The sequence below is a fragment of the Sinomonas flava genome (assembly GCF_039531875.1).
In the GTDB taxonomy this organism is placed as follows: domain Bacteria; phylum Actinomycetota; class Actinomycetes; order Actinomycetales; family Micrococcaceae; genus Sinomonas; species Sinomonas flava.
Genome location: NZ_BAAAQW010000002.1, coordinates 43,991 through 101,661, shown reverse-complemented (window position 1 = coordinate 101,661; position 57,671 = coordinate 43,991). Strand labels below are relative to the sequence as shown.

Sequence of the window (57,671 nt, the reverse complement as noted above, 5' to 3'; positions counted from 1 at the left end):
CCCTGCACGACCGCGTGGTAGACCTTCTCGACGGTACGGTCCTTGAATGCCTGCTTCAGCACGGTGTAGGCGTGCTCGGTCTTGGCCACGACCATCGCGCCGGAGGTGCCGACGTCGAGCCGGTGGACGATCCCAGCTCGTTCGGGCGCCCCCGAGGTCGAGATGCGGAAGCCGGCCCCGGCGAGGCCGCCGACGACGGTGGGGCCCACCCAGCCCGGTGAAGGGTGCGCGGCGACACCCACGGGCTTGTCGACGACCACGAAATCCTCGTCGTCGATGAGGATGTCGAGTCCGTCCACCTTCTCCACCACCACTTCCAGGGGATCGCGTACCGCTGGGCGCTCGATCTCGAGCGCGTCGCCCGCGGCGAGCTTGGTCGACTTCGCGACCGCCTTGCCCCGCAGCGTCACATGGCCACCCGCCAGCAGGGCCGCCGCCGCGGAGCGCGAGAGCCCGAGCAGCTCTCCGAGCACGGCGTCGGCACGTGCACCGGACAGTCCCTCCGGGACGACGGCGCGCTCAGGCACGCCCGTCCCCGGGCGCCTCGTCCGTGACGGCCTTCTTGGCCGCACGCGTGCCGTCCGGGGAGATGCCCCGCAGCGTCAGGAGGCAGACGAGGGAGACCCCGACGACCACGGCGGAGTCGGCGAGGTTGAAGATCGCGAAGTTCGGCAGGGAGATGAAGTCCACCACGTGCCCCATGCCGAAGGACGGCTCGCGGAAGAGCCGATCAGTGAGGTTGCCCAGAGCGCCGCCCAGCACGAGTCCGAGGCCCACCGCCCACCCGGCCGACCGGACCTTCCGCGCGTAGGCGACGATCGCCACGGACACCACGGTCATGATGATGGTGAACACCCACGTGACGCCCTCGCCGATGGAGAACGCAGCACCCGAATTGCGGATGTAGTACCACTGCAGCAGCGGCGGCAGCACGGGAATCCGCTCGCCCTCGACCATCGTGCCCGTCACCCACAGCTTCGTCAGCTGGTCGAGAACGTAGGCGGCCGCCGCGAGGAGGGCCAGAAGCCCGATGCGACGGCGGGCCGGCGTGACCGGCCCGGGGGCGGGAGAGGTGGGTTCCATGCTTCTTTCCGGTGGCAGGACGACGCCGGCGGCTGCTCCAGGCAGCCACCGGCGTCGCGTGCTGAGGCGGCTCAGACCTCTGCGTTGTCGGTGATCTCCGAGGCGGCCACGGAACCGCGGGCCTCGAGGTCGCGGAGCTGGCCCTCGATGTAGGCCTTGAGGCGCGAGCGGTAGTCGCGCTCGAACCCGCGCAGCTGCTCGACCTTGCGCTCGAGCACAGAGCGCTGCTGCTCGAGGGCGCCGAGGGTCTTGCGGGACTTCTCCTGCGCGTCGTTGACGAGGCTGCTGGCCTCGATCTGCGCCTCGGCGATGATCTTGTCGCGCTGGTCGAGACCGTCCTGCACGTGCTTGTCGTGCATCTGCTGGGCCATGGCGAGCAGGCCTGCGGCCGACTCGGCCACCGACGAGCGGCCGGCCCCGGACGGTGCGGCCGGAGCGGCGGGGGCAGGAGCCGGAGCGACGTCCTTGACCGGCTCGGGCTTCGCTTCCTCGCGGAGCGGAGCGGCCTGGGCCGGCTTCTCGGCGGCCTGCGGGCCGCCCTGCTTCCCCGTGAGCTCGGCGACCTTCTTGCGGAGCTCGTCGTTCTCCTGGTTCAGGCGGCGCAGCTCGATGACAATCTCGTCCAGGAAGTCGTCGACTTCATCCTGATCGTAGCCCTCGCGGAACTTGGTCGGCTGAAAGCGCTTGTTGACAACGTCTTCTGGCGTCAGAGCCATCTGCTCACCTCATTGGTCTAGTCAGTCAGGCAGCTACCGCCACCGTGTCTACCGTATCGAATTTGTTACCCGCCGCTCCACCTGACGCCCGCCTACGGGGTTGACAGCGTGGCCCGGCCGGTGCTGTTGGCCTCGAACCTACGCGAGATTCCTGACGATCGCCATAGCAATGACGACCGCGATCACGAGGATGATGAAGGCCAGGTCGAGGCTCATCGCGCCCATCCGGAGCGGCTTGAACCAGCGGCGCGAGAGCCTCATCGGCGGATCCGTGACCGAATAGACGGCACTTGCCGCGACGAGGGAGGCACCGCGCGGCCTCCACGTGCGCGCGAAGGACTGCACCCAGTCGAACACGAGCCTGCTGACGAGTGCGATGAAGAACACCTCGAGGAGCAGGTACAGAAGCGCGAACAGGATGCCCATCGAGACCCTCAGCTCTGGTTGAAGAAGGTGGTCTGGCCGTCGGCGACCTTCTTGTCCTCGCCCAGCACCTCGACGTTGGACGGCGACAGGAGGAACACCTTGTTGGTCACCCGCTCGATGCTTCCGTGGAGCCCGAAGACGAGGCCCGCGGAGAAGTCGACGAGGCGCTTCGCGTCCGCCTCGCCCATGTCCGTGACGTTCATGATCACGGGGATCCCCTCCCGGAAGCTCTCGCCGATGACCTTGGCATCATTGTACGAGCGCGGGTGGACCGTGGTGATCTGCCGCAGGGCGCCGTCCTCGCGCACGGATGCTGCCCGCTTGATGGGAGTCACGGGCGCCCGGTACTCCTCGACCTCGGCCTGGGACGGCTCGCGGGTGGCCAGGGCCTGACGGCGTTCTTCGCGCTCGGTGTGCACAGGCTGTTCCTCTTCCGTGCGTGCGTGGGTGGCCTCGGTCTCGAACTGCTCCTCGCCGTCCGCCAGACCGAGGTAGATCATCGTCTTGCGCAGAGCGCCAGCCATCTCGACTCCTGTCCTCGGGCCGGGCTGGGTGCACCGCAGCGCCGGGTCGCTCGGCCCAGAAGGTCCCGGCGCTACTGAAGCTATCGCACGCGCGGTCGCGCGCCGAGGACATCGGTACCAATCCGCAGGTGTGTCGCACCCGCGGCCACCGCCTGCTCGAGGTCCTGGGTCATGCCCGCAGAGACCATGTCCGCGCCGGGATGACGCCGCTGCATCTGCTCTGCGATCGACGCCAGCCTGGCGAACGCCTCCGCCGGGTCTTCCCCGAGCGGCGCGACCGCCATGACACCCGCCAGACGAAGCCCCTCGGTCCCCGCCAGAAGGTCAGAGAGCCCGGGGACTTCCTCGGGAAGGGCGCCGCCGCGTCCGGGCGCCGCCTGGGGGTCGAGGTTGACTTGGACGAGGCAGTCGAGCGCGCGGTCCCGGCTAGAGGCGCCCACGGCCTTCCCGAGCGCGGACACGAGCGATGCCCTGTCCACAGAGTGCACGGCATCCGCGTAGCGGACCACGCTCTTGGCCTTGTTCGTCTGCAGCTGGCCGATGAAGTGCCACGCGAGCGGCAGCTCCTCGAGCTCGGCGGCCTTCGCGGCGGCTTCCTGGTCCCGGTTCTCCCCGACGTCACGGACGCCGAGCTCGGCGAGCAGGCGGACGTCGGATGCGGGATGGAACTTCGTCACGACGATGAGCGCCGGCTCAGAGTCCCTTCCCGCGGCCTCGGTCGCACGACGGATGCGTTCGCGGACGCGCTCGAGGCTGCCCGAGAGCTCACGGCGCCTCGCCTCGGTCCCGGGCTCCTCAGCCATGGGTCCACACGAGGCCCGCAAAGCGCCCCACGCCCGGCGCCCGGCGGTGGGAGAACAGCTCGTCGTGCTCGTAGGTGCAGGCCCACGCCTCCGTGTGCACGGGCACCCCGGCCTCCTGGAGCTGGCGCACGACGCCGGCGGGCAGGTCGAGCGCTGCGGTCCCCCAGCGCGTCTCCGCCGCGGTGCCGGGCACCACGGCGTCCACCTCGGAGCGCATCGCTTCGGGCACTTCGTAGCATGCGCCGCAGATGCTCGGTCCGATCCAGGCTTCGAGGTCCCGTGCGCCAGCGTCCCTCAGGCGGCTGACAGCGGAAGGGACCACGCCGGCGACAAGGCCGGGGCGCCCTGCGTGCACAGCGGCCAGCGCCGGGGTCCCGCCATCGAACGACCCGGCGACCAGAATCGGGACGCAGTCCGCCACCATGACCGCCAGCGGCTCGCCGCGCGACAGGAGCGCGTCCGCCGTGGGGGCGGGCTCTTCCCCGGCCCACACGGCTTCGGCCCCGTGCACCTGGCTCATGTACTGGAAGGACCCGACCCCGGCCTCCTCCGCGAGAGCCGCGCGGTGGCGGGCCACGGCGCCGTCGTCCGAGCCCACATGGAAGGCGACGTTCCCCGCCTCCACGCGGGTGAACGCGGCGGTGACGCCGGGACGGATGTCCCGGCGCCACCAGAAGAGCCCCAGTGCAGACGGGGACTCGGCCGTGCTGCTGTTCACTTGAGGAAGTCGGGCACGTCGAGGTCGTCGTTCCGCGCCCCCGACAGGTCCGGCTCGACCACGGCGGGGAGCTCGACGTCGAAGCCCGTGTCGGCGGGGATGCCGGTGCGGCCCTGGCTCCACTGGCTGAGGCCGGCATGCGCGGGGGCAGGCTGCGACGAGCGCGGGGCAGACACGGGGGCGGCAGGCACGGCCGACGGGCCGGCCGGCTGCTGGGGCGCTGCGGCGGGCTGGGACGCCTGCGCCTGTGCTGACTTGACGTCCTCGAGCGACGGCGAGGTCGCCCTGACATCGTCGAAGCCGGCCGCGATCACCGTGACGCGGGCCTCGTCTCCGAGCGCGTCGTCGATCACCGCACCGAAGATGATGTTTGCCTCGGGGTGTGCGACCTCCTGGACGAGGCGCGCGGCCTCGTTGATCTCGAAGAGGCCGAGGTCGCTGCCGCCCTGGATGGACAGCAGGACGCCGTGGGCGCCGTCGATCGAGGCCTCGAGGAGCGGGGAGGCGATGGCGAGTTCGGCGGCCTTGACGGCGCGGTCCTCTCCGCGCGCCGAGCCGATGCCCATGAGCGCGGAGCCCGCGCCCTGCATGACGGACTTGACGTCCGCGAAGTCGAGGTTGATCAGGCCGGGGGTCGTGATGAGGTCCGTGATGCCCTGGACACCGGAGAGCAGCACCTGGTCCGCAGAGCGGAAGGCGTCGAGCACCGAGACGTTGCGGTCACTGATCGAGAGCAGCCTGTCGTTCGGGATGACTATGAGGGTGTCGACCTCGTCGCGCAGCGCCTCGATGCCGTTCTCCGCCGAGGTCGCGCGGCGGCGGCCCTCGAACGTGAACGGGCGGGTCACGACGCCGATGGTGAGCGCGCCGAGCGAACGGGCGATCCGGGCGACGACGGGCGCACCGCCGGTGCCGGTGCCGCCGCCCTCGCCAGCGGTGACGAAGACCATGTCGGCCCCGCGCAGGACCTCTTCGATCTCGTCCGCGTGGTCCTCTGCCGCCTGGCGCCCGACCTCGGGGTTGGCACCCGCGCCGAGGCCGCGCGTGAGCTCACGGCCGACGTCGAGCTTGACGTCCGCGTCGCTCATGAGCAGCGCCTGGGCGTCCGTGTTGATGGCGATGAATTCGACCCCTCGCAGACCGACTTCGATCATGCGGTTGACTGCGTTCACGCCACCGCCGCCGATGCCGACGACCTTGATGACGGCCAAGTAGTTCTGCGGTGCTGCCACGTTGAGTGTCCCTTGTTCGAAGCCTGCTGTGTGCGAGAAGCCGGGAGCCTAACCTTAACCCTCCACTTGAAGGTTAATGTTATGTCAAGTAGCTTCTGCCCTCGACGGTATGGGTCGCGTTTAGACCGCGCAACGACCGTGATGGTGTGTCGCGGCAATCCGCCGGTCTGTGAGGCCTGCGCATCAGCGCGTCACCGGATGGCGGGGCGCGCTCACATCGAAGACCCGAGCAGGGGCCTGGCCCTTCTGGGGGTTCTCGGCAGCCTTCATGAGGGCCGCGAGGACCCTCGCCTTGAGCTCCCGCTCCTGGGCATTCCCCCACACGACGCTGCGGCCGTCCGTGAGCCGCAGCTCGACCGAGTCTACCGACTGCGCCGTCGCGGTCGCCAACTGGCCGAGGACGTCCGCGGGCAGCGCGGCCAGGACGCCGGTGACGGCCTTGAACACCTCCTGGCCGAGAGGCATCGCAGCGCCGTCGATCACGGGCACGGGATACTGGGACGTGTCCGATGCCTCCCCCAGGACCACGCCGTCACCGTCGACGACGAGCAGCTTGCCCTCGCTCTTCACCAGCGCCACCGGCACGCGCTCGGTGACTGTGACGACGAGCGTGTCCGGCGGCACGGCACGCGCCGAGACGGCCTTGACCTGCACGAGCGGGGAGACGAGCGAACGCACCTGGTCGTCGCCCACCTGCGCCAGCGGGCGCCCCACGACGGGCGCCAGGGCCGCTTCCACCTGCTGGACCGAGAGCAGGTGTGTGCCCTGGACGACCACCGAACGCACCGCGATGAGCGGCGTGAACAGCACCAGCGCCATGAGACCGGCCACGAGCACCACCGCGACGGTTGCCGCGGTCAGCGCCCTGCGCCGTCGGCGCCGGCGGGGCGGCTCCGGGAACGCGAGGACGTCCGCAGTGGATCCCGCCGCTCCCGGCGCATCGTCGCGTGCTGGCTCGCGCGGTGCGCCCCGGGAGGGAGACGCGCCGGCGGGCTTCCGGGCAGGCCTGCCCCTCCCCCACACGGGGAACCGCGGGCGCCCGCGCGACGGCGGCGTCTCCCGGTCCTCCCGCACGCTCGGGGAATCCGCTCCCGCGGACGGCGCCTGCGGGCCCTGCGCCGTCCCGGACGCATCAGCGCCTGTCCGTGGCTGGGAGCCGTCGCTCCCCCGGACCGCCGCACCGAGGACTGTCACCTTGGCGCCGCGGCCCAGCCTGACGCGGGCCTCCTCGGCGTCGCCCTGCTGCCCCTCGGCCGGAGCTGAGGGGCGCGCGACCCGCGGAACGCGTGGGATCCGGCCGCTACCGGGCACGGCTGCCCTTCTCCCGCAGCGCCGCAAGCAGGACCTCGCCCTGGGCCGTCACATCGCCGGCGCCGACGGTGAGGATGATGTCCCCTGCCGCGGCCGCGCCCGCGAGCTCCGCGACGGCCCGGCCAGCATCCGACGCGTACGAGCCCGCGGGCAGGTTCGAGGTCACGAGCTCGCTCGTGACCCCCGGGATGGGGTCCTCGCGCGCCGGGTAGATGTCGAGCACGCGCACGGTGTCCGCGGCCGAGAGCGCCCCGGCGAACTGGGCCGCGAACTCTCGGGTCCGGGAGAACAGGTGCGGCTGGAAGAGGACGTGCACCCCATGTCCCCCGGCGACGGCGCGGGCCGCCGCGAGCGCGGCGCGCACCTCGGTGGGATGGTGGGCGTAGTCGTCGAAGACGCGCACCCCGCCCTCCTCGCCCTTGAACTCGAAGCGCCGCGCGGCGCCGCTGAAGCCGGCCAGGGAGGCGGCGGCCTTTCCGGCATCCGCGCCCAGGATCACCGCAGCGGCGAAGGCACCGGCCGCGTTCAGGGCGTTGTGGAGTCCCGGGACGGTCAGGGGAAGCACATGGGTGGCTCCGGCGAAGTCGACCACGGAGCCGGCCGGGTCGAAGCGGACCCGGACATCGACATCGGGTGCCGTACCGTACAGCAGGACCCTCGGGGCGTCCGCAGCACGCCGGAGACGCTCGGCGAGGGCCCGGGCGCCGGCGTCGTCCGCGCACGCCAAGAGCGCACCGTCCGCGGGCAGGAGCGCCGCGAAGGCATCGAAGGCCGCGTGGACGGCCTCGGCCGTCCCGTAGTGGTCGAGGTGGTCGGCCTCGACGTTGGTCACGATCTCGATCAGCGGCCGATAGTTCAGGAAGGACTCGTCCGACTCGTCGGCCTCGGCGACGAAGATGTCCGTTTTCCCGGAGGCCGCGTTCACGCCGAGCGCGGGGATGTTGGCCCCTATCGCGAAGCTCGGGTCGAGGCCCGCCCCACGGAGCATCCAGGTGGTCATCGAAGTCGTCGTCGTCTTCCCGTGCGTGCCCGCGACGGCGACGACGCGGCTGCCCTCCATCGCGGCGGCGAGAGCCTCAGAGCGGTGCAGGATCCGAAGGCCGCGGGCCCGGGCGGCGAGGAGTTCGGGGTTGTTCGGACGGATCGCCGAGCCGGCGACGACCGTCTCGGCGCCGCCCACGTTCTCGGCGCCGTATCCCACGGTCACCCGCGCGCCGAGGCCGGCAAGGTCCGCCATGACCGGCAGGTCCTTCGCGTCCGACCCGCTCACCGCAACGCCCCGGGCGATCATGACACGGGCGACGGCCGACATCCCGACGCCGCCGATGCCGACGAAGTGGACCGTGCCCAGCGCGTCGAGGCCGGTCGCCCCCGCGCCCTGTTCCGTGTTCGTGCCGCTCATCCGCGTGCCGCCTCCATCACCATCTGTGCCATCGTCCTGTCAGCGTCCCGTACCCCGAGCGCCTGGGCCCGCCGGGCCATCTCGTCGAGCCTGCCCGGGTCGCCCAGGAGCGGCAAGACCTCACGGGTGAGCCAGTCCGGGGTCAGCTCGGAGTCGCGGACCAGGAGCGCGGCTCCTGCCTCGACGAGGCCCCGCGCGTTGAGTGCCTGCTCGCCGTTGCCGATCGGCAGCGGGACGAAGACCGCCGGCAGGCCGACCGCCGCGACCTCGCACACGGTGCCTGCGCCCGAACGGCACAGGATCAGGTCTGCGGCGGCGTAGGCGTTCTCCATGCCATCGACGTACTCGACCTGGTGGTAGCCGGGTGCCTCCAGGAGCCTGCCGTCGCCGCCCGTGACGGCCTTTCCGCGCCCGGTGATGTGCAGGGTCTGGATTCGGGCAGCGGCGAGGGCCCCGAGCGAGGCACCCAACGTCGCGTTGATGCTCGCCGCGCCGGAGGACCCGCCCGTCACGACGAGGGTAGGCCTGTCGGGATCGAGGCCGAGGGCCTTCCGGGCCGCCGGGCGCGCAGCCGCGCGGTCGAGCGCGGAGACCTCGCGGCGCATCGGCATCCCGACAAGCCGCGCGTGGCGCAGCTTCGTTGCCTCGAACGCCTTGCCGACCCACCGGGTGAAGAGGGCACCGACACGGTTCGCGAGGCCCGGGCGGGTGTTCGCCTCGTGGATGACTATGGGCACGCGCCTTCGCCGCGCAGCTAGGTACATCGGCGTGCAGACATACCCGCCGACGCCGACCAGGACATCCGCCTGCGCGCGCTCGAGGACGGACTCGGCCTGGCGCACGGCATGGGCGAGGCGCCCCGGGAGCCGGACGAGGTCGAGCGTGGGCCTGCGGGGCAGGGGCACGCGGTCGATCGTCGCGAACTCGAGCCCGGCGGCCGGCACGAGCCGGGTCTCCATGCCCGTCGCGGTGCCGACGGCGAGGAGGCTCGCGTCGGGAGCGGCCTCCGCCACTGCGCGCGCAATCGCGAGGAGGGGGCTGATGTGCCCGGCGGTCCCGCCACCGGCGAGCACCACGGACAGACCAGTGCGTGCGGACATCTGGGCGGGGGTCCCTGACGGATCCTCGGGGGGCATGACTACCTGGTGGCCTTCCGCTTCTCGTACTGCGCTGGCTTTTCGTTCTGCGCCGGCTCCTCCTGCTGCCGGAGCTTGCCGGGAGAGGCTGCGGCGGCCCGTCCCCGTGCACCCGTGAGGACCGGAGCGGACCGGCCCGAGGACGCCCTCGGAGCGTCTGCGCGGTGGTCACGGGCGAGGGCGCCGCTCTTCGCCTTGGACCTCGTCCGGCCGTGGGGCTTCCGAGCGGCCTTCGCGAGACGCATGTCCTCGCGGGCCAGGGACAACACTACGCCGATCGCACACAGGCAGCTGACAAGCGCCGAGCCGCCGGAGGAGATGAACGGCAGGGGCACGCCGATCACGGGCGCGATGCCGGTCACCATCGCCATGTTGATCGCCGCCTGGCCGAGGATCCAGGCCATGATGGTGCCCCCGAGCACCCGTGGGAACAGCTCCTCCTGCCGCGACACCACGCGGAACACCGACACTGCTAGGACCGCGAAGAGGGCGAGGACGAGAATGGTGCCGACAAGTCCCAGCTCCTCGCCCAGCACGGCGAAGATGAAGTCGTTGTGCGCCTCTGGGATCCAGCTGTACTTCTGCCTGCTCTGGCCGAGCCCAACTCCGAACCATCCGCCCGAGGCAAGGCCCTGGAGACCGTTCTGCACCTGGTAGCCGAAGTCCCCGCCGTCGGCCGTGCAGAAGTCGGGGTTCTGCCCGACCCAGTTGTAGATCCGGCACATGCGGTTGGGACTGGTGATGGCGAAGCCGGCAGCCCCAACGGCGAGGAGCAGCCCGGAAGCCACGAAGAGCTTGGTCGGCACCCCGGCGTAGAACAGCGAAGCCATCACGACGAACAGGATGACGAGGGTCGTGCCGAGGTCATGGCCCCAGATGACGAGCAGCGCCACCGCCAGTCCCACGGGCACCACCGGGACGAGCGCGTGGACCCAGTTGTCCAGGAGCGCGGCCTTCTTGTTCAGGATGGTGGCCATCCAGAGCGCGAGGAGGAGCTTCGCGAACTCGGAGGGCTGGAGGCTGAACCCGGCGATGTCTATCCAGTTCCGGTTTCCGAGCACACGGCGTCCGATGACCTGGACCAGGACCAGGAGCACGACGGTGGCGCCGATGCCGGGCCATGCCAGCCGCTTGAGCCAGCGGACGTTGATCCGCGAGAGCACCATCATCCCCGCAAGGCCAGCGAGGCCGAAGAGGCTCTGCTTGAGGGCCGCGGTGTAGGGGCTCTCCCCCGCGGCGATGCTCTCCACGCTCGAGGCGGAGAGCACCATCATGACGCCTATCGCGGTGAGCGCGAGCGTGGCCGCGAGGATGAGGTAGTAGCTCGCACCGGAGCTGGACCCCGTGGGCTTGACCAGGCGGAGCCACAGCCGCGCTGCGCCCTGCAGGGGGGCGGGTGCGCCCCGGTCCCGCTGCGCCGTCCCCGCCATGCCGTGCTCCGTCCTTCTACGTTCCTGCCTCAGGCTCAGCCGTGCTTGGAGAGGTGCTCCCGCACGGCCACCATGAATGCTGAGCCCCGGTGCGCATAGGAGTCGAACTGGTCCATCGACGCCGCTGCGGGGGCCATCAGCACCGTATCGCCGTCGACGGCACGCTCTGCAGCGAGGGCCACGGCCTGGGCCATGACCTCGTCGCCGGCGATGGCACCGCCGTTTCCTCCAGTCTCCCGTGCCGGGACGGGCAGGACGGGGACGCTGGGCGCGTGTCGCGCGAGAGCCTCGGCGAGTTCGGAGCTGTCCGCGCCAATGAGGACCACCGCCTTGAGGCGCCGCGCGTGCTCCGCGACGAGCTGGTCGTAGCCGACTCCCTTCGAGAGGCCGCCGGCGATCCACACGACACTGCGGAAGGATGCGAGCGAGGCCGACGCCGCATGCGGGTTGGTCGCTTTGGAGTCGTTGACCCACGTGACCCCGGCCGCCTCGGCGACCTTCTGGATGCGGTGGTCGCCGGGCATGTAGGACTGCAGGCCGCGCTTGATCGCGGCCGGTTCGACACCGTAGGCGCGCACGAGCGCCGCGGCTGCAAGCGCGTTGGCGACCATGTGCCGCGGGGCCACCGGCCCGATGTCGGTGATGGCGCCGAGTTCGGCAGCGTGGTCGCGGCGCTCTTCGATGAACGCGCGGTCCACGAGGAGCCCGTCGACGACGCCCAGCATGCTCACCGCCGGGGTCTGGGTGGTGAACCCGACGGCGCGGCAGCCCTCCACGACGTCGGCGTCCTCGACCATGCGCTCGGTCTCGATCTGCTCGGCGTTGTAGATGCAGGCCTTCTGCGTGTTCGCGTAGACGCGGGCCTTGTCCGCCAGATAGCTCTCATAGGACCCGTGCCAGTCGACGTGGTCCTCGGCGACGTTGAGCACGACTGACGCGACCGGCGAGAGGGAGTTGGCCCAGTGCAGCTGGAAGCTCGAGAGCTCCACCGCGAACGCGTCGTACTCGACGGGCTCGCGGATCGCATCGAGGATCGGCTTGCCGACGTTGCCCACGGCCACGGCCTTGAGCCCTGCGGCGAGAAGCATCGACTCAGCCATGCCCACCGTCGTCGTCTTGCCGTTGGTCCCGGTGATCGTGAGCCAGTCGGCCGTCTTCTTGCCACGGCGCGTCCGCACCCGCCACGCGAGCTCGACGTCGCCCCATACCGCGATGTCGCGGCGGGCGGCCTCGGCGAGCATCGCCTGGTCGGGACGCCACCCGGGCGACGTCACGACGAGCTCGGGCCACGCGCCGTCGACCTTCGGGAGCCGTTCGACGGCATCGGGGCCGAGGAGGACGTCCTCCGCGCCGACGATCCGCAGCGTCTCCGCCTGTGCGTGGGCGCGTTCGCTCGTCGCGGCGTCGACGACGACGACGGAGGCTCCCAGCTCGATGAGCGTGTCCGCCGCGGCAAAGCCCGAGACGCCGATGCCGGCCACGACGACCCGCAGGCCCGACCAGTCGGCGTCCCACGAGGTCAGGGACGCGAGCCGTTCAGCCGATTCAGAGGAAGTCCGTGTCACAGTCCTGCCACCCACTCTGCATAGAAGACGGCCAGGCCTCCGGCAACGCAGAGCCCGGCGAGGATCCAGAAGCGGACCACGACCGTCACTTCGGCCCAGCCCTTGAGTTCGAAGTGATGCTGCAGGGGCGCCATCTTGAAGAGGCGCTTCCCGTGCGTGGCCTTGAAGTACCCGACCTGCAGGATCACCGAGAGGGTGATGAGCACGAAGAGGCCGCCGATGATGCCGAGCAGCACCTGGGTGCGGGTCAGGATCGCGAAGCCGGCAACCGCCGCACCGATGGCGAGCGAGCCCGTGTCCCCCATGAAGATCTTGGCCGGCGAGGTGTTCCACCACAGGAAGCCGACCAGCGCCGAGCTCATGATGGCCGCGAGGAGAGCGAGATCCAGGGGATCGCGCGTCTCATAGCAGACGCTTCCCGCGACCCGCGGGGAGTCGCATGCCTGGTTGCTCTGCCAGATCCCGATGAGCGTGTACGCACCGAAGACCATGATCGCGGCGCCCGCGGCGAGGCCGTCGAGTCCATCCGTCAGGTTCACCCCGTTGCTCGCGGCCGTGACGATGAGGTTGGACCAGATCACGAAGAGGATCGCGCCGAGGACCGTCCCGCCGAACGCGAGGTCCAGCCAGGGGATGTCCCTGAGGAACGAGATGTGCGTTGATGCCGGCGTGAGGCCCCTGCTGTCGGGGAACTGGAGCACGAGGAGTGCGAAGACGACGCCCACGAGTCCCTGTCCTATGAGCTTGGCCCGGGCGGACAGCCCGAGGCTCCTCTGCTTCGAGATCTTGATGAAGTCGTCGAGGAAGCCCACGAGGCCCATGCCGACCATGAGGAACAGCAGGAGCGCGGCGGAGATGCTCGGCCCCGTGCTGCCCGGGTTCATGAGCCAGCTGAGGAGGTGCGTGAGGTAGTAGGCGACCACGGACGCCAGCACGAACACGGCGCCGCCCATGGTGGGGGTGCCGCGCTTGGTGTGATGGGTGGTGGGCCCGTCGTCCCGGATGAACTGCCCGTAGCCCTTCCGCACGAGGAGCCGGATGAACAGGGGCGTTCCGACGAGGCCGAAGACGAGGGCCAGGCCGGAGCCGATCAGCAGTGAGATCACGTCAGCTCCGCTCCTGGGTGTCGTGGGCCCGGCCATGCCCGGCCAATGCTATCCGATCGCCGAGGTGCCGCAGGCCGACGCCGTTGGACGACTTGAAGAGGACGAGGTCACCGGGTTCGAGCTCGCGCTCGAGGAGCTCGAAGGCGGCGTCCGCGTCCTCGACGAACGTGCACTCATCGCCCCACGAGCCCTCGTTCACGGCCGAGACGTACAGGGGGCGCGCCTCCCGGCCGACCACCACGAGGCGGTCGATGTTGAGCCGCACGACGAGCGTCCCGACTGCGGTGTGCGCGGGGATGGTCTCCTCGCCCAGCTCGAGCATGGCGCCCAGGACCGCCCATGTGCGGCGCCCCCGGCCCAGATCCGCGAGGGTCTGGAGCGCGGCGCGCATGGACTCGGGGTTCGCGTTGTAGGCGTCGTTGATGACCGTCACGCCGTCCGCGCGCTCGGTGCGCTCCATGCGCCAGCGGCTTCCCGGGCCCTGGGCGGACAGGGAGGCCGCGATCGTCGCCACAGGGACGCCCGCGGCATGCGCCGCGGACGCGGCCGCAAGCAGGTTGGACGTGTGGTGCGCACCGATGAGCCTGCTGGCCACATGCACGCGCTCCTCCGCGCCCACTGCCAGGTCGAATACCGGAGAGCCCCCGGCGTCGACCGTCACGCCGTGCGCGGCGACGACCGTCCCGCGGGCCGACCACTCTGCGGCGTTCTCGGGGTGCTGGGTGAAGAGGACCAGGCGGGCGGCGGTCCGGGACACCATCGCACGCACCCGCGCGTCGTCGATGTTGATCACGGCCGTGCCTTCGGGAGCGAGCGCCTCGACAAGCTCGCCCTTGGCCAACGCAATGTTCTCGACGCCGCCGAACTCCCCGGCGTGGGCCGTGCCCACGAACAGGACGACGCCGATGTCCGGTTTGACCATCTGCGCCAGGTACTCGATGTGGCCGATGCCGGTCGCGCCCATCTCGATGACGAGGTAGCGGGTCCGCTCGTCCGCTCGGAAGACCGTGAGCGGCACGCCGACCTCGCCGTTGTACGACCCCTGGGGGGACACCGTCGAGGACGGCGTGGCCGAGCCCTCGGAGGTGGAACGGAAGATGCCGGCGACAAGGTCCTTCGTGGTCGTCTTGCCCGCCGAACCCGTGATGCCCACGACGGTGAGCTGCTCGCCGCGAGCGGCCCTGGCGGCCCTGATGCGCCGGACCGCCTCGCGGGCCAGTGCTCCCATGGCGAGTACGGCGTCGGGAACCACCACGCACGGGAAGGAAGCGCCCGAGGAGTCGGACACCTCCCGCTCGCACAGGGCGAGCACGGCGCCCGCTGCGAAGGCCGCCCCGATGAAGGCGTGGCCGTCTGCGGTCTCACCGGGCTTGGCCACGTAGAGCGCGCCCGGCGTGGCCTCGCGCGAATCAGTGACGACGGAAAGGGGGACAGTGCTTGGGTCGCCTACAAGGCGACCGCCGGTGATCTCGGCGATCTGCGCCGCAGTGAAGTCAATCATTCCTTACCGGACTCTATAGGCTCGGCACCCACCACGGTGAATCCGTGCTCGACCATGGCGGCCCGCAGTTCGGTGCGGTCGTCGAGGGCGTGGTCCACTCCGCTGACCTCTTGGACGGTCTCGTGGCCGCGCCCTGCGACGAGGATGACGTCCTGGGGCGCCGCGAGCGAGACGGCATGCCGGATCGCCTCCGCGCGGGGCGCCACTTCGTCGATCCGGCGGCCCAGGTCCCGCGCGCTGTCCTCGGCCCGCGCGCCCTGGAGGACCTCTGCGCGGATCCCCGCTGCGTCCTCGTCGTGGGGGTCGTCGTCCGTGACAACGACGACGTCGGCGCCGCGCACTGCGACTGCGCCCATGATGGGGCGCTTGCCCACGTCGCGCTGCCCGGTCGCGCCGAAGACGACGATGAGGCGGCCGGGGGCGGGCGGGCGCACGGCCTCGAGCGCCCGTTCGAGGGCATCCGGGTTGTGGGCGAAGTCCACGACGGCGGCGGGCTCGGTTCCCACGAGCTGCATGCGGCCGGGGACGTCGACCGAGAACGGATCCGTTGCGTCGAGCGCAGACTGGACATCCGCCAGGGCTGCTCCCGCGGAGACCACCAGCAGGATCGCAAGCGCGGCATTGGCCACATTGAAACCCCCCGGAAGGCCGGTGTGGGCCCGGAGGGTGTCGCCGTCCCGGTGGCGCAGCTCGAAGGCTGTCCCGAGTCCCCGGCGCTGGACCGCGGCGACGGTCCAGTCGGCACCGGTGCCCGGGATGTCGGGCGAGACGCTCAGCGTGGTGACCGGGATCGGTGCTTCAGCGGCGAGGCGGCGTCCCCACGCGTCGTCGACCGTCACCACCGCCTGTGCGGCGCGTTCGGGCGTGAACAGGGCCGCCTTGGCCAGGAAGTACTCCTCCATGGTGCCGTGGAGGTCGAGGTGGTCCTGCGTGAGGTTGGAGAATCCGACGGCGCTGTACCGCACGCCGTCCACCCGGCCGAACTCGATGGCGTGGGACGAGACCTCCATCGAGGCCGCGGTGACCCCGCGTTCCCGCATCAGGGCGAGGAGCGCGTGCACGTCGGTCGACTCGGGGGTCGTGAGGCGGCTGGGGATCGGCGTTCCGCCGGCCGAGATCTCGATCGTCCCGATGAGCCCGGTGCGGTGGCCCAGGGCGCTCAGGAGGGCGTTGGCGAAGTAGGTCGTCGTCGTCTTGCCGTTGGTCCCGGTCACGCCGATCAGGAGCATGCGATCGCTGGGGTCCTGGCTCCGGTAAACCCGTGCGGAGACCGGCCCGACGGCCGCGCGGGGCCGGTCGACGACCAGGACCGGGACGCGCTCGAGGGCGTCGTCGAGGGCGAGCTGCCGCGCGCCCTCGTCGTCGGTCAGGACCGCAACGGCGCCGGCGTCGACCGCCTGGTGCGCGAAGTCGGCGCCGTGGCGGGTCGCGCCGGGCAGCGCGAAGTAGAGGTCGCCCGGGAGCACTGCCCGCGAGTCGAGGCTCGCGCCCGTGACCTCCACCTCAGGGTCGATCGTCTCCTCGGGAAGCCCCAGCAGCCGGGCGATCTGTGTGAGGGGAATCGGCGCCACCCTGGCCGGCCGGAACGCGGCCGCTTGGTCACGCGGGGACTGGGCGCGCTGCTGGGAGTCGCCTCCCGGCTGGGAGTCGCCTGGAATGGGCTTCCTGCCCGTGGGCATGGGCTGCTCGCTCACGTTCACCTTCACTGCTCGGGAGTCTCCAACTGTAGTCGCTCGGACGCCTCCGCCGTCGGCCGCAGGCCGCACGGACCGGGCCGCTCACTGCGCGTACTGGGGAAGCCGCGCAGGGGTGCCAGTGGACGGCGGGACGTTGTACAGCCGGAGCGCCTGGCTCATCACGGAGCGGAAGACGTCCGCGTTGCCGATGCCGAAGATGTCGCCCTTGGGCCGCTGGATCACGACGGCGACGACGAACCGCGGGTCCTCCATCGGCGCCATGCCCACCAGGGACGACGTGACGCCGCTGTAGCCGGGCACCCCATCCTCACGGGGAGCTTCCGACGTCCCCGTCTTCGCTCCCACCCGGTAGCCGTCGATCGCGGCGGGCTTGACCTCGCCCTCGGTCACGTCGCTCTCCAGCATGTCCTTGACCTGCTGGGCGGTCTCCCTGCTGACTACTTGGGTGGGCGCCGCCGCCTGTGGCGATTCGGTGTGCCCGTCCTTGTCCACATACGCGTCGATGAGGCGTGGCTGGACCATGGAACCGTTGTTCGCGATGGCCTGGTAGGCCCGCACGGTCTGCAGCGTGGACTGGGTGACGCCCTGGCCGAACAGGACGGTGTACTGCTGGCGGGTGTCCCATTCCTCCGGGGTGTGCAGGATGCCCTGCGCTTCGCCGGGGAGCCCGACGTCCAACGGCTGGCCGATCCCGAACCGGCTGAACCAGTCGTAGCGCTGCTGCGGTGAGAGCTCCTTGCCGGCCATCACCGTTCCGGTGTTCATCGAGTACCCGAGGATGCCGGCGAGCGTCCGCTGCTCGGTGCCGTGTGTGAAGGCGTCGGCGAAGGTCTCGCCGTCGATCGTGTACGTGGGCGGGATCGTGTACCGGCTCAGCGGGTTCGCCTTGCCCTCCTCGATGAGGGCGGCGAGCGTGAGGGTCTTCTGCACCGAGCCCGGCTCGTACGCGGCCGAGACGGCCCGGGCGCCCCGGTCCTTGGCCGCGGTCTTGCCGGGGTCATTGGGGTCGATCGAGTTCGAGTCGGCCATGGCGAGGATGTTGCCCGTCTTGGCATCCATGACGATCGCGATGCCCCACTCCGCGCTGTACTTGTTCGTCTGGGTCTGAATGGCCTGCTGGGCGAAGTACTGGAGGTCGGAGTTCAGCGTGAGCCGGACCGTCTTGCCGTCCTCCGCCTCGGTCAGCTTGTCGGTCGCCACCGGGATGCGGAGCCCGTCGGCGCCGATCTCGTAGACGCGCGAGCCGTCCTTGCCGGTGAGCTCCCCGTCCTGGGTCTGCTCGATTCCGGCGAGGGCGCTGCCATCGGAGCCGAGGAAGCCGACGACGTTGCCGCCCACCGCTCCGTTCGGGTACACGCGCTGGGTCACGCCCTCGGAGAGGATCCCGGGGAAGCCGACGGCCATCACCCGGTCCTCGGTGTCCGGCGTGACGTTCCGCGCGACGTAGTTGAACGGCTTGTCGCCGGTGATCGCAGCCGAGACGTCCGCCACCGGCTTCCCGAGCGCGTCGGCAAGTTCCCGCAGCGCCTGGTCTCGGGAGACCTTCACGATCTTCCAGCCGCCGTCGGGGTTGTCGACGCGGCGCTCGATCTCCGTGAAGTCAGGCGCCGATGCAAGCCTCTGGTCGACCGTGATGTTGTAGCGGATGACGCTGGTGGCCAGGACGGTGCCGCGGGAGTCGACGATCTGCCCGCGCTGGGCCGGCAGCACGGTGGTCTGGAGGCGCTTGCTCAGGGCCGCCTCCGCGAGCCCGCCGACATCGAAGCCCTGGACCAGCACGAGCCTGCCCCCGAGCACCACGAGGAAGGCGAGCATGACCGCCAGGCCGAGCCGCAGCCGCCGGGCTCCCTTGGCCGCGCGCTTCGCGATCCCGACGCCTTCCCGGGGCGACGCACCGCTCGATGCGGTCCGGCCCGTCGGCCTGCTGCTCGATGCCACGCTCTGTCCTCGGCTTCCGTTCTCTCGTGCCGGCCGGGCTCGCCGAGCCGGCCGGCAGGGCTTCCGGCCGCCCGGGCCTAGCGCGTGGGTTCGCGCTGGGCCGGCGCCGGGATGCTGCCGCCGTTCAGGGCCTTGGCCGAAGCGGCAGCCTTCTCCGCAGCAGCCTTGTCCGCCGCGGCCTTGTCCGCTGCGGCCTTGTCCGCTGCGGGTGCAGCGGTACCCGCGGCCGCGGCGTTCGCGGCTGCCCGGGCCTCGAGCGGGTCCTTGCTGTCCGGCGCCGGGGTGACCGCAATCTGCCCGGGGACGGCCGGTGCCGCAATCGCGGCGACCTGACTGCCACCCTTCTGCGCGGCCTTGGCCTCCCCCGTGACCGCGAGCGTCTTCAGGTCAATCTGCCCCTTCGACGTCGACGCGACCATACCCAACTGTGCCGCACGCGCAGCCAGATTCTGGGGAGCCTCGTAGTTCTGGACGCGCTGTGTCAGGTCCTGGTTCTGCTTCTGGAGGGTCAGCTGCTCATTCCGGAGCTGGACGAGCTGGTACTGCCCGGTCGAGACCGAGATGTTCAGGATGAGGACAGTCACAAGTGCCGCGGCGAGGACGCCCAGGCAGAAGATCGCGAACGGCGCCCTGCGGCGCGCGGGAAGGGTGCGCACGACCGCAAGCGGCGCCCTCCGCGACGGAGCCTGAGGCTTGGTGGATGCGGGGAACGCAAGCGCTGAGGTGCCCGCAACCGCCGTCTTCCGCTGTGCTGCGCTCATCGTCAGCTCCTCTCCCTGATGCGCTGCGCTGCCCGCAGGCGGGCCGACGCAGCCCGCGGGTTCTCTGCAATCTCCTCGGCGGTGGGCACTTCGGTTCCCTTCGTCAGGATCTTCAGCTCTGGCTTGTGCTCCTCGAGCTCGACAGGGAAGCCCGGAGGCGCCGACGAGCGGCTGCGCGCCTGCAGGGCTGCCTTGACGATCTTGTCTTCGAGCGAGTGGTAGCTCATCACGACAATCCGGCCGCCGAGCCGCAGGGAATCGACGGCGGCGGGGACAGCGCGTTCGAGCACGTCGAGTTCCTCGTTGACCTCGATGCGCAGGGCCTGGAAGGTCCGCTTGGCGGGATGGCCTCCTGAGCGGGCGGCAGCCGCCGGCACGACGGCGCGGATCGCCTCAACGAGCTCGCCCGTGGTCTCGATAGGCTTGCCGGCCCGCACCGCGACGATGTTCCGGGCGATCCGGCCCGCGAACTTCTCCTCGCCCCACGCCCGGATGATGCGGGTCAGGTCTTCCACGCTGTAGGTGTTCACGACGTCCGCCGCGGTGTGGCCGCGGCTCGTGTCCATCCTCATGTCCAGTGGAGCGTCGTACGAGTAGGCGAAGCCGCGCTCTCGCTCGTCGAGCTGGAGGGAGGACACCCCGAGGTCCATGAGGATGCCGTCCGCCCCGGGAAGGCCCACACTGTCGAGCACCTCGGGGATCTCGTCGTAGACCGCGTGGACGAGCCGGGCGCGCGCGCCGAAGGGAGCCAGCCGGGCCCCGGCGAGGGCGAGCGCCTGCTCGTCGCGGTCGACGCCGACGAGCGTCACGTCCGGGAAGCGCGCCAGGACGGCCTCGCTGTGGCCGCCCATGCCCAAGGTCGCGTCGACGACAACAGGTGAGCGGCCGGCGTCGTGCGCGGCCTCGATGCCCCCCGCCAGCAGGTTCACGCAGCGATCGAGGAGCACTGGAACGTGGCGCTCGGACGTGGGCCTGTCGTCGTGCTGGGGCACCTGTCGCTCCTTCCGTCGTGGTTCGTGCGTGCAGTGCTGCCCGGTGGCCGTGCTCCGGCGGAGCCCAGATCCCCCTCCGCGCCGGTATCGCCGCCTGGCTCCGGGGAAGGAGAGCCAGGAGGGCGTCCGGGCGGCTGGAGATCTCAGCCCGCCGGGGGATTCAGAAAATCCCGGGTATCGCGTCGTCGTCGGTCTCCGAGAAGGCGGATTCCTTCTCGGCCAGGTAGTCCTCCCAGGCCTGGGCGTCCCAGATCTCCGCCCGGGTCCCCACGCCGATCACGGCGAGGTCCCGGTCCAGACCTGCGTACTTCCGCAGGTTCGGGGGGATCGTGACGCGCCCCTGCTTGTCAGGCACCTCGTCGGAGGCCCCAGACAGGAAGACCCTCAAGTAGTCACGCGCCTGGCGGGAGGAGATAGGGGCTTCCCGCATCTGCTCGTGGACTCTCTCGAACTCCTTCTGGCTGAAGACGTAGATGCAGCGCTCCTGGCCTCTGGTCAGAACCAGCCCTTCGGCCAGTTCGTCCCGGTACTTGGCCGGGAGGATCAGGCGCCCCTTCTCGTCCAGACGCGGCGAATACGTACCGAGCAACACCGGCACCACCACCCGTCCGTTCGAGGCTGAACGTCCCTATCCGCCACTTCCCTCCAACATCCCCCACTTTACTCCACTCCCCTCCCCCGTCAACGAGGAGCGACACGGGATGTCGCACCAAGCGTGCAAATAACTCACGCAGAAAAGCCCGGAATCTCGGGGATTCCGGGCGGTGACGGATGGAGATGCGTGCCTGGCAGCAGGTGGAGGGCAGTGGGGGAAGCAGAGCCGGCAGCGGCGCTGAGCATCGGTTTCGGCCGCCGGGCAGCCCCGCTCCGAGCGGGTGCCGGCGCCTGAGGGGAGCAAAGTGGAGGGATCACGGAGTGCGCGCGCAGAAGCGCCCCGGACCGATCGGGTCCGGGGCGCTCGTTCGCCGCGTGCGTCAGGCAGTCAGGAAACAGGCCAGGCAGTCAGGAGTCAGGTCGAACTGCCTGAAGGCATGCACTATCGGCCGCGTGCAGGGAGTCGCTCGGGTCAGGCCTCGTCCCGGCGACGCTCGTCCCATTGGGCCTCGAGCCGCTGCAGGAACCCGCCGTTCCGAGACCTCTTGGACGCTCCCGGGCCGCTGCGTCGCCGTCCGGGCCGCCGCAGGGTGCCGTAATAGACGCTGGCTCCCATGAGCAGGAATCCGAGAACCCCCACGAAGATGTTCTGCAGATTCACCCCGAGGAGCAGCACCAGGATGCCGACGATGACCCCCAGGACCCCGAGCACGATGTGCTTCGTCGAGAAGGTCCGGAGGGCATCGGCGCCCATGGAGTCCGCAAACTTCGGGTCCTCCTCATGGAGCTGCTTCTCAAGCTGCTCCAGCATCTTCTGTTCGTGCTCCGACAGAGGCATGGCGACTCCTTCACGCATACAGCCGATGACGGCCCCATCAACTGCATCAACGCACTGATCCGGTGTTGGGTTCCCTGCCGGACGAGCCGATGCGGACCCGACCGCCCACCGGGAACCTCCAGCCGACTCACTGCAACCAATATTCGAGGTCCTTTAAGGATAGAACGTCCCAGTAGGTTCCAACAGAGACTTGATACCCACCCCGGGCCGAGCTAGTCATCCTCGCGTGGGCGGGGTTCGGGCGGATCGGGAGCCGCCAGGAGGCGCGCCGGCCGCAGTGCGCCGGAACCGAACTTCTCGCTGACCCGATCCAGCGCCTGCTCGGCGGTGCGCCAGTTGTCCTCCGACCGGTCGAGGCTCAGCTGCCGAGGGGACCCCGCCGAGGCAGCGAGCCGCTCCCCGCGGATGCCGATGAGGCGAACGGCCAAAGGCCGTGGGCCCAGACCCGCGAGCAGCGTCCGGGCTGCAGAGTAGAGCTGCTGTGCGCTGTCAGTCGGCACGCTCAGGGTGTGGGAGCGGCTGAGTGTCGAGAAGTCGGAGTAGCGCAGCTTGAGCGCCACCGTCCCCGCCGCAAGACCACCGGCGCGCAGTCGTCCTGCGACGCGGTGGGCGAGCCGCAGGAGCTCCCGGTGCAGGTCGCCGTCGTCCCACACGTCGACCGCGAATGTTTCCTCGGCGCCCAGGCTCTTCTCGAGCCGGACCGGCGTGACGGGCCGGGCGTCGATGCCCCAGCTGAGCTGCCTCGCGTGGAGGCCCGAGGCGCCGAGCACGCGCTTGAGGGTCGACTCAGGGGTGTGCGCCAGATCCTCGACGGTGTGGATCCCGAACCGCGCGAGGACCTCGCGCGTCTTTCCGCCGATCCCCCACAACGCTCCGACGGGCAGGGAGTGGAGGAACTCGATGGTCCTCTCCGGCCTGATGACGAGGAGGCCATCCGGCTTGGACCGTGCCGAAGCGATCTTCGCCACGAACTTCGTGGCGGCGACCCCAACCGAGGCCGTGATGCCGAGTTCGTCACGAATCCGCTCCTTCACCATCGCCGCAATGCGCTCGGGCGCCCCCAGTCGGCGCACGGCACCGGAGACGTCGAGGAAGGCCTCGTCGACGCTCAGCGGCTCCACGAGGTCGGTGAAGTCCCGGAAGATGCCCATGAGCTGCGCGGAGACCGCGTAGTAGAGGCGGTGGCGCGGCTCCACCACGATCGCGTCCGGACACTGCCGCAGCGCTGCGGACATCGGCATCGCGCTGCGGATGCCGAACGCCCGTGCCTCGTAGCTCGCGGACAGGACGACCGAGCGCTCCGCGGGAAAGCCGACGATCACGCGGCGGCCGCGCAGCTCGGGGCGCTCGCGCTGTTCCACCGCGACGAAGAAGGCGTCCATGTCCACGTGGAGGATTCCGCGCTGCCGCTGGGACTCGAGCGGCTCGCCCCGGGGGGCTTCTCCCAGCGTCTCCACTGACCCATCGTAGGCCGGGCGGAGCGTGGCCGCCGACTAGACTGGGCGGGACCTGACAGCTGAAGAGAGGGACACGGTGATCACAACCGGCAGGAAGATCGGACTCGTCTGGGCAGGCGTCTGCACGTCGGCAGCACTCGCGCTCGCGGGCTGCTCGACGGGGGCGCAGGCAGGGGGCAGCTCCTCGAGCACCTCCGCGACGGCGAGCCCCTCGGCCTCGGCTGCGTCGCCGTCGTCGTCCGCCTCGCCTTCAGCGAGCACGACGCCGAGCGCGACCGTGAGCGCGATTGCGCCCGGCTTCCCATCCCAGCTCATCCCGCTCATGCCCGGCGCGACCCCCCTGGCGACGAGCTTCGACGGCTCGACCGACCCAGCGGTCGCGTCCCTCGTCGCCGGCAGCAGCAAGTCCTCGGCGAACGAGATGCTCGAGTACTACACGCAGGAGCTCACGCGGCAGGGCTTCACCGCCGTGCCGGAGGCCAGCGCCTCGGCGGGGACCGCGTCGGCCCTCGCCGCCGCGGGGACACTGGTGCGGGACTTCGTCCGTTCGGGCGGCAAGGAGACGGCGACCATCACTGTCGTGACGGCGAACGGCCAGGCTGTCGCCACGGTGGGCATCTCTGTGAACCAGTCGGCGTTCAAGTAGGCCCACATGCAGAAGCCCAGCACCGCTCCCGCCGTCCACGAGGCCGAGCAGGCGCGCTACCGCGAAGCACTGAATGCCGAGCTCGGCGCCTTCCTCGAAGAGCAGCGGCAGAGCATGGCCGGCGTGTCCGGTGATGTCGCCCCGCTCATGGACGCCATCTCTGGCCTCGTGGCCGGCGGGAAGCGGCTGCGGGCCATGCTCTCCTACTGGGGGTGGCGGGGCGCCGGGGGCGCGGAGCTCGCCGCGGAACCCGTCCGGGCGGGCGCGGCGCTCGAGCTGTTCCAGGCCGCGGCCCTCATCCATGACGACATCATCGACCGTTCGGACACCCGGCGCGGCGCCCCGAGCGTGCACCGCCGCTTCTCGAACCTGCACGGGGACTCGGGATGGGCGCTGGACCCCGAGCGCTTCGGCCAGGCCGCGGCGATCCTCACAGGCGACCTGTGCCTGTCCTTCAGCGAAGAGGCCTTCACCGCGGTGGGCCGGGCGGCGGCGTCGGGCACTTCCGCGCGGCGCCTCTTCAACGCGATGAGGGCGGAGGTGATGGCCGGCCAGTACCTCGACGTGCTCGAGGAGGTCGCCGGGCCGGTCCGGCCGCGTGAGGATGCCGTGCAGCGGGCCCGGACGGTGATCCGCTACAAGTCTGCGAAGTACTCCACGGAGCATCCCCTCGGGATCGGCGGTGCGCTCGCCGGGGCGGACGAGGCCCTGCTGCGGGGCTACTCGGAGTTCTCCCTGCCGCTCGGGGAGGCGTTCCAGCTGCGCGACGACGTCCTCGGCGTCTTCGGGGACCCTCTCACTACAGGCAAACCCGCCGGGGACGACCTCCGGGAGGGAAAGCGGACCGTGCTGGTCGCGCTCGCCCTCGATGCGGCGGGCGAGGCCGCCCGCACGGAGCTCGAGCACGGGCTCGGCAACGCGTCCCTCACCCTCGCCGAGGTCGACCGGCTCCGCGACGTGGTCGCCGCCACGGGAGCATTGGAGTCCACGGAGCGGCTCATCGACGAACTGGCCGAGCGCGCCTTCTCGGCGCTGGACAGGCTCCCTTTGGACGGCCTGGTCCGCGGCGCGCTCGAGGCGCTCGGGCGCGCCGCGGTCCGCAGGGCTTCCTGACGCCTACGTCTACCAGGCCAGGATCTGCGCCCGACGCCGGATCTCGGTCTTGCGGCCTTCTCGCAGCGCGTCGATTGGGCGGCCGCGGAGGGACTCGTCCGGCGTGTAGAGCCAGGCGACGAGTTCCTCGTCACTGAAGCCGGCATCGGCCAGGACGGCGATCGTGCCCTTGAGGCTGTCCACTACATGATCTCCCTCCAGGAAGAGGGCGGGGACCGATCGGATCTTCCGCTCGCCGACTCGAAGCGCCACGAGGGCGCGCTCGTCCAGGAGCCCGTGCACCTTGGTGACCGTGCAGCCCAGCCGCTCCGCGACGTCCGGCAGGGGCAGCCATTCCGACACCAGGTTCTCAATATCACTCACGCCATTAGCGTGCCATGGCGCGGCGCCGCGCACCTAGTCGCCCCACCGCCGAAAAGGACCGCGACCCCGCTGTGGGAAGCCTTATCTTGTGCCGCTTGGTAATTCGTGAGAGATTCGCAATCGTCACTCCCGTAACATCAGTCCGAGAATTCACAAACAGAACGTCTTTATCAGGTGTACCTCCTTTCACAGGAGTGACACACCATCCGCCGCTCCAGGAGGACGACCGATGAGCACGTCAGGCACGACCAGCACGACCGCTGCCAAGCCCACCTTCCCCCTCGTCGCCGCGACCACTGCGGTGCTCCCCGCCGTCGCGCTCTCGTCCTTGGCGCTCGCGGCTCCCGCCTCGGCCTCCCCGGCCGTGCACGTCCCCGGGGCGCTCTCCGCTGCGATGGAACGCGCAGGCCAGCAGGCCGCCGTCGTCCCCGCGTCCGAGATCGCGGCCCTCGTTCCATCGCGGCTCGCGCCAGCCCAGGCGCCCGCCCAGACGGCCGCGCCGAGCGACTACACGATCCGCAGCGGCGACACAGTGACGTCGATCGCAGGACGGTACGGGCTGAAGGTGGCGGATGTGCTTGCCCTCAACAGGCTCACCCCCTCCACGGTCATCTACCCCGGGCAGAAGCTCCGGCTGACGGGCACAGCGGCACCGGCGGAGCCAGCGGCGCAGCGCCAGCCGACGCCGGCACCGTCGACGGCCGCTGGCACGACCTACACGATCAAGCCTGGCGACACGCTCTACGGGATCAGCGCGCGGCTCAACGTGCCCATCGGCGATCTCCTCGCGTCCAACCGGCTGAGCCTCACGAGCGTGATCTACCCGGGCAAGACGCTCCAGATCCCGAGGACCGCCCAGCCCGCGGCTGCGGTCGCGCCGGCATCGTCCGCGGCCCCTCGGCCACTCGTCGGCGACACGTTCCTCGGCTACAAGTACCCGGACGCCGTCGTCGCCTCGGCGAATGAGAACAAGCGGCTGCTCAACGCTGCACCCGTCCCGGGGCGAGAGGAGATGAAGCAGATCATTGCGGGCACCGCCCGCTCGATGGGCGTGGACCCGGCCCTCGCGCTCGCGTTCGCGTACCAGGAGTCCGGCTTCAGCCAGCGGGCCGTCTCCCCCGCCAACGCGATCGGCGCCATGCAGATCGTGCCGTCTTCAGGGACCTGGGCGTCGGACCTCGTCGGGCGAAGGCTCAACCTGCTCGATCCGCGCGACAACGCCACGGCCGGCATTGCGATCATCCGGGCCCTGCTGCGCACCAGCAAGGACGAGGACAATGCCATCGCGGGCTACTACCAGGGCCAGTACTCCGTGAGCAAGCACGGCATGTACGACGACACGAAGGCGTACGTCGCGGCCATCAAGTCCCACCGCGACTCGTTTCGCTGAGGCCGGCCATCGAGCCCAGTCGGCGACCGACGCCGGGCACGGCATAGGATCGAGGGGTGAACGGAAAGCTGAGCGACGCGCTCGTCGGCTCGCTCGTCGGCGGCCGGTACCGCGTGGAGTCGCGCCTCGCGATCGGCGGCATGGCGACGGTATACGTGGCCAGCGACACGAACCTCGAGCGGGAGGTGGCCCTCAAGGTCCTCCATCCCCACTTGAGCCAGGACCCCAGCTTCGCGGAGCGCCTCGAGCACGAGGCCAAGGCCGCGGCGCGGCTGTCCCACCCCCACGTCGTGTCGGTGCTGGACCGCGGACACGACGGGGACGTCTTCTTCCTCGTCATGGAGTACGTCCCGGGCCGGAACCTGCGCCAACTCCTCAACGATTCCGGCCCGCTCGCCCCGAAGCAGGCCCTCGCGCTCATCTACGCCGTCGTCGAGGGCCTGGCAGCCGCCCACGCGGCCGGACTGGTGCACCGCGACATCAAGCCTGAGAACGTGCTCCTCGGCGACTCCGGCCAGATCAAGGTCGCGGACTTCGGCCTGGCGCGGGCTGCGACCGCGTCCACCAGCACCGGCCTGACTCTGGGGACCGTGGCGTACATCGCCCCGGAGCTGGTACAGCGCACCGGGGGCGACGCCCGCAGCGACCTCTACTCCGTGGGGATCATGCTCTACGAGCTCCTCACCGGACGGCAGCCGTTCCGCGGGGACCTTCCGGACCAGATCGCCTACCAGCACCTCACAGCGGACGTGCCGCCGCCCTCTGCGCTCGTGCCCGGGCTGTCCCCGGAGCTCGACGAACTGGTGCAGTGGGCTGCGGCGAGAGATCCCGAGGACCGCCCCGTCGATGCGGAGGCCCTCCTCGGCGAGATCCGGCACATCCGCACCCACCTGAGCGATGCGCAGCTCGACCTGCGCGCGGACTCCACGGAGCACCTCCCCCAGGCCGGCTCGGCGCGGACCGACGTCCTTCCGGCGGCCCGGACCGAGGTTATCGGCGCCGTGTCAGCCCACCACACCACCGTGATGCCGCATGCAGCGGTTCCCGCTCCCGTGACTCCCCGCCAGTCGCGGAAGCGAGAACGCGATGCCGCGCGGGCAGCCGCTGCCACCGCCGCGACCCCCACCAAGACACTCGCCCCCGGGGGGCGGCGGCGAGGAGTCGTCTGGGCGCTCATAGTCATCGTCCTGGCCCTCGTCGCCGCCCTCGCGGGCTGGTTCTTCGGCGTGGGCCCCGGAGCCGCCGCCACCGTGCCGAGCGTCAAGGAACTCACGGTGGCCCAGGCGACGCCGCTGTTCGAGCGTGCCGGACTCGCCTTCTCGACCCAGGACGTGTTCGACGACGGCGTGGCGGCTGGCCTCATCGTCGGAAGCACGCCCCCCGGGGGAACCGAGATCCGCAGGTTCCAGGGCGTGAGCCTCCTGGTGTCGAAGGGACCGCAGCTGTTCCCGCTCGAGGACCTGCGCGCCCGCTCCCTCGACGAGGCCAAGGCAAGCATCGCGCGCGCTCAGATGGCTCTCGGCGCGGTGACCGAGGCCTACAGCGAGACCGCGGCCGCGGGCACCGTCAGCGCCCAAGACCCGGGTCCGGGGACCCCGCTGAGGCGAGGCGCCGCCATCGCCCTCACGGTTTCCAAGGGCCCGCAGCCCATCCCGGTCCCGCAAGTGGTCGGCAAGAGCCAGTCGGAGGCACTTGCGGCCCTGCGCGCGGCCGGCCTGGACCCGGTGGTGAGTGCGGACGAGGTCAACGACCGCAACATACCGAAGGGCGCCGTTGCCGGCCAGTCCCCCAGCGCCGGAACGGCGCTGACGAAGGGCGGCAAGGTCACGCTGACCATCTCCAAGGGCCCCAAGCTGATCAGGGTCCCCAACTACGTGGGAAAGCAGGCCGACCAGGCCGCTGACGCGTTGAGGAAGCTGGGCTTCGACGTGCGCATCGAGAAGGTGCTCGGTGGCTTCTTCGGCACGGTCCGCGCCCAGGACCCCGTGGACGCGGACGTGCCGGATGGCAGCACCGTGACGCTCACCGTCGTCTGAGCGGCCTGGCCGGAAACGCCTCCCTCAGGCCCTCTTGGAGAGGGCGCTCGCCACGAGGAAGGCCATCTCGAGCGACTGCATGTGGTTCAGGCGCGGGTCGCACACCGACTCGTAGCGGTCGGCGAACGCGTCCTCGTCGATCGGATCGGAGCCGCCCAGGCACTCGGCCACGTCGTCGCCCGTCATCTCCATGTGCAGGCCGCCAGGGATCGTGCCAAGGGCCTCGTGCACCTCGAAGAAGCCGCGGACTTCGTCCACGACGTCGTCGAAGCGGCGCGTCTTGTAGCCATTCTGGCTGGTGACCGTGTTGCCGTGCATCGGGTCGGTGACCCAGAGGACCCGCGCGCCCGAGGCGGTGACCTTCTCGATCACGGGCGGAAGCTTCTCGCGGATGTTCTTCGCACCCATGCGCGTGATGAACGTCAGCCGGCCGGGCTCGCGCTCGGGGTCGAGGCGGTCGATGAGGCGCAGGGCGTCGTCGCCGGTGGTCGACGGGCCGAGCTTGACCCCGATCGGGTTGCGGACCCGCGAGAGGAAGTCCACGTGCGCATGGTCGAGCTCGCGCGTTCGCTCGCCGATCCAGAGGAAGTGGGCGGAGGTGTCGTAGGGCAGGCCCGTGCGCGAGTCAATGCGCGTGAGCGGCCGCTCGTAGTCCAGCAGGAGCGCCTCGTGGCTCGCGAAGAACTCGACCCGCTTGAGTGCCTCGAAGTCCGCGCCGCAGGAGTCCATGAACTTGATCGCCCGGTCGATCTCGCGGGCGAGCGACTCGTAGCGGGCGTGGGCGGGGTTCTCGGTGAAGCCCTTGTTCCACATGTGCACGAGGCGCAGGTCCGCGAAGCCGCCCTGTGTGAAGGCCCGGATGAGGTTCAGGGTCGAGGCCGAAGTGTGGTAGGCGCGGAGCATGCGGTTCGCGTCGTGGGCCCGGGACTCCGGAGTGAAGTCGTAGCCGTTGACGATGTCACCCCGGTAGGCGGGCAGGGTCACGCCGTCACGCGTCTCATCGTTGGACGAGCGGGGCTTGGCGAACTGCCCGGCCATGCGCCCCATCTTGATGACCGGAAGCTGTGCGCCGTACGTCAGGACCACGGCCATCTGGAGGATGGTGCGCACGCGGGCGCTGATCTTGTCGGCAGTCGCCGCCCCGAACGTCTCGGCGCAGTCGCCGCCCTGGAGCAGGAACGCACGCCCCTCGGCGGCGGCCGCGAGCCGCTCCCGGAGGACGTCGACCTCGCCGGCGAACACGAGCGGCGGGAGGATCGACAGTTCGGCGACCGCGCGGTCGAAGGCCCCGGGGTCCGCCCATGTGGGCTGCTGGGAGATCGGCAGGGAACGCCAGTTGTCGAGGCCGGGGTAGTCGGCTGCGCCGCTCTGCGCTGTGCTGGTGAAGCGGGCCGCGGGCGATACGGAGAGATCAGTCACGATCCAAGGTTAGTCCCACCGCGAATCGCGGCACTGTCCTGGACCCTATGCGTCGCGCCTGACGCCTATGCGTCGTGGGTTCCCCTGGTGCGGCGCTTCGCATGCGACGCCTGCTCGGCCAACTGGGCCTTCACGACGGCGGCGTAGACGTCCGCGTAATCCTGCGCCGAGAGCTGCTGGATGTGGCGCATGATCCGGTCCGTGACCTCGCGCTGCACGCCGCGGTCCTCGGCCCTGTCGTAGAACTCCGAGAAGTCGAGCGGGCGGCCGATCACGATCCCGACCCGGCGGATCGACGGGAAGCGCTGCCCGATCGGCTGGACCTTCTCGGTGCCGATCATGGCCACCGGGACCACGGGGACACGGGCCGTCAGCGCGAGCCGCGCCACGCCCACCTTTCCCCGGTAGAGCCTTCCGTCCGGGCTCCGGGTGCCCTCGGGGTAGATGCCGAGGAGCCCGCCCGAGCGCAGCACGCCGCCCCCGGCGTCGAGCGAGGCGGTGGAGGCCTCGCCGCCCGAGCGGTTCATCGGCAGCTGGTTCGTCGCCCGGAAGAACAGCGCCGTGAGCCGCCCCTTGAGTCCGGTGCCGGTGAAGTACTCCTGCTTGGCGAGGAACACCACGGGGCGATGGACCATGACCGGCAGGAAGATCGAGTCGGAGAACGAGAGGTGGTTGGAGGCCAGGATGGCGGCCCCCTCGCCGGGGACGTTCGCCAGTCCCTTGATCCAGGGACGGAAGAGCAGCTTGACGATCGGACCGATGAAGATCCGCTTCAGGATCCAGTAGACCAAGGATGGGCCTTCCGCTGTGGGCCGGTGCTGCTCTCACTGTAGTGTCACGGGAGCGCGTGCACCCGCACACTCGGAGTGTCACGATGGACCCATGGTCTCTTCTGACGTGCGCGGGCTCGCCCCACGGGAGGCGCCGGCGGTGATCGGGGCATAATGCATGGCATGGACAGCCCCTCGCGCCCCATCGGGGTCGCGCTCAGCCACGGGTTCGGCGGCAGCCTCGCCGGCGTCGCGCCGTGGGCCGACGCCCTGCAGGAAGCGGGCTTCCGCGTCGCCGCGCCGCTCCTGCCCGGCCATGGAACGTCGTGGCAGGATCTCGCCACCCGGTCCTGGGGCGAGTGGTACGAGGCCTACGAAGCGGCGTACCACGAACTCGCCCAGGACTGCTCGACCGTGATCGCCGCCGGGCTGTCCATGGGCGGCGCGCTCGCGCTCCGCCTCGCCGCGCGCCAGAAGGTCGGGGGCGCCGTCGTGGTCAACCCCGCGCTCGTGGTCGACGACCCCCGGTCGTACGTCTCGGTGCTGCTCCAGCACGCGCTGCGCTCGGTGCCGGGGATCGCCAACGACATCAAGCTCGCCGGGGCGGACGAGGGCGCCTACGCCCGCCTTCCCGTGCGGGCTGCGCACCAGATGAAGCTGATGTTCAGGGACACCGTGGCCTCGCTTCCGAGCGCCAGCGCTCCCCTGCTCGTCTTCCGTTCCACGGTCGACCGCGTCGTGACGAGCGAACGCAGCGTCGCCGCGATCGCCCGCCTGTACGGCGGCGACGACATCCGCATTGTCCGGCTCCGGGACAGCTACCACGTGGCGACGCTCGACAATGACGCCCCTACAGTCTTCAGGCGCTCGGTCGACTTCATCCGCGAGGTCGCCGGGCTCTCCGCGCCGACGGGACACGCCGACGCGGCGGGGAGCAGCGCGTGAACGGCCGCCCGGATCCCGACAGAGCCGACCACGCCGCCGACGACGACGCGTGGCGTGACCTCGTGGCGCGCCTTCGCGGAGGGGAGACCGGCCTCGAGGCCGACGGTCCCGCACCCGCGGAGCCCTCTGCTGCCGAGCGGGCCGCGGCGGCCGAGGCAGGGCTCGAGGCAGGCCGCGCCGGCAACGCCCCGGATCCCGCCCAGTTCAGCGACTTCGATCCGCTCGGGCTCTCGCGGCCTTCCGCGGTGCACCGGCTCGGCCGGGGTCCCGTCGGCGAGGAACCGGACGAGCACGTGGTGGGCGACTTCGTACCGGAGGAACCGAAGCCCATCCTCGCCGGGGCCGATCCCGCCGTCGTGCTCGCCTGGTGCGGTGCGCTCGGCGGCCCGCTCGCCCTCCTCGTGTTCGCGCTCGTGTGGCGCGCCGTGCCCGGGTTCGTGATCGCGCTGCTCATCGCGGCGTTCGTGGCCGGGGTCGGCGTGCTCATCATGCGGCTGCCGCGGCACAAGGAGGACGACGGCGACGACGGGGCGCGCGTCTGAGGCGCGGCTTCAGCGCACCCCGCCGTGGGAGCGGAGGTTCACCCGTGAGAGGTCCGCGGCGCCGATGAGTCCCGCCTCCGGGCCGAGGGCGGCCCGCTCGATCCGCGCGGGGGGCCTGAACCCACGACCGGTGAGGTTGCGGGCGAACGCGCGCCGGGCCGGTGCGAGAAGCAGCTCACCCGCGTCGCACAGGCCCCCGCCGATCACGAAGGTGCCCGGGTCGAGGGCGGCAGCGAGGTTCGCGAGTCCGAGCCCGAGCCACTCCCCCACATCCTCGAGCAGTTCCCGGGAGGCGGCGTCGCCCTCGCGCGCGAGCTGAGTGACCACCGCCCCCGTGATGGCATCGGGGACTCCTCCGACGGCGCGCAGGAGCTCCTGCGCGACCGGGGAGTTCGCGCGTGCGAGCTCACGCGCCTCGCGGCCCAGGGCATTCCCGGAGGCATACTGCTCCCAGCACCCGCGGTTGCCGCACTCGCAGCGGTGGCCTCCGGGAACGATGATCTGGTGGCCGTACTCGCCGGCGACCCCGTAGCGGCCGCGTTCGAGGCGCCCGGCAAGCACCATGGCGCCGCCGATCCCGGTCCCGAGCGTGATGCACACGAGGTGGCTCTCGTGCCGGCCGGCCCCGAAGCGCCATTCCGCCCAGGCGGCGGCGTCGGCGTCGTTGGCGAGGTGGACCCGGCGGCGCAGGAGGTTCTCGAGGTTGTCGCGCAGCGGCTCGTTGCGCCACGCGAGGTGAGGGCTGAAGAGGACAGTCCCCCCGCCGAGGTCCATCCACCCGGCGGCGCCGATTCCGACCGATGAGATGCGGTGGTCCGCGCTCAGCTCGTCCACGAGCTCGGCGATGACCCGCTCGACTTCCCGGGGCTGGGAACCGGGGGTGGCCCGACGCGCCCGGCTCAGCACGTGCCCCTCGGCATCGACCACCCCGGCGGCGACCTTGGTCCCTCCGATGTCGATCCCGATGGCGAGGCCCCGCCGCCTCAGCCGAGGGTCGTGCGGTCGGAAGGTCGGGGCGAAGCGGGGTCTGGGCACGACCGCCATTGTAGTGGCGCGAAGGGTCGTCCCCGACTAAAGTTACTCGCCAGTAGCAAACCACCGTGATCCACGGCACAACCCGTCTGAGGGCCTTGGATATGGTTAAGCCATCTCCCACGCACCGGGAGACACAAAGGAGAAATCGTGCGCGAGAAGACCGTAGCTCCCCTCATCCCCCAGCCCGTTGCCGCCAACATCACCGACTTCGTGGTCGAGCAGGCCGAGAAGCCCGCCAACCCGCCGCTCTTCGCGACGCGGGACGCGCAGGGGGTGTGGCAGGACATCACGGCCCGTGAATTCCGCGAGGACGTGTCCCGGATTGCCAAGGGCCTCATCGCCGAGGGGATCGGGCCCGGAGACCGGGTCGGCATCCTGGCGCGCACCTGCTACGAGTGGTCGCTCGTCGACTTCGCCATCTGGTTCGCAGGCGCAGTGTCGGTCCCGATCTACGAGACGTCCTCGCCCACGCAGATCGCATGGAACCTCGGCGATTCAGCGGCAGTCGCCGCCTTCGGGGAAACCGCGCACCACGAGGACGCCATCCGGCAGGCCGTCGAATCCGAGGGGCTGGACGCAGTCCGCCACGTGTGGCAGCTGACTCCGGCAAGCCTCGACGCCCTGAGGGCCGCGGGGGCCAAGGTCTCGGACGACGAACTCGAGGCGCGCCGCAGCGCGGCGACGCTGGACAGCCTTGCGACGATCATCTACACGTCGGGGACCCTCGGCAAGCCGAAGGGCTGCGAGCTGACCCACGGCAACTTCGTGGCGCTGTCCGAGAACTCGGCCGCGGCGCTCTCGGAGGTGGTCCAGCAGCCCGGCGCCAGGACGATCATGTTCCTGCCCCTGGCCCACGTCTTCGCCCGGTTCATCTCCGTGCTCAGCGTCGCGGCCGGGTGCAAGGTGGCCCACACGCCGGACATCAAGAACCTCCTGGCCGACCTCCAGAGCTTCGAGCCGACGTTCATCCTCGCGGTCCCGCGCGTCTTCGAACGGGTCTACAACTCGGCGCTGACCAAAGCCGAGGACGGCGGGAAGGGCAAGATCTTCCACCGGGCGGCCGACACCGCGATCGCCTGGTCCAAGGCCCACGCCGACAACGGCAGGCCCTCGCTCGGCCTGAGGCTGCAGCACGCGGCCTTCGACCTGCTGGTCTACCGGAAGCTGCGCGCCGCCATGGGCGGCCACATCAGGTACGCCGTCTCCGGCGGCGGCCCGCTCGGCGAGCGGCTCGGCCACTTCTTCCACGGGATCGGGCTCACGGTCCTCGAGGGCTACGGCCTCACCGAGACCACTGCCCCAATCACGGTCAACACGCCCGGACTCATCAAGATCGGAACCGTGGGCGCCCCGCTGCCCGGCAACGCCGTGCGGATCGCCGACGACGGCGAGATCCTCGCCAAGGGTGTCTGCGTCATGCGGGGGTACCACAATCTCCCCCAGCTCCATGCGCAGACCTTCACCGACGGCTGGTTCCGCACGGGGGACATCGGCGAGCTCGACGGCGACGGCTACCTCCGCATCACAGGCCGCAAGAAGGACATCATCGTGACCGCTGGCGGCAAGAACGTCGCGCCGGCGCACCTCGAGGACCAGATCCGCGCGGACGCCGTCGTCTCACAGGTCGTCGTGGTGGGCGACAATCGACCGTTCATCGGCGCACTCGTGACGCTCGATGCGGATGCCCTCCCCGGCTGGCTCGAGCGCAACGGGCAGCCTGCCGGCCTCTCGATCGTCGAGGCGTCGACCCATCCCGCCGTCCTCGCACACGTGCAGTCCGTGATCGACCGGGCGAACGCGAGCGTGTCGAAGGCCGAGGCGATCAAGTCGTTCCGCGTCGTGCCGACGGACTTCACCGAGGACTCCGGCCACCTCACGCCGTCGCTCAAGGTCAAGCGAGCCCAGGTCATGGAGGACTTCGGCCAGTACGTCGAGGAGATCTACTCCGCGCCCAAGCCCACCACCGTCTGAGCTGCCCCCGCCGCCGCGCAGCCCCGGCTACTCGGCGGCGAGCCGTTCGACGACGAGCGCCGCGAGCTCCACGGCGGCCTCGCGGGTGGCTGGCCGGAGCTTGGCGAAGTCGACCTGCGACCCCTCGGCGAGGTGCCGGTCGTGCGGGATCCGCACCACATCCCTGACCCGCGTGCGGAAGTGGTCCTCGATCTCGTCGACGTTGACGCGCGTCCCGTCCCCCGCGGACATGTTCACGACGACGATCGCCTTCTGCACGAGATCGTCCCGGCCATGTGCCTCGAGCCACGAGAGCGTCTCCGAGGCGAGCCTCGCCTCATCGACGCTGCCCCCGGAGACCAGCACGACGGCGTCGGCCTTCTCGAGGGTCCCCTGCATGACCGAATGCACCATGCCCGTGCCCGAATCCGTCAGCACGATCGAGTAGTAGCGGCCCAGGATGTCCGTCACCGCCCGGTAGTCGGCGTCGTTGAAGGCATGCGCGACCATCGGGTCTGAATCGGAGGCGAGGACGTCGAGCCGTGAGCCCTCACGGGCGGTGTAGGTCGAGAGCTGCGTGAACGAGTTCACCTCGAAGCGGTCCTTCACGAGCTGGCGCGCCGTGTGGGTGGCGCGGCCGGGGTTGCGGTCCGAGAGGGTGCCCCGATCCGGGTTCGCGTCCATCGCGATCACGCGATCCTCGCGGAGGTCCGCGAGGGCCATCCCGAGGAGCGTCGTGACGGTTGTCTTCCCCACGCCGCCCTTCCGCGACAGGATCGGCACGTACCGGGTCTCGTCGCCGAGCCGGACAGCGATCCGGCGTTCGAGGGCGCGCTGGAGCCGGACGGCGTCCGAGTCGCCCACGTTCACGGAGCCGAGCGTCGCGTAGTACAGCCACCGCCGCCACCCCGACGCCGGAGGGGCAGCGGTCCTGGTCACGAGCCGGTCCGATGTGAGCGACGTGGCCAGCTCCGGCCCTTCCGCCCGGGCGCGCCGCTCGCTCACCTGTGCAGGCTGTTCGGGTTCGGCGGCCTCGTCCTGGCTGCCGGTGGGCACGAAGCCGGGGGCGAGGTCCTCAGGCGCAGCGGGAGCAGGGCCCGCGGTGACGAGCGGGTGCTCCGCGAGCCAGGCCGCGGTCGCCGTCGCCCGTTCCTGGTCGTCGCGCTGGCCCGGCGGCTGCGTGGGCACGGGCGGGACGGCGACCGCGGCCGGTGCCGTCGTCAGGGCGGTGAGCGCCGTGAGCGACTCCGCGCTCGTCCTGTCCTGGGCGTCCGCCACCGTCACGACATCCACAGGGGCGGGCTCTCCCCCGCGCATCGAATCATCGTCCGGCGTGGGCTGGGCGTCGGCGGTGGGGCGGGCGTCAGCGGTGGGCGCGCCTGTGCTGGGCTGGGCGTCGTCCTCGGCGGGCGTCTCGGCGCGCTCGGCCGTCTGGGGCTTGCTCGGCTCGGTCATGGGCTCCCGTTCGACTCGTGGCTGGGCAGGCGGCAGCGCCGCCCGCGCTCGGAACGCGCCCCAGTCTAGCCTCAGGGCAGGAACAGGAAGCGGACCGGGCCCCAGGGGCCCGGTCCGCGGTTCCGTCCAGCGGCGCCCAGCGCCGCCCTTCTCCTGTACTACTCGGCGCCGACGACGAGGAGGAGGTCCCCGCCCTGCACCGGCTCGACACCGCCGACGACGACGCGAGCCACCTTGCCGGCGACCGGCGTCGTGATCGAGGCCTCCATCTTCATGGCCTCGATCGTCGCGACCGAATCGCCGGCCTGGACGATGTCGCCTTCCTTCGCCGTCACCGTCACTGCGCCGGCGAACGGCGCGGCCACGTGGCCCGGGTTGGTCGAGTCCGCCTTCTCGGCCTGCTTGACGTTGCTCTGGACGGAGCGGTCGCGCACCGCGACGGGCCGCGACTGGCCGTTGAGCGTGGCGATGACCGTGCGCATGCCCTTCTCGTCCGGCTCGGAGATGGCCTCGAGCTGGGCGATGAGGCGCACCCCCTTCTCGAGCTCGATCACGTGCTCGCGGCCGCGCTGCAGCCCGTAGAGGTAGTCGCGCGTGTCGAGGACGGCGAGGTTGCCGTACGCTTCACGGTTCGACAGGTACTCCTTGGTCGGGCCGGGGAACAGCAGCCGGTTGAGCGTCGCCCGGCGCGAGGCCGAGTCGCCTGCGAGGGCCGCGGAGTCCTGCTCGCTAAGGGTCTCCTCGCGCACCTTCACCGTGCGGCCCTGGAGCGCCTTCGTGCGGAACGGCTCGGGCCAGCCCCCCGGCGGGTCGCCGAGCTCGCCGCTGAGGAACCCGATGACCGAATCCGGGATGTCGTACTTCTGCGGGTTCTCGCGGAAGTCCTCCGGGTCGGCGCCGAGGCCCACGAGGTGGAGCGCGAGGTCGCCCACGACCTTGGAGGACGGCGTGACCTTGACCAGCCGGCCCAGGATCTTGTCGGCAGCCGAGTACATGTCCTCGATGGCCTCGAATCGCTCGGCCAGGCCGAGGGCCATGGCCTGCTGGCGGAGGTTCGAGAGCTGGCCGCCGGGGATCTCGTGCTGGTACACGCGGCCGGTCGGGCCCGGGAGTCCGGACTCGAACGGCGCGTACACGCGGCGCACGGCCTCCCAGTACGGCTCGAGAGCGTCGACATTGGCGAGCGAGATGCCCGTGTCGCGCGGGGTGTGCGCGAGGGCCGCCACCAGCGCCGAGGCCGAAGGCTGGCTCGTCGTGCCGGCGAGCGGCGCCGAGGCGACGTCGACGGCGTCGACCCCGGCCTCGACCGCCGCGAGCAGCGTGGCGAGCTGGCCGCCGGCCGTGTCGTGCGTGTGCAGGTGGACCGGCAGGTCGAACCGCTCGCGCAGGGCGGTCACGAGCTTCGCTGCCGCGGCAGGGCGCAGGAGCCCGGCCATGTCCTTGATCGCGATGATGTGCGCGCCGGCGTCGACGATCTTCTGCGCGAGGTCGAGGTAGTACTCGAGCGTGTAGAGGTCCTCGGCCGGGTCGAGCAGGTCGCCCGTGTAGCACAGGACGACCTCGGCCACCGCGGTTCCGGTGTCGCGGACGGCCTTGATCGCGGGGGCCATCTGGTTCACGTCGTTGAGCGCATCGAAGATCCTGAAGATGTCGATGCCGCTCGCGGCGGCCTCCTTGACGAAGGCAACCGTGACCTCCTCGGGGTACGGGGTGTACCCGACCGTGTTGCGGCCGCGCAGGAGCATCTGGATGCAGATGTTCGGGATCGCCGCGCGCAGCGAGGCGAGGCGCTGCCAGGGGTCCTCGCCGAGGAAGCGGAGCGCGACGTCGTAGGTCGCCCCGCCCCAGGCCTCGACCGAGAGGAGCTGCGGGGTGAGCACCGAGACGGCCGGGCCTGCGGCCACGAGGTCACGGGTGCGGACGCGGGTGGCCAGGAGCGACTGGTGGGCGTCGCGGAACGTCGTGTCGGTGACGGCGACGGCGTTCTGCTCGCGCAGTGCATTGGCGAAGCCCTCGGGGCCGAGCTCGAGGAGCCGCTGCCGGGAGCCGGCCGGTGCGTCGGCCAGGTTCACCTTGGGGAGCTTGTCCCGCGGATCTGCGAGGACACGGGACTCGCCATTGGGCTTGTTGACCGTGACGTCAGCGAGCCAGGTGAGCAGCTTGGTGCCGCGGTCCGCGGAGGAACGCGCCTTCAGCAGCTCGGGGCGCTCGTCGATGAACGACGTCGCGACGTTGCCGGCCACGAAGTCGTCGTCGTCGAGGACCGCCTGGAGGAACGGGATGTTGGTGGAGACGCCGCGGATGCGGAACTCTGCCAGAGCCCGGCGGGCGCGCTTGACGGCGGTGGCGTAGTCACGGCCGCGGCAGGTGAGCTTGACGAGCATCGAGTCGAAGTGCGGGCTGATCTCGGCGCCCTGGTAGATGGTGCCGCCGTCGAGGCGCACGCCGGCCCCGCCCGCGGAGCGGTAGCCGGTGATCTTGCCGACGTCGGGGCGGAAGCCGTTGGCCGGATCCTCGGTGGTGATGCGGCACTGGAGGGCGGCGCCCTTGAGGTGGATCTTGTCCTGGGTCAGCCCGAGGTCCTCGAGCGTCTCCCCGGACGCGATGCGGAGCTGCGCCTGGACGAGGTCGACGTCGGTGACTTCTTCGGTGACGGTGTGCTCGACCTGGATGCGCGGGTTCATCTCGATGAACACGTGCTGGCCCGCGCGCTCGCCCACGGTGTCGACGAGGAACTCGACCGTGCCCGCGTTGACGTAGCCGAGGGCCTTGGCGAACTTGATGGCGTCCGCGTAGAGCGCCTGGCGGATCGACTCGTCCAGCTGGGGTGCCGGGGCGATCTCGATGACCTTCTGGTGGCGGCGCTGGAGCGAGCAGTCGCGCTCGAACAGGTGCACCACGTTGCCCTCGGCGTCGGCCAGCACCTGCACCTCGATGTGCCGCGGGCGCAGGACGGCCTGCTCCAGGAACACCGTCGGGTCGCCGAACGCGGCGTCCGCCTCACGCATCGCCGCGTTGAGCGATTCGGGCAGGGCCTCCCGCGTGTCGACGCGGCGCATGCCTCGGCCGCCGCCGCCCGCGACGGCCTTGACGAAGATCGGGAAGCCGATCTCGTCGGCCTCCTTCAGCAGGACCTCGGCGTCCGAGCTCGGCTTCGAGGACCGCAGCACCGGGATGCCGGCCTTGCGGGCCGCCTCCAGGGCGTGGACCTTGTGGCCCGCGAGCTCGAGGACCTCGGCCGGCGGGCCGACGAACGTGATTCCAGCGCCCTCGGCTGCGCGGGCGAGCTCGGGGTTCTCCGAGAGGAAGCCGTAGCCGGGGTAGATGGCGTCCGCGCCTGCCTCCTTGGCCACGCGGACGATCTCGTTGACATCGAGGTACGCACGGACTGGATGGCCTTCCTCACCGATGAGGTAGGCCTCGTCCGCCTTCTGGCGGTGGATGGAGTTGCGGTCCTCGTGGGGGAATACCGCAACTGTCTTGGCACCGAGCTCGTAGCCGGCACGGAACGCGCGGATGGCGATTTCACCGCGGTTCGCTACCAGAATTTTGGAGAACATGGGACTCCTGTTGTCGCAACGCAGGACTGGTCTAGGTGGTGCCTAGTGTCTATGCGGTCAAAGTATCAGGACAACGTTCTGTGCCCTGAATCACGCTACGTCATATCTCATGGTGTGGGACGGCCCGAAAGCCCGGAGCGGTCCCACTAAGATGATGGGGAGTCGGCGAGCGAAAAGGTAGTGGATCCTCCAGTGCAAGTAGTCAGCATCAGCAGCCTCAAGGGCGGAGTCGGGAAGACCTCGGTGACGACAGGGCTCGCCTCGGCGGCGCTCGCGGCCGGCATCCCCACCCTCGTGGTGGATCTGGACCCGCATGCTGATGCCTCCACCGCGCTGGGAGTCGCGGCCGACGGCAAGCTCGAGATCGGCAGGATGCTGAAGTCGCCGCGGAGGGCCTTCCTCGAGGACAACGTCGTCGCGAGCGCCTGGGTCCGGCGCGCGGCCGCCCTGGCCGGCCGCCAGAACCGCGTGCTCGACGTCGCGTACGGCGGCTCGCTCAGCTCCGTCTACGACCGTCCCGACCTCGGGCGCCGGGACCTGCGCCGGCTCGACATGGTCCTGAACGGGGTCGAGGGCTACGGACTGGTCCTCGTGGACTGCCCGCCGTCGCTCAACGGCCTGACCCGCATGGCGTGGTCGGCGAGCAACCGCGTGCTCCTCGTCGCCGAGCCCGGCCTGTTCTCGGTCGCCGGGACGGAGCGCACCCTGCGCGCCATCCAGGTCTTCAAGCAGGAGTACGCGCCGCGGCTCTCGCCGGCCGGGATCGTCGCCAACCGTGTGCGCCCATCCTCCACTGAGCACGGCTACCGGCTCGAGGAGATGAGGCAGATGTTCGGGCCGCTGCTCCTGAGCCCGCACGTCCCCGAGCTCGCCAACTGGCAGCAGATCCAGGGGGCCGCTCACGCCGTTCACCACTGGCCGGGGGAAGCGGCCCGGGGCACGGCGGCCATCTACGACGAGCTGCTCACCTCGATCCTCTCCCCCAGCCGGGAGCTCCGCCCGCGGGCGGCGATGCGCTAGTTTCCACGGCGCGCAGGGGCCTGTTGCCCCCCCAACGCGTACGACGCCGAAGGGTCGCCTCCCGCGGGAGGCGACCCTTCGGCGTCGCGCGTCAAAGCGTTGGTTCAGCCGGTCTTGCGCGCCGCGCGGCGCTTGCTCAGTTCATCGCCGGGAAACGTCTGGTCAGCAGCGTGCTCACTCGGAAGTTCCGCAAGGCTCCCCTCGACCTCGCGCCACACGCGGCCCACGGCGATGCCGAAGACGCCCTGGCCGCCCTGGACCAGATCGATGACCTCGTCGGCGGAGGTGCATTCGTACACCGAGGCGCCATCGCTCATGAGCGTGATCTGCGCGAGGTCCTCGACGCCCCGCTCCCGCAGGTGGCCGACGGCGGAGCGGATCTGCTGGAGCGACACTCCCGTGTCGAGGAGGCGCTTGACCACCTTGAGGACGAGGATGTCGCGGAAGCCGTACAGCCGCTGGGAGCCGCTCCCCGCGGCCCCACGGACGGTCGGCTCGACGAGACCCGTCCGCGCCCAGTAGTCCAGCTGCCGGTAGGTGATGCCGGCTGCCTTGCATGCCGTGGGGCCGCGGTAGCCCGCCTCTTCGTCAAGCTCGGGCAGGTCATCGTCGAAGAGGAGACCCTGCGTGCCAACCGGCACGTCCGCGCCCGGGGCGTGTAGCTGCCCGAGCTCTCCGTGCTCTCCCTTGGGACTCACAAAACCCTCCTTCACGGCTCCCCTGGGGAATCGCCATACCGAGGGGATCGTCATAAAGCGCACTACTGTAATTACAGTCGGAGTGCAGTCTCCAGTGTCGCCTCTGGCCGCCCGGGATGCAATGGGAACCTGTCTCTACCGACGTTAGAACTGCGCCGGGACGAAAGCAAAGACATCTGGCTCACGGGCCGAGGCGTGTCGGGGTCTCCGCCCCGGGGAGGGAGCGGAGAGGGGTCATTCGTCGAAGTCCTCCGGCTCGACATCGGCGAGGAACTCGCGGAAGCGGCGCAGCTCGCTCTCCTCCTCAACGGTCGGCGCAGCGTCTTCGGTTCCCTCCTCGCTGCCTTCGGCGAGCTGGACCCCCGCCTCCTCGAGGACCGCGTCGGCGCACCAGATCCTGCAGTTCACCCGGAGCGCGACGGCGAGGGCGTCGGAGGCGCGGGACTCGATGGTCGTCCCGTCGTCGAACCCCAGCTGGGCGTAGAAGACGCTGTCCTCGACCGCGACGATCGTCGCACTGACCACCTGCCGGCCGAGCCCGTGGACCACGTTGACGAGGAGGTCATGGGTCAGCGGGCGCGGGGGGACGACGTGCTGCTGCGCGAGGGCGATGGCGCTGGCCTCCGCCGTGCCGATCCAGATGGGCAGGTGGCGTTCCCCGTGGGCTTCCTTCAGGAGCACGAGGGGCTGGTTGGAGGGGAGTTCGATGCGCACTCCCACGACTTCGACTTCGATCATCAGCCATCCATCCTCGTGATGAGCCCGTGCACGAGGGCGCGGTGCAGGGTGAGGAACACTTCGCTGAGCTCGCGGGCCTCCTCGGCCGCCCTCGCCCGCGCATCGGTGTCCCGGCGCGAGGCCATCGGCGCCACGACACGCTCGATGAGTCCCACCTCGCGCTCAGCCGAGGCCTGGAACGGCCGCAGGTGGCGCGGCTCGAGACCGTGGTCCTCGAGCGCGACGCACGCGCGGGCCACCTGGAGCGCGTGCTCGTCGAAGCGGCCGTTGGCGGACTCCACGAGGCCATAGCTGACCATCGCCTCGACGAGGGCCACGCTGGCTCCTGACTCTGCCCGCAGCTGCGCCTCGGACAGGGAGCGCGGACGCGTCGTGCTCAGGTGCGCGGAGAGCTCCTCCGAGACCGCACGCGGCGCCACGCTCACCCCCGGCGGCAGGCCCTCCGGCCGTTCGCCGCGGTCGATCGCATCGAGGTAGTCCTTGATGACCTTCAGCGGGAGGTACTGGTCACGCTGGAGCGCCAGCACGAAGCGCAGCCGTTCGACATCGCCCTGGCTATACTGCCGGTACCCGGCGGGCGTGCGGTGCGGGGCGATGAGCCCCTTGTCCTCGAGGAAGCGGATCTTGGACGCCGTCATCGACGGGAACTCCTCCGCCAGGGTGGCCAGGACCTCGCCGATGTTGAGGGCGCCCGAGCTCCTCCGCTCGGTCTGCGCAGCTGCCATGCTCCGCCCCCTTAGGCGGTTGGCCGCACCGGGTTCTGTGCGGGGCTGAGATAGAACGTGAGCCGGAACTTGCCGATCTGCACTTCCGACCCGTTGCGCAGCGTCACCTGGTCGACACGGTCATGGTTGACGTAGGTCCCGTTGAGGCTGCCGGCGTCCACGACCTCGAACCCGCGCCCGACCCTCCGGAACTCCGCATGGCGGCGGGACACCGTGACGTCGTCGAGGAAGATGTCCGCGTCCGGGTGGCGCCCCACCGTCGTGACATCGGAGTCGAGGAGGAACCGGGCGCCGGCGTTGGGGCCGCTGTGGGCAACGAGGAGAGCGGAGCCGAAGGGCAGTGCCGCAACAGCACCTGCCTCCTCGGAGCTCAGCGCAGGCGCCATCGTCGGCTCCCCCGAGATGGGTGGAAGCTGGATCGACGTCGTCTCGTTCGCCGCTTCCTGTCGCTGCGTTGCCTCGTCGGCGCCGATGTCTCGACGCTCGTCGCTCACCATCGATTCCTCCTCGCTCGTCCCGGATTCAGAAAACTACCCTACCTGCTGTTCGTACTGGGCGGCACTGAGCAGCTTGTCGGTCTCGGAGTCGTCCGAAAGCTGCACCTCGATGAGCCAGCCCTCGCCGTAGGGATCCGAGTTCACGAGGGCGGGATCGCCGTCGAGCGCCTCGTTGCGGGCCACGACCTTGCCGGAGACGGGGGCATAGATGTCGCTGACGCTCTTGGTCGACTCGACCTCGCCCACCACGGCGTTGGCGCTCACCTCGGTGCCCACCTCGGGCATCTGGACGTAGACCACGTCCCCGAGGGCGTCCTGGGCGAAGTCGGTGATGCCGATGCGCACCACCCCGTCGCCGGGTTCCATCGAGATCCACTCGTGCTCGGCGGTGTACGACAGCTCAGAGGGGACGTTGCTCATGAGGAGCCCTTTCGTCGGCGTCGGGCCCCGCTGCCGGAGCCCCTGGGTGCGGTGTCGCTGAAAGTATAGGCACAGTGTTCCCCTGCCCCGTGGCGTTTTCCTGCCACCATGGAGGGGTCCCCCACCCCCGGGCACCAGGAGGCACCGTGCCGGAACTCCCCGAAGTCACAGCGCTGGCAGCTGCGCTCGACGAGCGCCTTGCCGGGTCGGTGATCGAACACGTCTCCATCGGCTCGGTCAACGCCCTCAAGACGGCCGACCCGCCGTACGACTCCCTCCTCGGCCGGCGTGTCGAGGGCGTTGCGCGGCGCGGCAAGCTCCTCGTCGTGCTCACCGCGCCAGGCCCGGGCACGGCGGGAGGCGGGGAGGACGACGCCGGCCCGGTCGCCGTCGTCGTCCATCTTTCCCTCAGCGGGTGGGTACGCGTGCTGGACCACCTTCCCGAGCCGACGATGCCGCGGGGCAAGGGGTACATCGCGGCGCGCTTCGGGTTCGTCCGGGACACCGGTGCCGGGCGCGAGGAGACGGGAATCGAACTGACCGAGGCGGGCACGTGGAAGCGGCTCGCCGTGTACATCGTCCGGCGGCTCGAGGACGTCCCGGCGGTCGCCGAGCTCGGCCCGGAGCCGCTCGAGGACACCTTCACCCTCGAGGCCCTCCGGAAGATCCTGGCCTCGCACAAGCAGCAGATCAAGGGCCTCCTGCGCAGCCAGAAGGCCATTGCGGGGATCGGCAACGCCTACAGCGACGAGATCCTGCACGCGGCCAAGCTCTCGCCGTTCGCGATCGCCTCCACGCTGGACGATGCCGCCGCGGAACGCCTCTACGAGGCGCTCCGCCGGGTCCTCTCCGACGCGGTCGACGAGGCGATGGGACACGCGCCCGAGGAGCTCAAGGACGAGAAGCGGCGGACCATGCGGGTGCACCGCCGCGCCGGAGAGCCCTGTCCCGTGTGCGGTGACACCATCCTCGAGGTCTCCTTCTCGGACTCCGCGCTCCAGTACTGTCCAACCTGCCAGACGGGCGGCAAGCCGCTGGCGGACCGGCGGACCTCCAAGTTCCTCAAATAGCGGGGGCGGACGCCGCCGGGCGCATGTCCCCCGTGGAGACGAACCGCTCGTGCCACGAGAGCGCCTCCCCCAGCAGGTGTGGCGTGTGCTTGCCGTAGCTGTCCCGGAGCGCGCGCTCGAAGTAGTCCTCGAGGGCGGGGCGGTATTCCGGGTGGGCACACCGGGCGATCACGGCGCGTGCACGCTGCTTGGGTGCGAGGCCGCGCAGGTCGGCGAGGCCCTGCTCGGTGATGAGGATCATCGTGTCGTGCTCGGTGTGGTCCACGTGGCTGGCCATCGGCACGATCGCCGAGATCTTCCCGCCCTTCGCCGTCGACGGGGACATGAACACGCTCAGGAAGCCGTTGCGCGCGAAGTCGCCCGAGCCGCCGATCCCGTTCATCACGGCGCTCCCCGCGACGTGGGTCGAGTTGACGTTGCCGTAGATGTCCGCCTCGATCATGCCGTTCAGCGCGATGCACCCCAGCCGCCGGACCACCTCCGGGTGGTTGGAGATCTCCTGCGTGCGCAGGAGGATGCGCTCGCGGTAGAGGTCGACGTTGGCGGTGAAGTCGGCGACGCCGTCCTCACTGAGGGAGAACGACGTGGCGGACGCGAACTCGATCGTGCCGTCCTTGATCAGGCCGAGCATTCCGTCCTGGATGACCTCGGTGTAGGCGCTCAGGCCCCGGTAGCCGCCCTCGGCGAGGCCGGCGAGGACCGCGTTGGCGATGTTGCCCACCCCGGACTGGAGGGGCAGGAGCCGCTCGCCGAGCCGACCGCGGCGAACCTCATGGTCGAAGAAGTCCAGAAGGTGCGCAGCGATGGCGCGGGACGCCTCGTCGGGGGCGCTGAAGCCTGAGAGCCGGTCCGGGGCGTCGGTCTCGACGACGGCGACGACCTTCTCGGGGTCGACCCGGAGGTACGGCTCGCCGATCCGGTCGCCGGGGGCGAGGATCGGGACCGGCCGGCGGTTCGGCGGCAGGGCCGTGCCGTAGTAGACGTCGTGCATGCCCTCCATGGCGGCCGGCTGGCGGGAGTTGACCTCGAGGATCACCCTGCTGGCCATGTCGAGCCAGGTCTTGTTGTTGCCCACCGAGGAGGACGGGATGAGCCGCCCGTCCTCGAGGATGCCGACCACCTCGACGACAGCGACATCCACGTCGCCGTAGAAGCCGAACCACGTGTGCTGGGCGACGTGGCTCAGGTGGATGTCCATGTAGTCCAGCTCGCCGTCGTTGATCCGCTTCCGCAGCGCCGGGTCGGACATGTACGGAAGCCGAAGCTCCATGCCGTCCGCCCTGGCGAGCACGCCGTCGAGCTCCGGGGCCGTCGACGCGCCGGTGAGGACCTTGATCTTGAACTGCTCCCCGGCCGAGTGCGCCGCCTCCATGTGGGCCGCGAGCGCCTGGGGCACGGCCTTCGGGTAGCCGGCGCCCGTGAAGCCGCTCATCGCCACGGTCATGCCGGGCCTGATCAGGGCCGCCGCCTGCTCCGGACTCATTCTCTTCTGCAGCATCCCGGCGTGGCGGATTCGCTCGTGCACCTGACCCCTCTTCTCTGCGGGGGCAGCTCTGCCCGCGCAGCAGACGAGTCTATTCCTTCTGCCGCCCCGGCGCTGTGACCTCCGTCATCATGGGCACTGTGGGCGACAGGGCAGAAGAAGTGGCCCTCGTCAGGAGTGCGTTGGCAGCCCGACCGAGTCCAGGAACGCCAGGACCCTCTCTGCGAGGAGGGCCGCCTGCTCCGGCCGGAAGCTCGGCAGCATCGGCTCGGCGAAGTAGTGCTCGTCGCCGGGGTAGAGGAAGAGCTCGCCGGAGTCGGCCTGCGAGACGAGATCCCGCGCGGCCTCGAGATCCCCCTCCTCCATGAACACCGGGTCATGGTCCATGGCGTGGACCTGCACGGGAACGCCCTTCGGCCACGCGCTTCCGAATTCCGTGAGCGGCAGGCACGAGTAGAAGAAGAGCGCCCCGGCTGCGCCCGGGCGCGTCTGGGCGAGCTTCTGCGCCGGGAGGACGCCGAGGGAGAATCCAGCGTAGACAAGGTTCTCCGGCATGGACGACGCCGCCCGCTCGCCCCGGGCGATGAGCTCGCCGATGCCGATGGACTGGGCGTGCGCGACACCCTCCTCCACGGTGGCGAATGTCCTGCCTTCGAACAGGTCAGGCGTGGTCACCGTGTGGCCGTTGCGGAGGAGCGTCTCGGCGAACGATGCGATTCCGGACGTGAGGCCGAGCGCGTGGTGGAACAGGAGGACATCTGCCATCCCGTCACGCTAACGGGCACGCAGGCGTCCGGCCAGAGGCGAGGGGAAGGGTCAGTCCACCGGATCGCCCTGGACGGGGCCGTCCGTGTTCGGCTTCCAGCCGAGTTCGGGAGCGACGTGCTTCGCGAACGATTGAAGGATGTGGAGGTTGTAGTCGACCCCGAGCTGGTTCGGGACCGTGAGCATGACGGTGTCCGCAGCCATCACGGCGGAGTCCGCTCTGAGCTGCTCGATGAGCTCGTCCGGCTCCGCGGCGTAGGTCTTGCCGAACGTCGACTGGAACCCGTCGATCACCCCGATCTGGTCGGCGTCAGTGCGCATCCCGAAGTACATGGCGTCCTTCGAGTTCACGATCGGGAAGATGCTGCGGCTCACCGAGACGCGGGGTGGCCGCGTGTGGCCTGCCGCCTTGTACGCCGCCCGGTACGCGTCGATCTGCTCGCGCTGGAGTTCGTGGAACGGCACACCCGTGGCCTCCGTGAGGAGAGTCGAGCTCATCATGTTCAGTCCCAGCTTCCCGGTCCACTCCGCGGTGGTGCGGGTGCCGCTCCCCCACCAGATGCGGTCGCGGAGGCCGGGCGAGTGCGGCTCGACCGGCAGAAGGGTCCCCGCCGGCGCCTGGCGCGGATCGGCAGGGGCGATGCCCTCCCCGTCGATGGCCTTGAGGAACAGCTCGAAGTGCCGCCGTGCGAGGTCGGCGCCACGCTCGTCCGTCGATCCGGTGTAGCCGAACGCCTCGTAGCCGCGGAGGGCGGGCTCGGGCGACCCTCGGCTCACGCCGATCGCGATGCGCCCGGCGCTGATGATGTCGAGCGCCGCGAGCTCCTCGGCCAGGTAGAGGGGGTTCTCGTACCGCATGTCGATGACCCCGGTGCCGACCTCGATGTGCTTCGTCCTGGCTGCGATCGCGGACAGCAGCGGGACCGGCGCCGCCTGCTGGGGGGCGAAGTGGTGGACGCGGAAGTAGGCGCCGTTCACGCCCAGCTCGTCTGCGCCGACACCGAGGTCGAGGGCCTGACGGATCATGTCCGCCGCCCCCCGGGTCTCGGATCCGCGGAACGCGCCGTAGTGGCCGAAGGAGAGGAAACCGAACGCTTTCACGTGAAGCCTCAACCTTTCTCGGATGGCGTCTATTCCTCGACGAGACCCGCCGAAGGAACGAGAGCCGCCGAAGGCCAGCGTGGCCCGGGCACAGCCCGGGCCACGCCGCACCGAAGGGGTTCTGTCAGACGGTCTGCGCCTTCTTGGCTCCTAGGACGCCGGCGAAGAACTCCCCGAGCTCGTCCGTGGCTGAGAGCGGCAGGACGTTGGCCACGTACTGGTCCGGGCGCACCACCACGACCACGCCCTCGCGGTCGATCCCGCGCTCCTCGAAGATGTCCTCGTCCTTGAGGGTGCCGAAGACGTTCTCGAGGTCGTTGAGCTGGAACGGGCCCACCTGCGGCTTGAACACCGCCGGGACGTCGTTGAGGTCGAACGAGCGGTGGTCGGCTTGGTACACCACCTTGACGTCGAACCACGCGTTGCGGTCGAGGCCCTCGGGGGTCGCGGCCACCGGCGAGGCGGGGTCGGCGGCAAGCCAGTCGGCGAACTTCACGAGCGTCGAATCCTCGGCACCGGGCTTGGCGGAGTCGGCGAAGACGTAGATGCGCCAGCGCCCGTCCGCGGCCGCGAGGTGGCCGAGGTGCAGCGGGTTCGTGTCGGAGATGCGCACGGCCTTGGCCGACTTGAAGCGCTTGCCGATGGGGAAGCCGGTAGCGAGCGCCTGGTGCTTCGCCTCGCCCACGATCATCGAGTGCGTGTACTCGGTCATGAACCCTGCGGGGAACTCCGCGGTGCGCACGTAGAAGTCCGCGAGCTCCTGGGGGTTCTCGAACTCCTCGGGCTTCTTGGCCATCATGGAGGACCAGGTGCGGTCGAAGTCGATGAGGTTCTGGGCGATGACCTGACGCTCGGCGGTGTAGGTCGAGAGGAGGCTCTCGGGGCTGCGGCCTTCGAGGACGTGGCCCAGCTTCCAGCCGATGTTGAAGCCGTCCTGCATCGACACGTTCATGCCCTGCCCGGCCTTGGCGCTGTGCGTGTGGCAGGCGTCGCCGGTGATGAAGACCCGCGGAGTGCGGGTGCCGGCCAGCTCGGTGGGGACATCGTCGAAACGGTGGGTCACGCGGTGGCCCACCTCGTAGACGCTGTTCCACGCGACGCTCTTCACGTCCACGGAGTACGGATGGAGGATCTTGTTGGCCTTCTCGATGATGGTCTCGAGCGGGGTCTGGCGGATCTTGCCGTGGTCGTCGTCCGGCACCACGCCCAGGTCCACGTACATCCGGAACAGGTAGCCGCCCTCGCGCGGGATGTGGAGGATGCTGCCGCCGTCGTGGGACTGGATGGCGCACTTGGTGCGGATGTCGGGGAAATCCGTGTTCGCCAGGACGTCCATGACGCCCCACGCGTGGTTGGCACGGTCGCCGCTCATCTCGCAGCCGATCGAGTCGCGCACCTTGCTGCGCGCGCCGTCGGAGCCGACGACGTACTTGGCGCTGATGGTGCGCTCCTGGCCCTGGTTGTCGGGACCGGAGCCGACGATCCGGACGGTCACCGGGTACTCGCCCTCGCCGATCTCGAGGCCGACGAACTCCCAGCCGTAGTCCGGGGTCATCCGGGTCGGGGAGTTCTTCATGACCTCGGCGAAGTAGTCCAGGACGCGGGCCTGGTTGACGATCAGGTGCGGGAACTCGCTGATGCCCATTTCGTCGTCGACCGCGCGGGAGGTGCGGACGATGTTCTGCGGGTTCTCGGGGTCCGGGCTCCAGAAGTTCATCTCGGTGATGTGGTACGCCTCGGCGATGATCTCCGGGGCGAAGCCGAACGCCTGGAACGTCTCGACGCTGCGGGCCTGGATGCCGTCGGCCTGGCCGATCTCAAGGCGGCCGGGCCGGCGCTCGATGATGCGCGTGGTCACGTCCGGGAACTGCGAGAGCTGGGCCGCGGTGATCATACCCGCGGGACCGGTGCCGATGATCAGGACGTCGATCTGGTCCGGGAGCTCTTCTGGGCGGTTGAGGCCGACGCCGGCGGCGGGCTGGACCTTGGGGTCCGTGGAGACATAGCCGTGATGGTGGAACTGCACGGTCTTCCTCACTTCTCTGTGGGGGTGGCGATGTGCCGCCGGTTGCTGATGTGTTCGATATTAGAAACGCACGTTCGCATATCGCTCAATCGATAGTAAGCTGGCTCACCCGAGGGTTTCAAGCCGCGGCCAATCGCGGAGGCTCCTACAGCCTGAGCAGCACCCGTCACAGGGAGGTCGGGTGGGTGGGTCAGCGATCGGAGAGCAGCGCCAGCTCCTCCCCGACAGCGCTGACGAGTCGGTCGGCGTCGGGCAGCGCCCCGGCGTCGGCGGTGACGGCGACGGTCAGGGCGCCGGCGTAGCTGATCATCGCCGCCGTGGCGCGGACGTCGAGCGCCACCGGGACCCATGGGATGACGGCGAGGACGCGGCAGTTGGACAGGTACTGGGCCTGATCGGGGCCGCGGAGATTCGTCGCGGCGACGTTGACCCTGCCCTGCCGGGCCCGACCGTAGGCCCTGCCGGCACGGGCCAGCAGCGGAGCGGGGAGGTGGTCTGCCATGGCCACGAAGGCCGCCGTCGCCTCGGCCACGCCCCGGGCCTTCTGCTCGGCGGTCCGCGCTCTGACGGCGGCGAGCCGGGCCGCAGGGTCGGTGAGCTGGACGGGCAGCTCGACGAACATCGCCGAGGTCAGATTCCGGACTGCTCCCGCCCGGCGTTGGTCAGGGCCTGCAACGGGCACGATGGTCCGGAGCACCACCGTCCGGAGGTCCTCTCCCCGGTCCAGCAGGAATCGTCGAAAGGCACCGGCCAAGGCTGCGAGGAAGACGTCGTTCACGGTGCAGCCCGCGGTGCGTGCGCGCCGCTGGACGGCGGCGAGGTCCGCGGTCGCCCATCCCCACAGCCTCTCGGTGCCCAGCGGGCCGTTCAGGACCGACGGCGGAAGGTCTGGGCGGATGACCTGGGCAAGGCCGAATCGGACGGCCCGCACCCTCTGCAGCGCTACGCGGGGTGCCAGAAGCGAGCGCACGGCAAGCCGGAGCGTCCGCAGCGCAAGGCCGGCCGCCCAGATGGGGAGGTCGACGGCGAGCTGGACCGTCGACGGCTTCGGCCGAGGCTGGGCGGCCGGGGCAGCAGCGGGGACCCTGCCAGGGCCGTCGGCCAGGAGCGCCTGCACGAGGCCCACGCCGGACCGGCCGTCGACCATGGTGTGGTGGGCCTTGGCCACCACAGCCCATCGCCCGCCCACGAGTCCGTCGACCTGCCAGACTTCCCACAGCGGGCGGCACGGGTCGAGCCGGGGAGCCATGAGGCGCGCCGCCGCGGCGCGGAGCTGGTCGTCCGAGCCCGGCTCGTCGAGGCGGGAGTGGTGCACATGGTCGGAGGCGTCGAATCCTTCTGCGTCGACCCAGATCGGACGACCGAGTCCGAAGGGCATCTGCAGGACACGCCGGCCCAGGATCGGCAGGGAGGCGACCCGCTCCGCGAGGTGGTGCCGGAACTGCTCCGGGCTCGGAGCTGGTCCTTCGAGGATGAGCACGGTGCCCACGTGCAGCGACTGGGCTCCGGTCTCCGGGCGCAGGAACAGAGAGTCGAGGGCGCTGAGCCGATCGCGTGACCTCGGCATCCGCCCTCCCGCCCCTCCACGGAACCGTCCCCGGAGGCCAGCTGCTTGACCTCCGCGAGCGGCGTCGTGGGGCCGGCGTCGTCGCCCCCGGCGTCGGCCCGTTTCGGGCTGCCTCTCCACGAGGCTCCCCCGCACAGTCAAGCCCAGCGGTGCGCGGCAGGCTAGGGCCCAACGGCCCGGCCCGCGGCGGGCGCGGACGCAAAAGCCCCGGCAAGACATCGTCTCGCGGGGGCTTGTTCGTCGGGCTGACAGGATTTGAACCTGCGACCCCTTGACCCCCAGTCAAGTGCGCTACCAAGCTGCGCTACAGCCCGAACATCGCCCGCCCAACACGATCACTTTCGCTCTCGCGCCCGGCCAAGCAACCGCTCCAGCATATCCGACGAGGGCGGATCGCGCGAATCGGCCGGAGGTCCGCGTGGCTCCTTGACGAGGGCCCGTCCGGCCAGTCATCGCCCCGTGCTCAGGCGTCCGTCGGCGGCGTCGGACGGCGCAACGCGCCCACCTGGGACATGAGCGCGAAGCGGTCGGGCACGCCCCAGTGCTCCGCCATGCGGCCGCCCTCGAACCTCGCGATGTCGATGACCGTCAGCACCAGTTCCCGGCCCGTGGGCGGCTGTCCCATGACGGGGACGGAGTGGGTGCCCCTGGACGTCATGCGAACCCACAGTGTGTCCCCGTCGAGGACGTGGTCATCGATCGTGTAGGCCACGTCGGGGATCATGGCCCGCACGCCGCGGACGGCGGACTTGAGGTTTGCGATCGCCTCCGCACCCTCGCTCTCGAGGCCGTACTGGTGCTCGATGAAGCCCGGCGTCACGACGTCGTCGACCACCGCGTCGTTGCCTGTGGCGAAGCCCTCCATGATGAGGCGCGTGAACACTGCGAGTGGATCCACTCGGACATTCTGCGCCGGTCAGAGGCTGGCGAGTAGGGCCCGCGCCGACTCGACGTACCGCGCCTCGATCCCCGGCCCCCCGAGAGCGGCCTGGACCGCGAAGCCCTGGATCAATCCCATCACGGCTGGGGCGAGGCGTCGCGCCTCGGAGGCTGCGGCGTCGGCCGCCCGGCCACGGGAGGCGGCGAGCCACGCCGTCAGATAGTGCTCGATGTGCGCGCGGATCTGGGCGATGATGTCCCGGGCAATGGCGCCCAGCTCGTCGTTCCGCACGGCCTCTCCCCACACCTGGACGGCGACCCCCGGGAAGAAGGCGGTGCTGGCCAGACCGCTCATGAGGGCGGTGACGGCCTCGGCGGGAGGGGGAACGGGGTCGTGGCCGCCGAGCTGCTCGAGCGCGGTCATGCGCTCGCCGAAGACCCTGCGGCCGACGTCGACGACCAGTTCCTCTTTGGAGCGGTAGTACACGTACACCGCGCCGGCAGAGAGACCAGCCTCGGCGATGATGTCCGCCATCGACACGTTCGAGAAGCCCTTGTCCGCGACGCAGGCGAGGGCCGCCGCCTGGATCCGCTCGCGCATGGCCGCGCGGTGCTCCTCGCTCACTTTCGGCATGAGGCCACGGTACCCCATAGAAAACGAATGATCATTCTTGACGGATTGCGGCACCGGAGGACAATAGAGAACAGGCATTCGTTTTAGCGAGAGGGACGATCATGTCCACCGGAACGCTCACCCCAGCACCCGCCCCTGCGCATCGGGATGGCCCCGCCCCCGGCGCCCACACACCATGGGGCCATGCCCTCCGCACTGCGGTCCTCGCGGCCATCGCAGTGTGCATCGTGCTCCTGGCCTTCGCATGGCCCGGCGTCACGGCAAAGGTCCAGAACCTGCCCGTCGCTGCGGTCGGCACGCCGGAGCAGGTCGCGCAGGTCGCGTCCAAGGCACCCGGGGGCGCACTCGACGTGCGGAGAGCGGCGAGCCGCGACGAGGCGGTGGAGCTCATCCGGACGAAGGAGGCCTACGGAGCGGTCATCCTCGGGAACGCACCCGAGGTATTCATCGCGAGCGCGGCGAGCCCGGCCGCCGCGCAGTTCCTGACCCAGGTGGGTCAGCAGATGCAGTCCCAGATCCAGGCGCAGGTCATCGCCAGGCCGCAGGACGCCCTCGGCCAGGCTGCGCAGCACGCGGCGCAGGGCTCCGCGCCAGCGGCCCCGCAGAGCCCGGCGCCCCAGCAGGCGCCCCAGGCGGCGACGCCCACGGTGACGGTGACCGACGTCGTGCCCCTCTCCCCCGACGACCCTCGCGGCGCCGGGCTCGCCGTCGCCGGCCTGCCGCTCGCCATGGGCGGGATGATCGGCGGCGTGCTCATCTCGCTGCTCGTCTCGGGGACGTGGCGCCGGCTCGGTGCGATCGCGGCCTACGGCGTCCTGGCAGGGCTGGGTCTGGCGGGGATCCTGCAGGGCTGGTTCCACATCCTCCAGGGGAGCTTCTGGGCCAACGCGGGGGCGATAGGCCTCGGCGTCGTCGCCACCGCGGCGATCATCGTGGGCCTCAACGCGCTGCTGGGCCGGGCAGGCATCGCCCTCGGCGCGGTCATCACGCTCTTCGTCGGCAATCCCCTATCGTCGCTCACCCAGCCCAAGGAGTTCCTGCCGGCGCCGTGGGGCGATGTCGGGCAGTGGCTCGTCCCGGGCGCGTCGGGCACGCTCCTGCGCGACCTCTCCTACTTCCCGGAGGCGTCGGCGCTGTTCCCATGGCTCGTCCTGGTCGGCTGGGCCGTGGTCGGCGCTGTGCTCATCGCCGTCGGGCACTTCCGCAACGAGCCCGCGGTCGCCGAGGTGTAGCGTCCCGGGCGCCCCCGCTCAGGCGGGGGCCTTCTCCGGCTCGCCGTCGAGCGGCACGCTCGGGACCTGGCCGGTGGTGAGGTCGACCGGCGGGGTGAGCATCGATGCCGCGGAGTGCTCGGCGGAGTACGCGAGGAAGCCCAGGTGCGCCTCATACCGGTCCAGGACGTCGTCGATGACCTGCTGACGGGTCACCCCCATGAGGTCGTAGCCCTCCGATCCGGTCTGGGTGAACACCTCGAGGCGGTAGTAGACGTCCTCCTCCTGGTTCACCCGCCCGCCGAACATCGGCACGGGCGCCGCTACCGCCGCGACCTGATAGTGGAAGCTGCGGTACTCGTCCATGCTGACCACGAGGGTGTGGGTCGGGATGCCCGTCCCCTCCCCCGCGGCGGTGACGAGGCTCGCCTCGTAGCCCTGCTGGGTGAGCTCGAGGGCGACGTCCCGCAGCGCCGGCTCCACCGTGCGTTCCATGAACAGCGCCACGGACTTCTTTGAGGGATAGGACCGGAGCCCGGCGAGCCGCTGGCGCCAGCTGCGCTCGGGCACCGCGCCGCCGGTCGCAGCCGTGGACCTGCTCCGCAGCACGCGCCCCTCCCGCTCGGCGCGCTCCATCCGGAGGGCCTTCGAGAAGGACGCCATGACGAGATACGCGATGACCGTCACCGGCAGCGCGAAGATCAGGGTGGCGTACTCCATGGTGGTCACGCCGCCGGCCATGAGCATGGCCACGGTGAGCACGGCAGTGAGCACAGCCCAGAAGATGCGCAGCCACTTCGCCCCGTCTTGGCCCGGGTCCGGGATCGACGACGAGAAGTTGGACATCACCATGGCGCCGGAGTTCGCGCTCGTGAGGTAGAACAGCAGGCCGGACAGCGTCGCGAGGCCGATGAGGAAGGGCGCGCCGGGGAACTTCTCCAGCAGGGCATACCAGCCCTGCTCGGGGCTCTCCATGGCCAGGGTCGCGAAGTCCATGTTGCCGTGCATCACCTCGTACAGGGCGCTGTTGCCGAAGATCGCCACGATGAGCAGGTCGCACAGCACGGGCGCCGTGATGGCCGCGATGACGAACTCGCGCAGCGTCCGGCCGCGCGAGATGCGGGCCAGGAACAGGCCCACGAACGGGCCCCACGCGAGCCAGAACGCCCAGAAGAAGAGCGTCCAGACCGCCATCCACGAGGAGCCGCCCTCCTCGTAGGCGAACGTCTGCAGTGTGCGCCCCGGCAGCGTGGCGACGAAGCGGCCGATGTTCTCCACGGTCGCGTTGAGCACGAACGAGGTGTGCCCGGTCACGAGGATGTACAGCAGGAGGGCGCCGGCGCTCCAGAGGTTGAGCTCGGAGATGAGGCGGATCCCCTTGTCCACGCCGGAGGTGCAGGCCGCGATCGTCATGACGACCGCCACCACCACGAGGGCGATCTGCAGGCCGAGGCCCTGCTCAAGCCCGAACAGCGTGGCGAAGCCGACGTTGAGCAGCACCACGCCGATGCCCATCGAGGTCGCGACCCCGAAGACCGTTCCGACGAGCGCGAAGATGTCGATCGTGTCGCCGATGGCTCCCCGCACCCTCTTGCCCAGCAGGGGGTAGAGGGCGGCTCGGATGGACAGGGGCATGCCCCACCGGTACGCGAAGTAGCCCATGGCCATGCCCAGCAGCGCGTACATGGCCCAGCCTGCCACCCCGTAGTGGAACATCGTCCAGACCACCGCATCCTGGGCGGCCTCAGGGGTCTGGCCGGAGCCCGAGGGCGGGGCGATGTACTGGGTGATGGGGCCCGTGACGGAGTAGAAGAGCATGTCGATGCCCACTCCCGCTGCGAAGAGCATCGCCACCCAGGTGAACAGGCGGTACTGCGGCCGCGAATGGTCCGGCCCGAGTCGGACACCGCCCTCCTTGGACAGCGCGACCCACACCACGAACAGGATCACGAGCGTCACGGTCAGCACGTAGAACCATCCGAGGTTCGTCGCGATCCACTCGACGACCGCGTGCATCGTCGAGGCGGCGTTCCCGGGCATCGCCATGGCCCACACCGAGAAGGCAAGGATGATGGCGGAGGAGATGACGAACACCCTCCAGCGGACCCTGGGTCCCCGACTCTCTCCGAACTCCTCCGGCCCTCGTCCCAGCTCAGCGCTGGAGACTGGAGGCCGGCCCTCGCCCCCTCCGGTCCGGCGACGCTCGGTTCCCCCGAGCCGGCTGCGTTCGATCGCCGCCCTCGGCGACGTGGTGTCGAATCCCTGGATATCCGCTGTTTCTGCCACTCATCCTCCTGTTCTCTGGCCGTCGCATCGTCAGGAGTCCGGGCTGTCCGGCGGTCCGACGGAGCGCTGCCAACCTTCCAATGGTACTACCTTCAAC

Annotated in this window: 52 protein-coding genes and 1 tRNA gene (1 of these 53 cut by a window edge); 10 read left to right on the top strand and 43 right to left on the bottom strand. The window is 70.4% G+C overall.

Annotated features, from left to right (window positions below; all coding sequences use genetic code 11):
• The 23 genes from ABD298_RS01345 to ABD298_RS01235 all read right to left on the bottom strand — a co-directional run.
• Positions 1-527, bottom strand: partial view of an RluA family pseudouridine synthase gene (locus ABD298_RS01345; RefSeq protein ID WP_344297751.1) — the 5' portion only. 400 nt of this gene lie to the left of the window's left edge; only the first 527 of its 927 coding nucleotides appear in the window; the start codon lies at positions 525-527; its stop codon lies beyond the left edge, outside the window.
• A complete protein-coding gene (gene lspA, locus ABD298_RS01340; RefSeq protein WP_344297749.1) occupies positions 520-1,083 on the bottom strand; it encodes a signal peptidase II in 564 nt (187 codons plus the stop codon). Before lspA ends, ABD298_RS01345 begins: the two co-directional genes overlap by 8 nt.
• 71 nt (positions 1,084-1,154) lie before the next feature.
• A complete protein-coding gene (locus tag ABD298_RS01335; RefSeq protein ID WP_344297747.1) occupies positions 1,155-1,799 on the bottom strand; it encodes a DivIVA domain-containing protein in 645 nt (214 codons plus the stop codon).
• Positions 1,800-1,937: 138 nt separating this feature from the next.
• On the bottom strand, positions 1,938-2,225 hold the full coding sequence (locus ABD298_RS01330) for a YggT family protein (RefSeq protein WP_208712354.1): 288 nt from the start codon (positions 2,223-2,225) through the stop codon (positions 1,938-1,940).
• Between the two features lie 8 nt (positions 2,226-2,233).
• Positions 2,234-2,749 carry a cell division protein SepF gene (locus ABD298_RS01325; protein WP_344297744.1) on the bottom strand — a complete coding sequence of 172 codons (516 nt, stop codon included), beginning with the start codon at positions 2,747-2,749 and terminating at the stop codon, positions 2,234-2,236.
• 80 nt (positions 2,750-2,829) lie between these two features.
• Positions 2,830-3,552 carry a YggS family pyridoxal phosphate-dependent enzyme gene (locus tag ABD298_RS01320; protein WP_344297742.1) on the bottom strand — a complete coding sequence of 241 codons (723 nt, stop codon included), beginning with the start codon at positions 3,550-3,552 and terminating at the stop codon, positions 2,830-2,832.
• Positions 3,545-4,270: a purine nucleoside phosphorylase YfiH/LACC1 family protein gene (locus ABD298_RS01315; RefSeq protein ID WP_344297740.1), complete on the bottom strand. Its 726-nt coding sequence runs from the start codon at positions 4,268-4,270 to the stop codon at positions 3,545-3,547. Before ABD298_RS01315 ends, ABD298_RS01320 begins: the two co-directional genes overlap by 8 nt.
• Positions 4,267-5,502, bottom strand: a complete 1,236-nt coding sequence (gene ftsZ / locus ABD298_RS01310; protein WP_208712351.1) for a cell division protein FtsZ — start codon at positions 5,500-5,502, stop codon at positions 4,267-4,269. The genes ABD298_RS01315 and ftsZ overlap by 4 nt, the downstream gene beginning before the upstream one ends.
• Before the next feature lie 183 nt (positions 5,503-5,685).
• Positions 5,686-6,813, bottom strand: coding sequence for a cell division protein FtsQ/DivIB (locus tag ABD298_RS01305; RefSeq protein ID WP_344297738.1), 1,128 nt, complete (start codon positions 6,811-6,813; stop codon positions 5,686-5,688).
• Positions 6,803-8,215, bottom strand: a complete 1,413-nt coding sequence (murC, locus tag ABD298_RS01300; protein ID WP_344297736.1) for a UDP-N-acetylmuramate--L-alanine ligase — start codon at positions 8,213-8,215, stop codon at positions 6,803-6,805. The genes ABD298_RS01305 and murC overlap by 11 nt, the downstream gene beginning before the upstream one ends.
• A complete protein-coding gene (murG, locus tag ABD298_RS01295) occupies positions 8,212-9,315 on the bottom strand; it encodes an undecaprenyldiphospho-muramoylpentapeptide beta-N-acetylglucosaminyltransferase (RefSeq protein WP_344297734.1) in 1,104 nt (367 codons plus the stop codon). The genes murC and murG overlap by 4 nt, the downstream gene beginning before the upstream one ends.
• Before the next feature lie 38 nt (positions 9,316-9,353).
• The gene (gene ftsW / locus ABD298_RS01290) at positions 9,354-10,781 is read right to left on the bottom strand and encodes a putative lipid II flippase FtsW (RefSeq protein WP_344297732.1); all 1,428 of its coding nucleotides are present in this window, start codon (positions 10,779-10,781) and stop codon (positions 9,354-9,356) included.
• A 35-nt stretch (positions 10,782-10,816) separates the two neighbouring features.
• The gene (murD, locus tag ABD298_RS01285; protein ID WP_344297730.1) at positions 10,817-12,346 is read right to left on the bottom strand and encodes a UDP-N-acetylmuramoyl-L-alanine--D-glutamate ligase; all 1,530 of its coding nucleotides are present in this window, start codon (positions 12,344-12,346) and stop codon (positions 10,817-10,819) included.
• A complete protein-coding gene (mraY, locus tag ABD298_RS01280; RefSeq protein ID WP_344297728.1) occupies positions 12,343-13,452 on the bottom strand; it encodes a phospho-N-acetylmuramoyl-pentapeptide-transferase in 1,110 nt (369 codons plus the stop codon). The genes murD and mraY overlap by 4 nt, the downstream gene beginning before the upstream one ends.
• A 1-nt stretch (position 13,453) precedes the next feature.
• Positions 13,454-14,953: a UDP-N-acetylmuramoyl-tripeptide--D-alanyl-D-alanine ligase gene (locus tag ABD298_RS01275; RefSeq protein ID WP_344297726.1), complete on the bottom strand. Its 1,500-nt coding sequence runs from the start codon at positions 14,951-14,953 to the stop codon at positions 13,454-13,456.
• Positions 14,950-16,632 (bottom strand): UDP-N-acetylmuramoyl-L-alanyl-D-glutamate--2,6-diaminopimelate ligase, encoded by a 1,683-nt coding sequence (locus ABD298_RS01270; RefSeq protein ID WP_344298152.1) that lies wholly within the window; start codon positions 16,630-16,632, stop codon positions 14,950-14,952. The genes ABD298_RS01275 and ABD298_RS01270 overlap by 4 nt, the downstream gene beginning before the upstream one ends.
• A gap of 99 nt (positions 16,633-16,731) precedes the next feature.
• Positions 16,732-18,519 carry a peptidoglycan D,D-transpeptidase FtsI family protein gene (locus ABD298_RS01265; RefSeq protein ID WP_344298151.1) on the bottom strand — a complete coding sequence of 596 codons (1,788 nt, stop codon included), beginning with the start codon at positions 18,517-18,519 and terminating at the stop codon, positions 16,732-16,734.
• A 146-nt stretch (positions 18,520-18,665) separates the two neighbouring features.
• Positions 18,666-19,349, bottom strand: coding sequence for a cell division protein FtsL (gene ftsL / locus ABD298_RS01260; protein WP_344297724.1), 684 nt, complete (start codon positions 19,347-19,349; stop codon positions 18,666-18,668).
• A gap of 2 nt (positions 19,350-19,351) precedes the next feature.
• Entirely contained in the window at positions 19,352-20,341 is a 990-nt protein-coding gene (gene rsmH / locus ABD298_RS01255) for a 16S rRNA (cytosine(1402)-N(4))-methyltransferase RsmH (RefSeq protein ID WP_344297722.1), read from the bottom strand.
• Positions 20,342-20,501: 160 nt separating this feature from the next.
• Complete coding sequence (mraZ, locus tag ABD298_RS01250; protein WP_344298150.1) at positions 20,502-20,933, bottom strand: division/cell wall cluster transcriptional repressor MraZ; 432 nt, start codon at positions 20,931-20,933, stop codon at positions 20,502-20,504.
• A 474-nt stretch (positions 20,934-21,407) separates the two neighbouring features.
• Positions 21,408-21,773: a DUF3040 domain-containing protein gene (locus ABD298_RS01245; RefSeq protein WP_344297720.1), complete on the bottom strand. Its 366-nt coding sequence runs from the start codon at positions 21,771-21,773 to the stop codon at positions 21,408-21,410.
• 212 nt (positions 21,774-21,985) lie between these two features.
• Positions 21,986-23,221: a DNA polymerase IV gene (gene dinB, locus ABD298_RS01240; protein ID WP_425564282.1), complete on the bottom strand. Its 1,236-nt coding sequence runs from the start codon at positions 23,219-23,221 to the stop codon at positions 21,986-21,988.
• Between the two features lie 45 nt (positions 23,222-23,266).
• Positions 23,267-23,554, bottom strand: a complete 288-nt coding sequence (locus tag ABD298_RS01235) for a hypothetical protein (RefSeq protein WP_344297716.1) — start codon at positions 23,552-23,554, stop codon at positions 23,267-23,269.
• Here ABD298_RS01235 and ABD298_RS01230 point away from each other — a divergent pair.
• On the top strand, positions 23,553-23,876 hold the full coding sequence (locus tag ABD298_RS01230; protein ID WP_344297714.1) for a hypothetical protein: 324 nt from the start codon (positions 23,553-23,555) through the stop codon (positions 23,874-23,876). The two genes, ABD298_RS01235 and ABD298_RS01230, sit on opposite strands and share 2 nt — an antisense overlap.
• Positions 23,877-23,882: 6 nt before the next feature.
• The gene (locus ABD298_RS01225; protein ID WP_344297712.1) at positions 23,883-24,989 is read left to right on the top strand and encodes a polyprenyl synthetase family protein; all 1,107 of its coding nucleotides are present in this window, start codon (positions 23,883-23,885) and stop codon (positions 24,987-24,989) included.
• A gap of 9 nt (positions 24,990-24,998) precedes the next feature.
• Here ABD298_RS01225 and ABD298_RS01220 read toward each other — a convergent pair whose 3' ends face one another.
• Positions 24,999-25,352 (bottom strand): Rv2175c family DNA-binding protein, encoded by a 354-nt coding sequence (locus ABD298_RS01220; RefSeq protein WP_208712336.1) that lies wholly within the window; start codon positions 25,350-25,352, stop codon positions 24,999-25,001.
• Between the two features lie 229 nt (positions 25,353-25,581).
• Between ABD298_RS01220 and ABD298_RS01215 the strand changes: the two genes are divergently transcribed.
• A complete protein-coding gene (locus ABD298_RS01215) occupies positions 25,582-26,742 on the top strand; it encodes a LysM peptidoglycan-binding domain-containing protein (RefSeq protein WP_344297709.1) in 1,161 nt (386 codons plus the stop codon).
• Positions 26,743-26,798: 56 nt separating this feature from the next.
• A complete protein-coding gene (gene pknB, locus ABD298_RS01210) occupies positions 26,799-28,778 on the top strand; it encodes a Stk1 family PASTA domain-containing Ser/Thr kinase (RefSeq protein ID WP_344297707.1) in 1,980 nt (659 codons plus the stop codon).
• Positions 28,779-28,802: 24 nt separating this feature from the next.
• On the opposite strand, the gene ABD298_RS01205 is transcribed toward pknB, so the two are convergent.
• Positions 28,803-30,200, bottom strand: coding sequence for a class II 3-deoxy-7-phosphoheptulonate synthase (locus tag ABD298_RS01205; RefSeq protein WP_344298149.1), 1,398 nt, complete (start codon positions 30,198-30,200; stop codon positions 28,803-28,805).
• Positions 30,201-30,262: 62 nt separating this feature from the next.
• Positions 30,263-30,988 carry a lysophospholipid acyltransferase family protein gene (locus ABD298_RS01200; protein WP_344297705.1) on the bottom strand — a complete coding sequence of 242 codons (726 nt, stop codon included), beginning with the start codon at positions 30,986-30,988 and terminating at the stop codon, positions 30,263-30,265.
• 162 nt (positions 30,989-31,150) lie between these two features.
• Here ABD298_RS01200 and ABD298_RS01195 point away from each other — a divergent pair, with 162 nt between their 5' ends.
• Complete coding sequence (locus ABD298_RS01195; protein WP_344297703.1) at positions 31,151-31,912, top strand: alpha/beta hydrolase; 762 nt, start codon at positions 31,151-31,153, stop codon at positions 31,910-31,912.
• On the top strand, positions 31,909-32,454 hold the full coding sequence (locus ABD298_RS01190) for a hypothetical protein (RefSeq protein WP_344297701.1): 546 nt from the start codon (positions 31,909-31,911) through the stop codon (positions 32,452-32,454). The genes ABD298_RS01195 and ABD298_RS01190 overlap by 4 nt, the downstream gene beginning before the upstream one ends.
• A gap of 9 nt (positions 32,455-32,463) precedes the next feature.
• Here the strand turns inward: ABD298_RS01190 and ABD298_RS01185 are convergent, their stop codons facing one another.
• A complete protein-coding gene (locus tag ABD298_RS01185; protein ID WP_344297699.1) occupies positions 32,464-33,489 on the bottom strand; it encodes an ROK family glucokinase in 1,026 nt (341 codons plus the stop codon).
• Between the two features lie 147 nt (positions 33,490-33,636).
• Here ABD298_RS01185 and ABD298_RS01180 point away from each other — a divergent pair, with 147 nt between their 5' ends.
• Entirely contained in the window at positions 33,637-35,460 is a 1,824-nt protein-coding gene (locus ABD298_RS01180) for an AMP-dependent synthetase/ligase (protein ID WP_344297696.1), read from the top strand.
• Positions 35,461-35,487: 27 nt separating this feature from the next.
• On the opposite strand, the gene ABD298_RS01175 is transcribed toward ABD298_RS01180, so the two are convergent.
• A complete protein-coding gene (locus ABD298_RS01175) occupies positions 35,488-36,894 on the bottom strand; it encodes a nucleotide-binding protein (protein WP_344297694.1) in 1,407 nt (468 codons plus the stop codon).
• A 158-nt stretch (positions 36,895-37,052) separates the two neighbouring features.
• A complete protein-coding gene (locus ABD298_RS01170; protein WP_344297692.1) occupies positions 37,053-40,454 on the bottom strand; it encodes a pyruvate carboxylase in 3,402 nt (1,133 codons plus the stop codon).
• 192 nt (positions 40,455-40,646) lie between these two features.
• Here ABD298_RS01170 and ABD298_RS01165 point away from each other — a divergent pair, with 192 nt between their 5' ends.
• Entirely contained in the window at positions 40,647-41,474 is an 828-nt protein-coding gene (locus ABD298_RS01165) for a ParA family protein (protein WP_344297690.1), read from the top strand.
• Positions 41,475-41,578: 104 nt separating this feature from the next.
• On the opposite strand, the gene ABD298_RS01160 is transcribed toward ABD298_RS01165, so the two are convergent.
• The 5 genes from ABD298_RS01160 to gcvH all read right to left on the bottom strand — a co-directional run bounded on the left by ABD298_RS01160 (position 41,579) and on the right by gcvH (position 44,552).
• Complete coding sequence (locus tag ABD298_RS01160; RefSeq protein ID WP_344297686.1) at positions 41,579-42,172, bottom strand: MerR family transcriptional regulator; 594 nt, start codon at positions 42,170-42,172, stop codon at positions 41,579-41,581.
• A 234-nt stretch (positions 42,173-42,406) separates the two neighbouring features.
• The gene (locus ABD298_RS01155) at positions 42,407-42,910 is read right to left on the bottom strand and encodes a bifunctional nuclease family protein (RefSeq protein WP_344297685.1); all 504 of its coding nucleotides are present in this window, start codon (positions 42,908-42,910) and stop codon (positions 42,407-42,409) included.
• Positions 42,910-43,635: a transcriptional regulator FtsR gene (gene ftsR, locus ABD298_RS01150; protein WP_344297683.1), complete on the bottom strand. Its 726-nt coding sequence runs from the start codon at positions 43,633-43,635 to the stop codon at positions 42,910-42,912. The genes ABD298_RS01155 and ftsR overlap by 1 nt, the downstream gene beginning before the upstream one ends.
• 11 nt (positions 43,636-43,646) lie before the next feature.
• Positions 43,647-44,132 carry an FHA domain-containing protein gene (locus tag ABD298_RS01145; protein ID WP_344297681.1) on the bottom strand — a complete coding sequence of 162 codons (486 nt, stop codon included), beginning with the start codon at positions 44,130-44,132 and terminating at the stop codon, positions 43,647-43,649.
• A 33-nt stretch (positions 44,133-44,165) separates the two neighbouring features.
• Entirely contained in the window at positions 44,166-44,552 is a 387-nt protein-coding gene (gene gcvH / locus ABD298_RS01140) for a glycine cleavage system protein GcvH (protein ID WP_208712321.1), read from the bottom strand.
• A gap of 146 nt (positions 44,553-44,698) precedes the next feature.
• Between gcvH and ABD298_RS01135 the strand changes: the two genes are divergently transcribed.
• On the top strand, positions 44,699-45,622 hold the full coding sequence (locus tag ABD298_RS01135) for an Fpg/Nei family DNA glycosylase (protein ID WP_344297679.1): 924 nt from the start codon (positions 44,699-44,701) through the stop codon (positions 45,620-45,622).
• Here the strand turns inward: ABD298_RS01135 and scpC are convergent.
• The 8 genes from scpC to ABD298_RS01095 form a co-directional block, all read right to left on the bottom strand.
• The gene (gene scpC, locus ABD298_RS01130) at positions 45,615-47,147 is read right to left on the bottom strand and encodes a succinyl-CoA:acetate CoA-transferase ScpC (protein ID WP_344297677.1); all 1,533 of its coding nucleotides are present in this window, start codon (positions 47,145-47,147) and stop codon (positions 45,615-45,617) included. The genes ABD298_RS01135 and scpC overlap by 8 nt on opposite strands.
• Before the next feature lie 129 nt (positions 47,148-47,276).
• Positions 47,277-47,870: a dienelactone hydrolase family protein gene (locus tag ABD298_RS01125; RefSeq protein ID WP_344297675.1), complete on the bottom strand. Its 594-nt coding sequence runs from the start codon at positions 47,868-47,870 to the stop codon at positions 47,277-47,279.
• A gap of 51 nt (positions 47,871-47,921) precedes the next feature.
• Positions 47,922-48,971, bottom strand: a complete 1,050-nt coding sequence (locus ABD298_RS01120; protein WP_344297673.1) for an LLM class flavin-dependent oxidoreductase — start codon at positions 48,969-48,971, stop codon at positions 47,922-47,924.
• A 124-nt stretch (positions 48,972-49,095) separates the two neighbouring features.
• Complete coding sequence (locus tag ABD298_RS01115; RefSeq protein WP_344297671.1) at positions 49,096-50,997, bottom strand: FAD-binding monooxygenase; 1,902 nt, start codon at positions 50,995-50,997, stop codon at positions 49,096-49,098.
• A gap of 190 nt (positions 50,998-51,187) precedes the next feature.
• Positions 51,188-52,564 carry a wax ester/triacylglycerol synthase family O-acyltransferase gene (locus tag ABD298_RS01110; protein WP_344297669.1) on the bottom strand — a complete coding sequence of 459 codons (1,377 nt, stop codon included), beginning with the start codon at positions 52,562-52,564 and terminating at the stop codon, positions 51,188-51,190.
• Positions 52,565-52,804: 240 nt separating this feature from the next.
• A tRNA-Pro gene (locus ABD298_RS01105) sits at positions 52,805-52,878 on the bottom strand.
• A 149-nt stretch (positions 52,879-53,027) separates the two neighbouring features.
• A complete protein-coding gene (locus ABD298_RS01100; RefSeq protein ID WP_344297667.1) occupies positions 53,028-53,462 on the bottom strand; it encodes an ester cyclase in 435 nt (144 codons plus the stop codon).
• 18 nt (positions 53,463-53,480) lie between these two features.
• Positions 53,481-54,077 (bottom strand): TetR/AcrR family transcriptional regulator, encoded by a 597-nt coding sequence (locus ABD298_RS01095; protein ID WP_344297665.1) that lies wholly within the window; start codon positions 54,075-54,077, stop codon positions 53,481-53,483.
• Between the two features lie 101 nt (positions 54,078-54,178).
• Here ABD298_RS01095 and ABD298_RS01090 point away from each other — a divergent pair, with 101 nt between their 5' ends.
• Entirely contained in the window at positions 54,179-55,309 is a 1,131-nt protein-coding gene (locus ABD298_RS01090) for an ABC transporter permease (protein WP_344297663.1), read from the top strand.
• A gap of 18 nt (positions 55,310-55,327) precedes the next feature.
• Here the strand turns inward: ABD298_RS01090 and betT are convergent, their stop codons facing one another.
• Complete coding sequence (gene betT / locus ABD298_RS01085; protein ID WP_344297661.1) at positions 55,328-57,574, bottom strand: choline BCCT transporter BetT; 2,247 nt, start codon at positions 57,572-57,574, stop codon at positions 55,328-55,330.
• Between the last annotated feature and the right edge of the window lie 97 nt (positions 57,575-57,671).

Bases quoted from the DNA above. Each gene is read 5' to 3' on its own strand.
- lspA (WP_344297749.1), bottom strand. From the start codon at position 1,083: ATGGAACCCACCTCTCCCGCCCCCGGGCCGGTCACGCCGGCCCGCCGT.
- ABD298_RS01335 (WP_344297747.1), bottom strand. From the start codon at position 1,799: ATGGCTCTGACGCCAGAAGACGTTGTCAACAAGCGCTTTCAGCCGACC.
- ABD298_RS01330 (WP_208712354.1), bottom strand. From the start codon at position 2,225: ATGGGCATCCTGTTCGCGCTTCTGTACCTGCTCCTCGAGGTGTTCTTC.
- ABD298_RS01325 (WP_344297744.1), bottom strand. From the start codon at position 2,749: ATGGCTGGCGCTCTGCGCAAGACGATGATCTACCTCGGTCTGGCGGAC.
- ABD298_RS01320 (WP_344297742.1), bottom strand. From the start codon at position 3,552: ATGGCTGAGGAGCCCGGGACCGAGGCGAGGCGCCGTGAGCTCTCGGGC.
- murC (WP_344297736.1), bottom strand. From the start codon at position 8,215: ATGAGCGGCACGAACACGGAACAGGGCGCGGGGGCGACCGGCCTCGAC.
- murG (WP_344297734.1), bottom strand. From the start codon at position 9,315: ATGTCCGCACGCACTGGTCTGTCCGTGGTGCTCGCCGGTGGCGGGACC.
- ftsW (WP_344297732.1), bottom strand. From the start codon at position 10,781: ATGGCGGGGACGGCGCAGCGGGACCGGGGCGCACCCGCCCCCCTGCAG.
- ABD298_RS01275 (WP_344297726.1), bottom strand. From the start codon at position 14,953: ATGATTGACTTCACTGCGGCGCAGATCGCCGAGATCACCGGCGGTCGC.
- ABD298_RS01270 (WP_344298152.1), bottom strand. From the start codon at position 16,632: ATGCCCACGGGCAGGAAGCCCATTCCAGGCGACTCCCAGCCGGGAGGC.
- ftsL (WP_344297724.1), bottom strand. From the start codon at position 19,349: ATGAGCGCAGCACAGCGGAAGACGGCGGTTGCGGGCACCTCAGCGCTT.
- ABD298_RS01245 (WP_344297720.1), bottom strand. From the start codon at position 21,773: ATGCCTCTGTCGGAGCACGAACAGAAGATGCTGGAGCAGCTTGAGAAG.
- ABD298_RS01230 (WP_344297714.1), top strand. From the start codon at position 23,553: ATGCCCGGCGCGACCCCCCTGGCGACGAGCTTCGACGGCTCGACCGAC.
- ABD298_RS01235 (WP_344297716.1), bottom strand. From the start codon at position 23,554: ATGAGCGGGATGAGCTGGGATGGGAAGCCGGGCGCAATCGCGCTCACG.
- ABD298_RS01225 (WP_344297712.1), top strand. From the start codon at position 23,883: ATGCAGAAGCCCAGCACCGCTCCCGCCGTCCACGAGGCCGAGCAGGCG.
- ABD298_RS01215 (WP_344297709.1), top strand. From the start codon at position 25,582: ATGAGCACGTCAGGCACGACCAGCACGACCGCTGCCAAGCCCACCTTC.
- ABD298_RS01195 (WP_344297703.1), top strand. From the start codon at position 31,151: ATGGACAGCCCCTCGCGCCCCATCGGGGTCGCGCTCAGCCACGGGTTC.
- ABD298_RS01175 (WP_344297694.1), bottom strand. From the start codon at position 36,894: ATGACCGAGCCGAGCAAGCCCCAGACGGCCGAGCGCGCCGAGACGCCC.
- ABD298_RS01170 (WP_344297692.1), bottom strand. From the start codon at position 40,454: ATGTTCTCCAAAATTCTGGTAGCGAACCGCGGTGAAATCGCCATCCGC.
- ABD298_RS01155 (WP_344297685.1), bottom strand. From the start codon at position 42,910: ATGATCGAAGTCGAAGTCGTGGGAGTGCGCATCGAACTCCCCTCCAAC.
- ftsR (WP_344297683.1), bottom strand. From the start codon at position 43,635: ATGGCAGCTGCGCAGACCGAGCGGAGGAGCTCGGGCGCCCTCAACATC.
- ABD298_RS01145 (WP_344297681.1), bottom strand. From the start codon at position 44,132: ATGGTGAGCGACGAGCGTCGAGACATCGGCGCCGACGAGGCAACGCAG.
- gcvH (WP_208712321.1), bottom strand. From the start codon at position 44,552: ATGAGCAACGTCCCCTCTGAGCTGTCGTACACCGCCGAGCACGAGTGG.
- ABD298_RS01125 (WP_344297675.1), bottom strand. From the start codon at position 47,870: ATGGCAGATGTCCTCCTGTTCCACCACGCGCTCGGCCTCACGTCCGGA.
- ABD298_RS01110 (WP_344297669.1), bottom strand. From the start codon at position 52,564: ATGCCGAGGTCACGCGATCGGCTCAGCGCCCTCGACTCTCTGTTCCTG.
- ABD298_RS01095 (WP_344297665.1), bottom strand. From the start codon at position 54,077: ATGCCGAAAGTGAGCGAGGAGCACCGCGCGGCCATGCGCGAGCGGATC.
- ABD298_RS01090 (WP_344297663.1), top strand. From the start codon at position 54,179: ATGTCCACCGGAACGCTCACCCCAGCACCCGCCCCTGCGCATCGGGAT.